Consider the following 57,671-nt stretch of genomic DNA (forward strand, 5'->3'; position numbering starts at 1 on the left):
GGCCAAACGTTTGGAAAAATTGATAGAAGATTTATTCGGGTTTACCAAGCTCAATTACGGAAAGATATCCATGAAGATATCAAAGGTGGATATCATCAAGCTGTTGAGCCAGCTTCTGGAGGAGTTCTATCCCAATTTTGAGGAGAAGAATCTGTCCTACGAGCTTCAGAGCAATGTGCCGGCCAAGGTGATCAGCGCCGACGGAAACCTTCTGGCCCGTCTGTTTGAAAATCTGGTGGGAAATGCCATCAAGTACGGGGCGGATGGGAAACGGATTCTGGTGAGAGTCCATGCCACGGAGCAGATTGTGACGGTGTCGGTGACCAACTACGGCTATGTGATTCCCAAGGATGAGCTGCCCATGATATTTGACAAATTTTACCGGGTGGAACAGTCCCGTTCTACCAACACCGGAGGCACCGGTCTGGGACTGGCTATCGCCAAGAATATCGTGGACATGCACGGCGGAACCATCGGCGTTACCAGCGATTTGAATGGTACGGTGTTCACGGTGCGGCTTCAGGTGAATTTTGACATTAACAAAGAGAACTTCGGAAAGCTGGGGTGATGAGACATGAAGAAAACGAAACGATGGGCGGCAGGCCTGATGCTTCTGGCACTGCTGGTATTTCATGTCTTCCCGGCCTGGGCGGTGGAGGAGAGTTCCACCCAGACGCCGTTAATCGAGAGCAAAATCACCATGGATGTCAACTACGGCTATGACAACACGGCCAAAGGCGGACGGTATATCCCGGTTGAGGTGGCGCTCCACAACACGGAGGAGGAAGCGTTTGACGGCCAGCTCCAGGTACTTACCATGGAGTCGGATTACAATATTTACCGGTATGATTACCCTGTCTACATAGAGGGCGGCGCGTCCGTGGATAAGATGATGGACATTCCGCTGGGTAACCGGATTGACCAGCTGTTTATCAATCTGGTGGATGGAGCGGGGAATCAGGTGATTCACAAACGGGTGAAGCTGAATGTGAGCTCGGAAGTGCCGGAGCTGTTCATCGGTATCCTCAGTGATACGCCGGAGAAACTTCAGTATATCAACGGGGTGGGCGTGGATTACAGTATGCTGCGCACCAGAACCTTTGTGATGGATGAGGAGAATTTTCCGGAGGACGAGATTGGGCTGAATCTGGTGGATGTGCTGTTAATCAGCAATTACAGAATCCGGGATTTGTCGGAGATGCAGAGCCAGGCCCTGGTGGAGTGGGTCCGCAGCGGCGGCATCATGATACTGGGAACCGGAGCCAGGGTGGATGACACGCTGGGACGGTTTGCACCGGAGCTTTTGGATGAGTCTTACGATGCGCCGGAGCTGGTGCAGGTGGACATGGCCCAGGATTTTGAGGCGGAAGGGCCTGGGAACGCCGTGCTTGAGATGGTGTGTGCCGACTTTTCCCTGAGCGGGGCCAATGTCATCTTTTCGGATGACCAGCTGGCGCTGCTTGCCACGGTGGCTTACGGCAAGGGAACTGTGGCCGTGGCGGCCTATGATTTTGTGGATATTGCGGAGTTCTGCCAGCGCAATCCCTCCTATATCGACGCGCTGTTTACCAACGTGCTGGGGGAGGACAAGATTAACCGCTTGGCGGAATCGGCGTACAGCGGCAATTCCAACCAGTACTGGTCCGCCAACAATATGATTAATACAGGTAATGTGGACAGACTGCCGGACATTCCACTGTATACTATGGAGATTATCATCTATATCTTCCTGGTGGGACCGGGGATTTATATTTTCCTGCGGCAGAGGGAGTTGAACCGGTATTACCGGAGCGCCATTGTGCTGTTGTCGCTGACATTTACGGCGATTATCTACCTGATGGGTTCCAGGACCAGATTCCAGGATACCTTTTATACCTATGCGAGATTTCTGGATACCTCGGAGGATACGGTGAATGAGACCACGTATCTGAATATCCAGACGCCCTACAACAATCCTTACACGATGAAGCTGGACCCCAGGTATTCCATCAAGCCGATTACCAGAAGCTATTATGACAATATGTCCTCCATACCCAAGTTCACGGGCAATGAGGACTACAAGGTAGCCATCCGGTATGAGGCGGATGCTACCACGGTGTCGGCCCAGAATGTGATTGCATTTGAGCCGAAGTATTTCCAGCTGGACAAGATGGAGGCCAATGTTAAGGGGATTGGGTTCACCGGAACGATTGTGATGTTTGAGGACGAGGTGACGGGAAGCGTGACCAACTCCTTTAAGGAGCCGGTGGAGGACGCGGCGCTTCTGTTCTATGACAAGATGATTCTGCTGGGAGATATGGAGCCGGGAGAGACGAAAAAGCTGGATGATTTGGAACTGTTACAGGTGCCGCTGGCGCATAACAACCAGATTGCGGAGAAGATTACGGGCAAGGACCAGTATGAGAAGCCGGATATCAACAGCAGGGATTACATGGATGCGCTGACCAGAACGAACCTGTTAATCTGTTATCTGGATAACTCGGTGACCTCCTATACCACCAACGCCAGAGTAGTCGGCATCATCAACCAGCCGGAGGACGACCCGCTGCATCTGGACACCTACGAGGTGGAGGGCATCACGGTGGTTTCCTCCTCGATTCCTGTTTATCAGGACGAGGACGGCGTGGTGTACCGCTCGGCATTGATGAGAAAGCCGACGGTTATCAGCGGAAGCTATTACAATATGAGCAATACTCTGTATGGCATTGACCCGCTGACCATAGAATATTCCCTGGGCAATGATATCGAGGTGGAGAAGCTGTATATCCGCTACGTTTCTGAGAGCTTTACGGAGACGGCCAGTGCGGGCAGTCTGACTCCATTTACGGGCAGTATTTATTTTTACAACCACAATACGGGAAACTATGACAAGATGAATGAGCGGCAGCTCATGTATACCAGGGAACAGCTGGATGATTATCTGTCGCCGGGCAATACCATTATGGTGAAATATCTTTATAGCAACGTGTCGGAGTACAGCTGGGATATCCTGCTTCCGATGCTTGATATCGTTGGAAGGGAATATTGATGTTAAAGATAGAGAATTTAAAAAAGACATATGGGAAGGTTTCGGCGCTGGATGGGCTCAACATGAATATCGGGGAGAGCTCTCTGTACGGATTTGTGGGGCCAAACGGCGCCGGGAAGACGACCACCATCAAGATTATCACGGGACTGCTGCTTCCCAGCAGCGGGACGGTGACGGTCAATGGGGTGGATGCTGTCAGGGAGCCGGAGAAACTGAAGGAATCCATCGGCTATGTGCCGGATTTCTTTGGGGTCTATGACAATCTGAAGGTGTCGGAGTATATGGAGTTTTTCGCCTCCTGCTATGGCCTGGACGGCCTGAAAGCCAGAAAACGGTATATGGAGCTGCTGGGGCAGGTGGGACTGGATGAGAAGGTGGATTTCTATGTGGACGGACTGTCCCGTGGGATGAAGCAGAAGCTGTGTCTGGCCCGGGCGCTTATACACAATCCGTCGCTGCTCATCATGGATGAGCCCACATCCGGCCTGGACCCCAGGACCCGGTATGAGTTCAAGGAGATTTTGAAGGAGCTTCGGGAGCAGGGGAAGACCGTGCTTATCAGCTCCCACATTCTCTCCGAACTTTCGGAAATCTGTACGGATATCGGGATTATTGAGCAGGGGAAAATCGTGCTGGAAGGCAACATGGAAGAGATACTGTCCAGGATTAATACCAGCAACCCGCTGATTATCTCGGTGTTTGGCGGCAGAGAGACGGCCATGACCATCTTAAAAAGCCACCCGCTGGTGGAGACGATCACCATCCGGGAGGAGGACATCGTGGTGGGCTTTACCGGAGACAAGCAGGACGAGGCCAATCTGCTGGCGCAGCTGGTGGACGCGGATGTGCTGGTCTATGGATTTGTGAGAGAGCGGGGCAACTTAGAATCTGTCTTTATGCAGATTACGGACCATGAGGAGGACGAGGTGGTGTTGATTCATGAAAATTAATCCGGTTTATAAGAGAGAGACAATGGTCAGCTCCAGAAGTTTCCGGATGTCCCTGATTGTGCTGGTATTCAACAGTGTGCTGGCGGTGGTGGCGCTGCTGAGCATGTACTCGGTGATTGCGCGGGTGAAGGTGACGGCGGAGATACGATACTCCAGTTTCCTGGAGCTGTATACATTTGTGGCGACAATGGAATTTATCATGCTGATGTTTATCATACCGGCGATTACGGCGGGCAGTATCAGCGGGGAGAGGGAGAGACAGACCCTGGAGCTGATGCTGACCACGAAGATGACACCGGCGGAGATTGTGCTTGGAAAGCTGTTTTCCAGTCTGTCCACCGTGGCGATGCTGATTATATCCAGCTTCCCGGTGCTGGCGCTGGTGTTCATCTATGGAGGTGTGCGGATTCCGGATGTGGGGATGCTGCTTCTGTGCTATGTGACGACGGCGTTTCTGGCCGGGTGCCTGGGCATCTGCTTTTCGTCCATATTTAAGCGTTCCACCCTTGCGACGGTGGTTTCCTACTGCGTGATTATTCTGCTTGTGGCGGGGACCTACGCGGCCAACCGGTTTGCACTGTCTCTGTCCCAGGCGACGGTGGATACCTACCTGGTAAATGTGGAAAGTATGGCGCAGCAGGCGAATTCCGGTGGATTGTTGTATCTGATGCTGCTAAACCCTGCGGTTACGTTTTACGTGACCATCAACGGGCAGGTGGGAAATGACCAGGTGGTGAACAACATTACCAGATGGTTTGGCGAGAGGCCGGCCAATGTGGTGACGGAAAATTGGAATCTGTTCAGTATCGGAGTTCAGCTGGCGCTGGCGGTGCTGTTTTTGTGGATAGCCATCCGCAAGGTGAATCCGAGAAAAAAGAAATAGAGAATGTTTGTAAGGTCAGGGTGCGGTATTCCGGTGTGCGGAAGCCGCACCTGATTGTGATATTTGTGGTATGACAGGAAATGGTCTGGGAATGATTCATAAAGCCGGGGTCATGAGAATATACAGGAAAGGAAGGATTAAAGTTATGTTAACTGTTGGATGCCATTTGTCATCTTCCAAGGGCTATCTGTCCATGGGGAAGGAGGCAGTGAAGATAGATGCCAATACGTTTCAGTTCTTCACCAGAAACCCGAGAGGCGGGAAGGCGAAGGATTTGGACGTGCAGGATGTGGAATCGTATCTGGAGTTTGCCAGAGAGCACGGGATTGAGCGGATACTGGCCCATGCGCCTTACACGCTGAATGCCTGCTCGGCGGATGAGGGACTGCGGGAGTTTGCGAGAAATACCATGGAGGACGATTTGCGCCGGCTGGAGTATACGCCGGGAAACTGCTACAATTTTCATCCGGGAAGCCATGTGAAGCAGGGCGTGGAGGTGGGAATCACCTATATTGCCCAGATGCTCAATGAGATTCTGAAACCGGAGCAGACCACGACGGTGCTGCTTGAGACCATGTCGGGGAAGGGCAGTGAGGTCGGAAGGAATTTTGAGGAGCTGCGGGAGATTCTCGACCGGGTGGAGTTGGACAGCCATATGGGTGTGTGTCTGGACACCTGCCATGTGTGGGATGGGGGCTATGATATCGTCAACCATCTGGATGAGGTCATCACGGAGTTTGACAGGATTATTGGGCTTGACAGGCTGAAAGCCATTCACCTCAATGACAGCATGAACCCGCTGGGAGCCCACAAGGACCGCCATGCGGTGATTGGCGGCGGACATATCGGGGAGGAGGCGCTGGTGCGGGTGATTAATCATCCGGCATTAAAGCATCTGCCGTTCTATCTGGAGACGCCTAATGATTTGGACGGATATGCAAGAGAAATTGCGCTTCTGCGAAAACTGTGGTACGATTAAAATAATGATGAGCCGGGGCAGTGGCCGGCGGATAGGAGATTGACATATGGGAATTATAAAAGCGGTTACAAGTGCAGTTGGCGGTTCTCTGGCAGACCAGTGGCTGGAAGTCATCGAGCCGGGAGATATGGGGGACCAGACGGTCTTTACCAGCGGCCGGAAGGTGCGCAGGGGACAGAATACCAAGGGGACGGAGAATACGGTTTCCAACGGCTCCGTGATCCATGTGTATCCGAACCAGTTTATGATGCTGGTGGATGGCGGCAAGGTCGTGGATTACACGGCGGTAGAGGGCTATTATACGGTGAAGGATTCGGCGCTGCCGTCCCTGTTTAACGGGGAATTCGGGGAGGCGCTGGGGGAAGCCTTTGACCGTGTGAGATTCGGCGGAGTGACGCCCACGTCCCAGAAGGTGTTTTATGTAAACTTGCAGGAGATTAAGGGAATTAAATTCGGAACCAGAAATCCGATCAACTATTTTGACCAGTTTTACAATGCGGAGCTGTTCCTGCGGGCTCATGGAACGTACTCGATTAAGGTGACCAACCCGCTTCTGTTCTATGCGGAGGTGATTCCGAAGAATGCGGCCAGAGTCCAGGTGGACGACATCAATGCCCAGTATCTGGATGAATTTTTAGAGGCGTTCCAGACTTCCATCAACCAGATGTCGGCGGACGGTATCCGTGTCTCCTTTGTGGCGTCCAAAGGGCGGGAACTTGGAAAATATATGGCGAATACCCTGGATGAGGACTGGAACCGGATGCGTGGAATCGAGGTTCAGTCGGTGGGAATCGCCAGCATTACCTATGATGAGGAATCCCAGAAGCTGATTAATATGAGAAACCAGGGCGCGATGTTAAGCGACCCGACCGTGCGGGAAGGCTACGTGCAGGGAGCGGCGGCCCGTGGAATCGAGGCGGCAGGCTCCAACGCCAATGGAGCCATGGCCGGATTTATGGGAATGGGTGTCGGCATGGGAGCGGCCGGAGGATTTCTTGGTAATGCTTCCGCGGCCAATTTGCAGCAGATGCAGATGAACCAGGCGGCCCAGGCCCAGCAGATGAACCAGGCGGCTCCGGCGGGGGCCGGTGGCGTGAATATGCAGCCGGGAGGACAGCCGGGCGGCATGCCAGCCGGTGCGGCGATGGGACAGCCAGGCGGCGTTGCGGCCGGAAGCTGGACCTGTCAGTGCGGAACGGTGAATGCGGGCAAGTTCTGCTCGGAGTGTGGCAGCCCCAAACCGGCGCCGGCTTCCTGGACCTGCCAGTGCGGAACGGTGAACACCGGCAAATTCTGCAGTGAGTGTGGGAAACCGAGGGCATAGGACGGATAGGAGACATCTATGGCAACAGTGAGTTATAAATGCCCCAACTGCGGCGGCGGGCTTGTCTATGAGCCGGAGTCGGGGCAGTATCAGTGTGAATACTGTCTGTCAGAATTTACCCAGCAGAAGCTGGAGGAGATGACGCCGCAGATGGATTCCTCCCAGTCAGGGGAGACAGCGGCGGCCATGCTGTACCACTGCCCCAGCTGTGGGGCGGAGATTGTGACGGACGAGACGACGGCGGCCACCTTCTGCTTCTACTGCCACAATCCGGTGGTGCTGTCAGGGCGGCTGGAAGGGCAGTACCATCCCGATTATGTGCTGCCGTTTGCGGTGGACCGGGAGAAGGCGGTGGAGATATTTACGGACTGGGTGCAGAAGAAGCGGTACGTGCCGAAATCATTTTTCTCCAAGGAACAGATTGAGAAGATGACGGGGGTGTACTTCCCTTACTGGCTGTACAGCTGCAAGGTGGACGGAACGATGGAGGCGGAAGGCGTAAAGCTGCGCACCTGGATAGCCGGTAACCTTCAGTACACGGAGACCCAGAAATATGAAATCAGGCGGGACGGACATATGAACATCAACCGGGTGCCGCGGAACGCGCTGAAAAAGGCGGACCGGCAGCTGGTGGAAGGGGTGCTTCCCTATGATATGAAGGAACTGCGCCCGTTTTCCATGGGCTATCTGTCCGGATTTATGGCGGAGAAGCGGGATATGGAGCGGGAGGCGTTTGTGTCGGAGCTGAGCCGGGAGGTGACAGATTTTGCGGTTACCGGGCTCCAGAACAGTGTGTCGGGTTATGAGAAGGTATCGGTGCGGAACCGGCAGGCGGACATCCGGGATGAGAAGTGGCAGTATGCGCTGATGCCGGTGTGGACGCTTACATACAGGGACAACAGCGGGAAAATCTGTTATTTTGCATGTAACGGACAGACGGGGAAAGTCTGCGGGCAGCTGCCGGTGGATATGGGGCGGTTGATGATTCTGTTTGCCGAGGTCTTTCTGCCGTTGCTGGCGGTTCTGCTGGTAGTGGGGTATCTGTTATGAGAGAGATGAGGAGAAATGTTTGGCTGAGTGGGAAGCTCCGCCGGATGGTGTCAGTCTTTGTGTGTATCGTGGCGGCGATGGCCTTTTGTCTGATGTGGAGCGGTGGCGCCTGGGCGGATACGACGGATGTAAGCGGCGCGGCTGGCAGAGTGGATGCCAGTGATGGGCGCAGGGTTTATGATATGGCCGGTCTTTTGACGGAGGATGAGATTGCCGGATTTGAACAGACCATCGGGGAATACCGGGACAGGATGAAGCTCGATATTGTGGTGGTGACGACGGAGGATTCGGAAGGGAAATCGGCTATGGAGTATGCCGATGACTTTTTCGATTATGGCGGTTTTGGATACGGAAGATTGAAGAATGGCGTGCTGTTTCTGATTGATATGGATAACCGGGAGTTGTATGTGTCCACGAGCGGAGATGTCATCCGGCTTTTGACGGACAGCCGGATTGAGTCCATTCTGGATGATGTGTATGTGGGAGCCGGCCGCTCGGATTTTGCGGATTCGGTGGATGCGTTTTTGAAGGATATGGACCAATATTACCGGATGGGGATTGAATCCGGCCAGTATAACTATGACACGGAGACCGGCAGAATCAGCATTCACAGGAGTATCCGGTGGTATGAGCTTTTGCTGGCCCTGGCTGTCTCCGGTTTTGTGGCGGGAAGCGTCTGTATGGGCGTGGTGAACCGGTACGGGATGAAGAAGGAGCGGCGGCAGGCGGCGAATTATCTGATGGCCTACCGGGCGGACTGCCGGTTTGAGTATCAGAACCAGACGGATAATCTGGTGAATAAGTTTGTGACGACGGCGATTATTCCGCGGCAGCAGAACCACTCAGGTGGAGGTTCTTCAGGCGGAAGCCATTCTGGCCGCAGTTCCACACACAGCTCCAGCAGCGGGCGGAGCCATGGGGGCGGCGGTAGAAAGTTTTGATTAAGAAAAAGGATATTCCCAAAGCCGGGGTATGTGGCTGGGAATATCCTTTTTGGTATCTAAAATAAATTCAGTATAGCTGTCACCGCAATACACAGCCCGATACCGAGAATGGTCGGCATCAGAAAGGCCACGGCGGTCCAGCGCCAGCTTCCGGTCTCCTTCCGGATAGTCAGGCAGGTGGTGGAGCAGGGCCAGTGGAAGAGGCAGAAGATGAGCATGGAGACCGCTGTCTTCCAGGTCCAGCCCTGGCTGACCAGAAGCTGGAGCAGGGCCGAGGAGTCATTCATTTCCACCAGATGTCCCGTCTGGAGATAGGCCATCAGGATGATGGGGATGACAATCTCGTTGGCGGGGAATCCCAGGATAAAGGCAACCAGGATGACGCCATCCAGCCCCATGAGCCGCCCGAAGGGGTCAAAGAAGCTGGTCAGATACAGAAGGATGCTCTGGCCTCCTACGTTGATGTTGGCCAGTATCCAGATAATCAGACCGGCCGGCGCCGCGATGGCGACGGCTCTGCCCAGCACAAACAGGGTTCTGTCAAAGATGGAGCGGACCACGACCTTGCCTATCTGGGGCCTCCGGTAAGGGGGAAGTTCCAGCGTGAAGGAGGATGGCACCCCCTTTAACAGGGTGTGGGACAGAAGCCAGGAGGCCCCCAGCGTGGCGGCTACGCCCAGCAGGATCACGCCGGTCAGGATTAACGCCGAGAGAATGGAGCCGGTGACGGAGCCATGAACCCCAGCCAGGAAAAACAGGGTAATCATGGTAAACAGGGTTGGAAATCTGCCGTTACAGGGGACCATAGCGTTGGTCAGGATGGCAATCATGCGCTCCCTGGGGGAGTCGATGATGCGGCATCCGATCACGCCGGCGGCATTGCAGCCGAAGCCCATAGCCATGGTGAGACACTGTTTGCCGCAGGCCTTGCATCGCTTGAAGGAGCGGTCCATATTGAAGGCCACACGGGGCAGATATCCCAGGTCCTCCAACAGGGTGAACAGGGGAAAGAAGATGGCCATAGGCGGCAGCATAACGGCCACAACCCACGCCAGCACCCGGTAAATGCCGTAGACCAGCACGTCAATCATCATTTGCGGCGCGCCGATATAGGCCAGGCCATTGGCGATGCGGCTCTCCAGCCAGAAGAGGCCATCCCACAGAAGGTCCGCCGGATAGTTGGCCCCGGCCATGGTGAGCCAGAATACGGCCAGCAGCATCAGTATCATCACAAGCCCGCCGGTGATGCGTCCGGTGACGATGCGGTCGATGGTGTCCTCCCGCTTCCGGTAGTTGACTTTGGTGTAGCGCACCACCTCCTCTGCCAGCCGCTTGGGCGAAAAATCCAGGCAGGAGTAGTTGAGCGCGTGGCCGTAGGTTTCGTGAATGGCGTCCTTCAGCACCGTGAGTTCCTTTGAGCAGCGGGCGCAGCAGGAGACCACGGGAAGCTGCAGCACATCCTGAAGAAGCTCAAAATCAATTTCTATCCCCTTCTTGCCGGCCTCATCGCAGAGATTGACACAGAGGATGACGGGGACACCGTTATCTTTGACGTATTCCAAAGCCAGAATCTGTTTCAGCAGATGTAATCCGCGTTCCAGACAGGTGGCGTCACATACCACAATGGTCAGCTGCGCCTCCCCGGAACAGATGAAATCTCTGGCAATCTCCTCCTCCTCGGAATGGGCCGCCAGTGAGTAAGTACCGGGTAAATCGACCAGTTCGTAGGTCTCCTCTCCCACCTGAAATTCCCCGCGGGCCGACGCCACGGTTTTTCCAGGCCAGTTTCCGGTATGCTGGTGCATGCCGGTTAATCCGTTAAATATTGTGCTTTTTCCCACATTGGGATTTCCTGCTAAGGCAATCACATGTTGATGTTCTTCCATTGAATCCCTCCATTATTCCATGCCCGGATGGCGGTGCAAGATATACAGCCTTATCCATTAGATATGCAGGGGACAACAGGCGGGTGAGTTGTCAGGGATGGACTTTATGAAGGGTGTGAGTGAGATGGGCAATAAAAAAACAGCTGCGATTTTTCGCAGCTGCTTTGTGGATGACCTCACCGGGAATCGAACCCGGGTTTCCGCCGTGAGAGGGCGGCGTCTTAACCGCTTGACCATGAGGCCACAAGTGAAGCTTGTATAGGATACCACTTTTCGGCAAAAAATGCAAGCGAATTTTGAAAAAAGTTTTGAAAAATATTTCAGAAAATTTTGGAAAAATAAAACAAGGTGACTTTTTCCGTGAGATAGTGTATGATGATAGAGGAAAAAATGAACCGGCATAGGTGGGATGAGATGAAACAATATTGGACCTGGAGAGGGAAATATATAGGGGTACGGCAGGGCGATTACCTGGTGACATATGGCGGGAATGTGCTTGGGAAATTTTATGGGCAGGAACTCTACAATCAGGAAGGCCATTATATCGGAGAGATTGGACGGAATGAGCGGATGTTTCGGGACGTGACGAAGAACGGGTTTCGAAGGCCCATCTTCAGCTATGGGGTGAAGGGAAGCATCAGCCCCTGTTACCGGGACTGTTCGGCATATCCGCTGCTGGCGGGGCAGGAAGATTTTGTTTTTACGGAAGATAAATAGGGCTGTTGACGGGAGAAGTCAGCGGCTCCTTTTGGTTAAACTGTGGATTTGTCCGCAGTAGACGGACAAACACGCCTGTACAAAAGGCACAAAAATTTGCCGCTTTAATTCGGAAAAGTGTGAATATTACACAATATAGCGGGTTGATATTTGCTATAAAGTATGATATTATAAAAAAAGAATTAATAAATTCTAAAAATTTCAAGAAAATCTAGGAAAGGAAAGGACGCATGGAGAAGACAAATGAACGGTATAATGCCTACATCCAGATATTGAAGGAAGAGTTAGTTCCTGCAATGGGATGTACGGAGCCGATTGCACTGGCATACGCGGCGGCAAAGGCGAGAGAAGTTCTCGGAGAGATGCCGGACCGTGTACTGGTGGAAGCCAGCGGAAGCATTATCAAGAATGTGAAATCGGTGATTGTACCAAACACCAATCATCTGAAGGGAATCCCGGCGGCGGCAACAGCAGGAATCATTGCCGGAAAAGCGGAACGGGAACTGGAGGTTATCGCTGAAGTTACACCGGAAGAAATCAATCAGATGAAAGAATTTCTTGAGACTGTCCCGATTGATGTGAAGCACATCGACCAGGGCATCACTTTTGATATCGTGGTTACCTTGTACAAAGGTGGCTCCTATGCAAAGGTGAGAATTGCAAACTATCATACCAACATTGTATTGGTAGAGAAAGACCACAGAATACTCAGCCAGAAGCCGGTTGAAGGAGAGAGTGAGGAGGGCCTGACTGACAGGTCTCTGCTGGATATGGAGCATATCTGGGACTTCATCAACACGGTGGACGTAGCGGATGTGAAGGAAGTGCTGGACCGTCAGATTGCGTACAACACGGCAATCTCGGAGGAGGGACTTCGCGGCAATTACGGCGCCAATATCGGCCAGGTGCTGCTTGACACCTACGGCGATGACATTCGCACCAGAGCAAAAGCCAAGGCGGCGGCTGGTTCAGATGCACGTATGAACGGGTGTGAGCTTCCGGTAGTGATTAACTCGGGAAGCGGCAACCAGGGAATCACCACATCGGTTCCGGTGATTGAGTATGCAAAAGAACTGAACGTTGGGGAGGAGAAGTTATACAGAGCGCTGGCTCTTTCCAACCTCACGACGATTCATCAGAAGACATTAATCGGAAGATTGTCAGCTTACTGCGGCGCAGTCAGCGCAGGAGCCGGTGCGGGAGCCGGAATTGCGTATCTGTGCGGTGGAGACTACAAGGACGTGGTACATACGGTAGTCAATGCGCTGGCGATTGTGTCCGGAATTGTGTGCGACGGAGCGAAAGCTTCCTGCGCGGCCAAGATTGCATCGGCAGTGGATGCCGGCATTTTGGGATATAACATGTACAAACGCGGTCAACAGTTCTACGGGGGGGATGGTATCGTCACCAAGGGCGTGGAAGCTACCATCAAGAACGTGGGCCGTTTAGGAAAAGAAGGTATGAAGGAAACAAACGAAGAAATCATTAAAATTATGATTGGAGAGTAGAATATGAAAAAGTTATCTCAGAGTTTGCCTTTCAGGTTAGTGCTGGGTGTGGTGATTGGTATTATTATAGGACAGATTGCCAATACACCGGTGATGAACGTAGTTGTAACCGTAAAATACATTTTGAATCAGATGATCGTATTCTGTGTGCCGTTGATTATCATTGGCTTTATCGCGCCGTCCATTACCAAATTGGGTAATAATGCATCCAAGATGCTGGGCGTGGCTGTGACCATTGCCTATGTTTCATCCCTGGGCGCGGCATTATTTTCCATGATAGCAGGCGTGATTCTGATTCCGCATCTGTCAATCGTGACTGAGGTTGAGGGTCTGAAAGATTTACCACCGATTGTATTCCAGCTGGATATTCCTCAGATTATGCCGGTTATGAGTGCGCTTGTATTTTCTCTGCTGCTGGGCCTTGCAGCTACCTGGACGAAGGCGAAAGTGATTACCACGGTATTAGATGAGTTCCAGAAGATTGTGCTGGATATCGTAACTAAGGTCGTAATTCCGATTCTGCCGATATTTATCGCGTTTACCTTCTGTGCACTTTCCTATGAGGGAACGATCACGAAGCAGCTTCCTGTATTTATTCAGGTTGTAATCATTGTTATGGTTGGACATTATATCTGGCTGGCGCTGTTATACTTTATCGGCGGCGCTTACTCAGGAAAGAATCCGATGAACGTTGTGAAGAATTATGGACCGGCTTATATCACGGCAGTAGGAACCATGTCTTCCGCGGCAACCCTGGCGGTGGCTCTTCGCTGCGCGAAGAAGTCGGAGCCGACGCTGAGAAGCGATATGGTGGACTTCGGTATTCCGCTGTTTGCCAACATCCATCTGTGCGGTTCCGTGTTGACAGAGGTATTCTTTGTTATGACCGTATCGAAGATTCTGTATGGCAGCGTTCCTTCCATTGGAACCATGGTTCTGTTCTGCGCACTGTTAGGCGTATTCGCCATCGGCGCTCCTGGTGTACCAGGCGGAACGGTTATGGCTTCCCTGGGACTGATTACCGGTATTCTTGGATTTGATGAGATGGGAACAGCCCTGATGCTGACCATCTTCGCCCTTCAGGACAGCTTCGGTACCGCATGTAACGTAACCGGCGACGGTGCGCTGACAATGATTCTTACTGGATTTGCTGAGAAGCATAACATTAAGAAGCAGGAGATTAAGATTGATTTATAAAGTGATGGGGATATCGTTTTCGTGATTCAGGATGTTCTATCACTGTTTCATGCAGAAACGGGGAGCCCCCGGACCAGTTCTTGGTCTGGGGACTCCCCGTATTTCTTTTGATTCAATTTCTTTTAAGTTCAATTTCTTTTAATTCATCTGCCATGCTCCTCAAGGAAATAGTTGAGAAGATTGTAGATGATAGCCTTCTCCCGGTCCGTATAACCTTCCAGATTGATGGTATCGGAATCTGTTGATATTCCTAAAATATAATCCGCACTGACATGAAAAATACCCGCCAGTTCTACTACTGTCTTGGTAGCAGGAACGGATATCCCAAGCTCCCAGGCGTTGACGCTGGAGCGTGTAATTCCCAATTTATTAGCCAAATCAGTCTGCGACCAGTTATTGCGTTGTCTTAAGATTCGGATTCTATCAGCAATCATGATAAATTCTCCTTTGGTATTTAGTATACTGGAAAGAAACGATATTTTAATTATCACTAAACGATAATATTAACTGACGGCAGGTATCTTATTTAGATTTCATAAATTTATTTTGACAGTCTGCCCAATATGACAATCTCTGTCACTAATAACCCTTATAATGGATAATATTGAAAGATTGGGAGGTGTAGGTTATGGATACAGATGTAAAAAACGGTTTGATACAACTGAAAGATAAACTGGAAAATGAAGCCGGCCAGGCCAATGAACTGTACCGCTGTCTGATATTGGCGGAATATGGGATTGAATATATGGACGGTGACAGCCGCGAAACGGAAGCCGCCGCACTGCAGGCATTTTCCAGATTGGCGGGGATACTGGCGGGACAGTTAAAGGAAAATGTAGAATTTGTGACGCTTTTAATCAAGCAGGTTGAGAAGACAGTATAGCTGAAAATGATGACATTTTAGGGGGTGACGTTAATGATAATCATTAAAAGATATTAATAATTGACAATAAAGGCTAGTGTGATAAAATATAGATATTATTTAAAATAATCAGAAAAAACAGAAAAGATTGTCGTAGAATGACAGAAAATGTCCATGACAAAAGGTATAATGGAACTATGTTTTGATTTTACAGGGGGAAGAGAGACAAAGATGCTAAAAGGAGCAAAATCAGATTTGAAATGCGACCGGATTTTGAGCATGTATACCAGGTTATTAAGGGGAGAAATCATTTATAAAAAAGAGCTGGCGGATGAGTTTCATGTCAATGCACGCTCTGTCCAGCGGGACCTTGATGAATTGCGCAACTTTTTTTCCGAGCAGCGGTTAAAAGATGGAAATGACCAGGACTTGATTTATGATCAGAAACATAAAGGCTACCGTTTGGTACAAGCGGGAGAGGAAACGTTAAATAACAGTGAGATATTTGCAATCTGCAAGATTTTGCTGGAGAGCCGTTCCCTGGTGAAGAAAGAGCTGTTTCCAATTATGGACAAGCTTCTCGCATTGTGTTCCACCGAAAAAGAACGAAAAAAGCTGTTTGATTTGGTGGCAAATGAGAAATGGCACTATATTGAACTTCAACACGGAAAAAAACTTTTAAAGAATATTTGGGAAATCAGCAATGCGATTTATGAAAAGTACTGTATGGAAATTAAATATAGGCGCCAGGGAGAGGCAGAGACGGTCCAGCGCACGGTTAAGCCGGTAGGAATCATGTTTTCCGAGTATTATTTTTACCTGACTGCATTTATCAAAGAGGAAAAACACGCGGAGGATGTGTACCCCACGATTTACCGTATTGACCGTATCGAGGAATTTAAGATATTAAGTGAACATTTCAACCTGCCCTATGCCAGCCGCTTCGAAGAAGGAGAGTTTAGAAAACGAATCCAGTTCATGTATGGAGGGAAACTACGAAAAGTAAAGTTCCGCTATAACGGCCCATCCATAGAAGCTGTCTTGGACCGGCTGCCTACGGCGCAGTATGTGGAGGAGGGAGGTGGAGAGTATACGGTCAGCGCGGAAGTGTATGGGGATGGGATTGAGATGTGGCTGCGGAGCCAGGGGACATTTATAACCTAGACAAAACCGGGGTTGAGGTATTCTCAGGGGGGATTCTAGTCAATGTTACAGTTGATCTAAGAAAAAATATGGGTCAAATTATAATCAGTTAAATTTATTTTCGACGTAGCCGTGACACCGATGGTGGTATCTATGCGGAAGCTCATAACCGAGGTACCATCATCATCGAGAAAAAGGAAATCTGGTGTAATAAGGCATTTCGAAATGGAAAGGTCGCAGAATTTTATTAAAAAAGAACCTGAACTATTGGCTAAAGATTCCGAGAGGTTATGTATAAAATAAGGAGGAAAATTTACATGAGTCAACATGATGAAAAAGTCAATTTATTAAAAAAATATTACACACAGATACAGACAAGTTATGGATTTAATATAGCAGGAGAAATTAAGATGGATGTCCTATGCAGATAGAAGTTCCGTCAGACAAATATGATGCTGCTGTAGAGGCAATGCAAGAAAAGATTAAGAATGGAAGTGTTCCTGGAATCAGCGACCCAGAAGAGGCAAAAAATATTGTGAGAAAAGGACACTTTACATATGAACAGGCAAAAAATATTGCTAAAGCTGGAACTGTAGAGTCGTTAACTTATGATGCGGTTAACGGTGTAATTATAGCAAGTACTGCATTTGGAGTAACAGCAGTTATTACATTAGCAACAAATCTTTGGAATGGAGAAGATTTTAATAAATCGCTAAAAATGGCTACATACTCCGGATTAAAAGTTGGAGGAGCAGCCTTTGTTACTACTATTGTTGCAAGTCAACTTTCAAAGGCAGGGCTTAATAGTGCACTTGTAGGAAGTTCTGAGGTTATAGTTAGATTTATGGGGCCTAAGGCGTCCGCTGTATTAATTAATGCATTTAGAAGTGGGGGGAGGAGTATTTATGGATCAGCAGCTATGAAAAGTGCTGCAAAATTATTGAGAGGTAATGCCATTACTGCTGGGGTAACAGTTATTGTATTATCTTCATTTGATGTTGCAAATATTTTCCGAGGAAGAATTTCTGGAAAGCAAATGTTTAAGAATCTGGTTAATACGGCAACAACAGTTGCTGGGGGTACAGGAGGCTGGTTAGGTGGAGCCGCAATTGGTTCTACAATTTTACCTGGAGTAGGTACGTTTGTTGGCGGTTTGATTGGAGCAGTAGCAGTAGGAGGAGTAGCAGGAAAAGCCACAGATGCAGTATTAGGAAATTTTATTGAAGAGGATGCTGAAGAGATGGTTAAAATTATTCAAGAAGAATTTGAAAAACTGGCAAATGAATACTTGCTGAATCAAAAAGAAGTAGAAAAGTCCGTGGATAAACTATCTGATATTTTGGATGGGATACTATTAAAAGATATGTTTGCGTCCAGTGATAGAAGAGTATATGCACGTGAAATGCTAATTCCTATTGTAGAAAGAGAAACTAAAAAACGTAAACATGTAATAGCGTTAACTGATGCTCAGATGATGATGGGACTAAGAGAGGTATTGGAAGAGATTTCTGATTTCAGTCAAAACCAAGAGAATATAGTGACGGTGTAAGAGAGTCAATATATTATCTATTAAGGAGAAAAGACAGATGAAAGAAGAACTTATAGCTTCACTAAAACAGCAAATTTTTTTTAAGGAGGAGGATTCTATTTACTTTGTATATGATATAAAAAATATGACATTTTTACAATTAAGAGATAGGCTGATGGGAAACGGTAAAATACTATCAGAAGATTTTGAGCATCATATATATATAGTGCAAGTAATGTCAGGAATGGCAAATATGAATCCAGCTTATTTGGCCATCAAGTTAGATGACAAAAAGGTATATTTTATTGGATATGCTAAGGAAGGTATAATCAAACAGCATATTGCACAGAAGGCAATAGATAAAATTTTATCATTATTGATAACCTCAGGAGATGATGTTTTTTGTATGTGAAGGTATTCACTTTAATAAGGATGATTTTTTTGAGTTTATTTTACCATTGCCCCAAGTTTTATTTGCTGTATTTTCAATATTCCGACTATTTTGGGGGATATCAAGCTTGTAGAAAAGTTTGAATACAATTGAGATATATGTTTTGATTGCATGAATTTCCACAAAACGATATAATAGACCTATTAATATCGGGCGGAGGTTTTTTATGTATCTGGATGAGGATGAGCGGGAAGAATATATTGAGAAGGTGAAGAAAACCAGTTATGCGGCCGGGAGGCGGGAAGGGGAAATGTTGAAGCTGATTTCCCAGATTCAGAAGAAGGTGAAGAAGGGCAAGTCGGTTGTGGAGATTGCGGAGGAGCTGGAGGAGGCCATTGATATGGTGGAGTTGATTTATGATATGGTGACAGCTTATCCGGAGGGGACGAAAGAGGCGGTTTATCAGCGGATGAATAATTAGGAAATGGATTTCATTTTCCAATTGTTTGTGATATAATATGGACATGCGTTTCAGAGCAGGAGGATTCTGATTATGAAAATGTGGAATAGATTACGAAAGATGATGATGGTTCTGGCTGTGATGTTCTGCCTTGGCGGAGCGGTGGCGCCGGCTATGACAGTATATGCGGATACGCCTGCCGTGCAGGAGACACAGGCGGTGCAGACGACCGGAGAGCAGGACGCGGAAGATGATGGTGCGGTTCTGATGATACTTGGCGGAGGACTTTTACTGATTATTCTGTTTGCTGTTATTGCGGCAGTGTCGACGGTGTCGGCGGCGGTAGCGGTTGCGGCGAATATGGATGTGGACGGCGATTAAAAAGTGGAGAGGAGCAATCCTCTCCATTTTTTGTATAACAGGAAAGTGCGTCCTGTTATACAAAAACCCTCCGGGGGATGCGCACTCCGCGCTAAGGTAGTATGGTTGCTGAAGCAACCGCGCTCCGGCGCGAGAGTCTGCCTCGGCAGACTCTTTATTTTTCTGCTCAGATAAGACCGTGAGATGCCAGCCCCTCCAGGATTTCCTCATCCCTCAAAGCTGCATGGTGGCCGCCAAGAGCAATCTGCGGTTTGGTCTTTCCGTGGAAATCGCTGCCGCAGGTGACCATCAGATGATTCTGCCGTGCGGCTTCCAGATAAAAGGCCGCTGTCTCGCTGTCATGGTAGGAGGAGAACGCCTCCAGGCCGTCGATTCCCTGGGAAATGATGTCCGGCAGCAGGTGGGTGTCATCACCTAGATTCTGTCCGGGATGTGCCAGAACTGCCAGGCCGCCAGTCTGGTGGATGAGCTTGACGGCGTCAGCCAGTTCCATATAGTGGATCGGCACATAGGCGGGTTTCCCCTTGGAGAAGAAATCCCAGTAGAAACGTACATAAGGCATATCACTTTTGGCTCCGCCCGGAAGATAGGGGCGGAGTATTTCATATTCGGACGCATACTCACTGGCCAGGAGAATCTCCGCAATCAGCTCGCCTGTCACGACGCCGTGCTCGGCGGCGGCCATGATGTCCGGGATGGAGATGGGGATGCCGGTGGCATTTCTGAAAAGTCTGATTTTTTCCTCCCCGGCCTGCTGTTCCTGGCGTAGCACATCCTGCTCAATCGAGTCGTATTCCGGATTTTTATAATCAAAACCATAACCAAGCAGATGAAAATTCCGCCCGCCGCAGGTGCAGTCCAGCTCGACGGCGGCCAGCAGCCGGATACCTTCTCTGGCGGCGGCGTCCATAGCTTCCGGAACCGCCCGGACGGAATTGTGGTCGGCAATGGCAGCCAGCGTGATTCCATGGGCCGCGCACCGGGCGACAATGTCCAGGGGAGTATACTCCCCGTCGCCGCTGTAACTGGAATGAATATGTAAATCAATGGTTGACATAAGTTGACTCCTTTCTGTTTCTCTGAGAGAAGAGATAAATGATTTGTAACAGCAGAATACCGACGGTCGAGATGGGATACAACAGCCGGATACCTGCAAAGCTGATGGCATTTGTGAGAAATGCACTTTCTTCCAGAAGGTGCTTGATGGCCCCGCCAATCATGGGGCCCAGGATAAAGCCCAGGCCGATGGCAGCCGTGTAAAAGTTATCATACACAATCCGGTTTTCCTCCGGCATCAGCTCATACCGCCGGTTGAATACGGCAATCACGAAACCGGCATTGGCCACGGAGGAGATGAGAAAGGCGATGGGAATAAACAAAAACCAGGTTTCAGGTGAAGCAAATGACATAAACAGCGTTTCTCCCGCAAAGAGCCAGATGGAGGAGGTCAGCACAAAATGGTGGCCTCTTCTGTCACTGATTTTTCCCCAGATGCCAAGCAGGATAATCTGTGGAAGAGAGATGATCATGTACAGAATATTCACGGTCTGGTAGGGCAGTGCCAGATATTTCATCAGATAGACCATGGTAAAGCTGTCGGAGATATAGAGCAGCAGGTAAAACAGCAGGATGTAGAGTACAAAACCAGCGAATTTCCGGTTTTTCAGTGGCAGTTTTGCGATATCTCCGAATTTACAGCTTTGTCCTGCAGTCTGCCCGGCGGCGCTGTCAGGTGTCCGCACCAGCAAAACCAGTTCGATGACACCCATCACGGCCGCAAATGCAAACAGAATCACGAAGCCGGTATATTCCCCGTTCATATAGTCCATGAAGCGTCCGGCAGTCAGAGACAGGACCACAGTCACAAACAGAGTCATGGTTTGCCGCAGGGAAATGTAACGGCCGCTTTTCTTCTCATCCATAAATCCAAGCATCCACTGGTTCAAGACAACGGTGGTTTGTGCCTGAAGCGTGAAGGCGGTGATGACAGCCGGGATAAAGATAACCAGTTGTAGCCGTTCCGGAAGGAGAGCTGGAATCATCACGATAAACAGGATGGCCAGTTTGGAGAGGGCCGTCAGGGCCAGAGTCAGACGCTTCCGGCTCTGAAACCGCTCCAGAAAGGCGGAGAAAAGGAGAATCAGCACTCCGCAAATGTTGACAATAACGCTCAAGTAGCTGACCAGAACATCCCCGGCGCCCATGAGGATGGCCAGGCCGCTCAGGAACACACCGCTGGTCAGATAGGTAAATGCGGTTCCGAAGGCCGCCTGGAAGAAAAAACAGGCAAGAGGCCCGGAATCAAACAGCTTGATTTTATGGCGTTCCGTTAACATGGCGGCTCCTTTATAAATTGAATGTCGTCAAACATTTTCCCCGCGGTTAAGTAGGCCATGCCGTCGTGGTAGTCGTTCCATACATCTGGGGAGTACAGGACGGTGGCAAACATATGCTTGGGCAGAATGGCCGTCAGGGTGTCGCTGATTGGACCGATGCAGTCCTTTCGCAGACTTGGGCCACCCAGAAGAACGTACTGTGGATTGAGAATCCCGCAAATCCAGGAGATAATCTGGACGGCGAAGCTGATATACTGCTTATCATCCATAGGCTCTGCCATACACTCAGCCAGGGTCCTGCCATCGGCGGTGGGAATCAGGCCAATCTCACCGGCAAAATTGCTGCACCCGCGGATAACCCTCCCTCCGGCGATAAACCCTGCGCTGATACAGCCCTCCTCGAAATGCAGGTAGGCCATGTTGCTGTCCTCCGGATTCTCACCGGGGAATTCTTTGGCGTAGCAGCGACAGAAGCCGATGGCTGTGGCATTTAAATCATTTTCCAGGATGACAGGAATATCGTATCGTCTGGCCAGACTGTCACCGAGGGGGATTTTAAATAGCTCATAGTTCTGTTTGTTCTGGCTCCAGAAGCTGCTGCCTTCCACGACACCGGGGACGCCGACGCCGATGGATTTTATCTCTTTGTGTTGTACCAGGTCATCCAAATAGGCAGTGATGGCCAGTTCATAGTTTCCGTCAGGAGCTTCCAGGCTGGAGACTTCCACAATCTCTCCGCAGACATTGACGAGAAGACTGTGTATCTGGCCGTTGGTGATGCAGAATGCGGCTCCGTAGTACCGGTCCGGATTGAAGCGGTAGCGCTCGGCTTTCCGGCCGCCACTGGAGGCGTCGTGGCCGATGCTCTCGATTTCCCCGTTCTCCATCATCTCAGCCAGAAGCGAGCGGATGGTGGTGACGCTGATTCCGGTCTCGCTGGCTATCTCCGCTCTGGTTGCGGTGCCCTGGGTTTTGATGACGCGGCGTATCAGTGAGAGATTTGCCTGTTTTAAGAGACGGGGACGGGCCGTTAAAGTGTCCATGTGGATACCTCCTTGCACTTTTGTTGAAAGCTTTTAAAAGATTCTAACATAAGTATAAAAGGTGGATATGAAAATGTCAATAGCTAAATTCCCGGCACCCATAAAATCGGGCGCCGGGAACTATCTATACAACTATGAAATTGTCAAGAATCCGTCGACTGGGTCTGCACAAAGATTTCACCGATATTGTTCTCACGCAGTCCGATTACCGCATTTCTCACCAGATAGGCACGCATGCCTCCGGGTTTGCCTTTTAAGATACAACAGATTTTTTCCTGGGGTGAGAAGCCTAAGTCCTGCAACCGGGTGGCCATGCTTTTCTCACTGCCAACCCAGACTACGGAGACCCATTCTCCCACATCTATTTGACTCAATGGTACGACCATAGGAATTCACTCGCAGATTAATTGTACTTATGATTAAGTTATGCAAAGAACTACGACATGGTGACAGGGGGAGCCGGACTATGGTATACTGTTCACTGTACACGCAGACATCAAGCGGATAATAATACCGTATCACAAAATAGAAGAGGAACTAGCATGAAATACGAACATATGATAGAGGGCAGATTTTTAAGCCGCCCCAACCGTTTTATCGCCCATGTGGAAGTTCAGGGGGAGCAGGTGACGGCTCATGTTAAGAACACTGGCCGCTGCCGGGAACTGCTGATTCCGGGAGTGACCGTGCTTCTCCAGCATCACCCTGGCGCGCTGGAAGCTGGCCGGAAAACCGAGTATTCTCTGATTGGGGTTTATAAGGGAGATATCCTGATCAATATGGATTCCCAGGCCCCCAATCAGGTGGCCGAAGAATGGCTGCGCACCGGCGGCTTCACCAGGGAGACTGGGATTGCCGTTTCGGACATTCACCGGGAGGTGACCTACGGGAATTCCCGGTTCGATCTTGCCTTTCTGGCCGACGGAGAGCAGGCTTATATGGAAGTAAAGGGGGTCACCCTGGAGGTGGACCACGTGGCAAAATTCCCCGATGCGCCCACGGAGCGCGGCATCAAACACGTAAAAGAACTGGCGCTGGCTTCCAAGCGTGGGCTTAGGGCTTATATCCTGTTTGTCATTCAAATGAAGGGAATCACGTCGTTTATGCCAAATATGGACACCCATCCCGCATTTGGAGAAGCCTTACAGGAGGCTTCGCAGGCCGGTGTCCATATCATGGCTTATGACTGTATCGTCACAAAAGAAGAATTGAGTATTGATCAATCAATAGAAGTGTTTATCCATAAAAACTGAGTCCATCAAACAAATTCCAGGATTCGTCCCGGCTTCCATCCGGCAGCGTGCAGAGATAGGGCGAATCCTCGTCCCCACATTTTAACCAGCCTCGTTCCCCCGTCTCTTCCTTCTGAATCAGAACCCATTCCCGATAATCGCTGCCCAGAATCACCACCTTATCTCCAGGGTTCAGCGTGACGCTGATATCCGGGATTCCTTTTTCCGCATAGAGCGGAATGACAGCCAGGGAAACGGCTTCTTTATTCTGCTCGTAGAAATCCTCCTGCACCATAGTGATGGCATCATTGGAAAATTGGTATTTCTGCATGCCCCGGTAAGTCTGGAAAAAGTCGTGCTGACTCCTGCTGGTAATAAAATCCTTGTATATCTGAATGCTGTCACCGGTAATACTGCCCGCCTTCTTCAGCGAACCGCCCCGGTATACATAGACATCCGCCATCGGATCGTCGCTGGGACCGTCCTGCTGGATGATTAGCTGCGTGGTGGCTCCGTCCAGACTGGCAATATAGGGATACTGGTGCAGTGATTCACCCGGCCCCTTCATCTGTGACTCCCCGACGCCCAGCTCATAAACCTCACTGGAATAAGGATTATTGGTTTCCACCTGGTAGGTAATCCGCTCCTTCTGCCCATCCAAATCCAAATCAATCCAGGAACCATTCACAATCGGAACCGGCTGCTCGTAGCCGCCCCCGTCTCTCTTTCGAAATTCCCGCTCCTCCTCCATCTGAATCAGCAACGCCAGATTTTTCTTCTCATTGCTGTTCAAAACGCTGTCCTGAACGGCATTGAATTCCTCCCCGCTGTAAGCAGGCTGATACCAGGACTTGCGGCTGAACACCGCATTTAAAAAGGGGTCCTCGTATTTGCGCCCATGACGGGCAAAGATTTCATTTCTCGCGATGGACAAATCCGTCTGGTTGTATCTCCACAGTTCTTCCTGACGCAGCAGCCTCGTGGCCGTCTCCGGATAATACTCCTCCGAATCATTCACATCATACTGATTCAGGTAATTCTCCTGAAATCCATTGTCATTAAACTGTTCATTTATCATCATGAGCTCGGCGCCCTTTGGATTGCCCGCATCATCGGTGGTATTTAAAAATATCAGCTTCGTCCCATCCTCCAAAAGAAGGTCAGCCCTCTCCAGGGAAATGCTCCAGGTTCCCATGTACTTCATCTGATTCTGGTCCAGAATCCCCAGAACTTCATCCAGATACCGGGCCTTCCGGCTCCAGTCCAGCTGGGTAGCCAGTCCTTCGCCCGTAACGGTTTCCGAGGAAGCATCCCCGCCGCCATGTTCAGAGGATGACGGGGAAATGCCGGTGGTACTCTGGTTTTCCGAGGTTGTGGTGGCAGAGAGTGGAGCGGTATCCTGCCCACGGCAGGCGGTTATCACAAGCGCCGCGGCGGCAGCGAGAATTAGTTGTTTTTTCATAATGGTCAGCTCCTTTCCCATGCATATTTGATACTTCTTATTCTATCAGAAAACGGAGAAAGCAACGTTTACAATTCCCTTAATATATATGAAAGGAATCCTTTATTGCCCATAACAGGCTTTTTAAGTTGCACCTGCTGGTAAAATGTGCTACAATTTTTTCACTATAAAAATTTGCAGATATCAAATAGAAAGGAACTCTTATCATGAATTTATCTTACCAAAGTACTCGTGGAGGGGAAGCGGGGGTTACGGCGTCCCAGGCGATTTTGAAGGGGCTGGCAGATGACAGCGGACTGTTTATGCCGACGGAGATTCCGAAACTTTCCTTATCCATGGAAGAAGTGTCAAAGATGAGTTACCAGGAGACGGCCTACGAGGTGATGAAGCTGTTTTTTACCGATTTCACCGAGGAAGAGCTGAAAAGCTGTATCGCCAGAGCGTATGATGAAAAGTTCGATACGGAAGTCATTGCGCCGCTTGTGAAGGCGGACGGGGCTTATTACCTGGAATTGTTCCATGGAAGTACGATTGCGTTTAAGGATATGGCGCTCTCCATTCTGCCACACCTGATGACGACTTCGGCTAAGAAAAATCATGTGGATAAAGAGATTGTGATACTGACGGCCACCTCCGGGGATACGGGGAAGGCGGCTATGGCCGGATTTGCAGACGTGGAGGGAACCCGCATTATCGTGTTCTATCCCAAGGACGGCGTCAGCCGGGTGCAGGAGCTCCAGATGGTGACCCAGAAGGGGGACAACACCAGCGTGGTGGCCATTCACGGCAACTTTGACGACGCCCAGACCGGCGTGAAGAAGATATTTGCAGACAGGGACTTTGGGGAAATGCTGGCCGGACAGGGATTCCAGTTATCCTCCGCCAACTCCATCAATATCGGACGTCTGGTGCCTCAGGTGGCTTACTATGTGTATGCCTACGGAAAACTGCTGGAGGGCGGCGAGATTGCGGACGGCGAGATGATCAACGTGGCGGTTCCCACGGGAAATTTCGGCAATATTCTGGCGGCTTATTTTGCAAAACAGATGGGTGTGCCTATCGGAAAACTGATTTGCGCCTCCAATGACAATAAAGTGCTTTATGATTTCTTCACCACCGGAACATACGACAGGAACCGGGATTTTATCCTGACCAATTCTCCGTCTATGGATATTCTGATTTCCAGCAACCTGGAGAGACTGATTTACTTGAGTACCGGCTGTGACGCGAAGAAGACGGCGGGGCTGATGGCGGATTTAGCGCAGAAGGGCAGCTATGAGGTGACGGCTGACATGAAAGAGCGGATGGCTGACTTCGTGGGCGGTTTCGCAACCCAGGAGGAGGATGCCGCGGCGATTCGGAATCTGTACGAGGAGACCGGATATGTGCTGGATACCCATACGGGTGTGGCCTGTGCCGTTTACAAATCATACCAGGCGGCCACCGGCGATAAGACCAAGACGGTTATCGCTTCCACCGCCAGTCCATACAAGTTCTCCAGAAGCGTTCTGGAGGCCATCACCGGACAGAAGGACAGCCGGGATGAATTCGAGGTGGTAGACGAGCTTTGCCGTGTCTCCGGCGTGGCGGTTCCGAAGGCTGTGGAGGAGATTCGCGGCGCCCAGGTGCGCCATAGCCTGGAGTGTGAGGTCGATGACATGAAGGACACCATCGGCCGGATTCTGGGTGTATAGCTGTGTTAAAAATGTCACAAAGTTGCTCTTTTCAAATATCTGAAAATAGTATATAATACTTAGAGGACATGAGTAAGAAGAACCTGATGAAAAATCATTTAAAGAAGATGGAGGTTTGTACAATGTTAGTTTCAGCAAAAGAAATGTTAGACAAAGCAAGAGATGGACATTACGCCGTTGGCCAGTTCAACATCAACAATCTGGAGTGGACCAAGGCCGTATTAACAACTGCTCAGGAGTTAAACTCCCCGGTTATCTTAGGTGTATCCGAGGGTGCAGGTAAATACATGACAGGTTACAAGACCGTAGTAGGCATGGTTAACGGAATGATGGAGGAATTAAACATCACGGTTCCGGTGGCTCTTCACTTAGACCACGGCAGCTACGACGGATGTATCAAATGTATCGAGGCTGGTTTCTCCTCCGTTATGTTTGACGGCTCCCATTACCCAATCGCGGAGAACATTGAGAAGACCACGGCTCTTGTAAAGATTTGCAAGGAGAAGGGACTTTCCATTGAGGCGGAGGTTGGTTCCATCGGCGGCGAGGAAGACGGCGTTGTAGGCGCTGGCGAGTGCGCGGACCCGGATGAGTGCAAGGCTATCGCTGATTTGGGAATTGATTTCCTGGCAGCAGGTATCGGCAACATTCACGGCAAATATCCGGCGAACTGGAAGGGCTTGAGTTTCGAGACCCTGGAAGCCGTAAAAGAGAAGGTTGGCGATATGCCACTGGTACTTCACGGCGGCACCGGCATCCCGGCAGATATGATTCAGAAAGCAATCAGCCTGGGCGTTGCCAAGATTAATGTAAACACCGAGTGTCAGTTATCTTTCGCAGATGCTACCCGCAAGTACATCGAGGCGGGCAAGGACTTGGAGGGCAAGGGATTTGACCCACGTAAGCTCCTCGCTCCTGGTACGGAAGCAATCAAAGCAACTGTAAAAGAGAAGATGGAATTATTCGGTTCCGTAGGTAAAGCGTAAGAAAAATCAGGATTCTGAAAAAAATGCTTGCATTTTCAGATAAAATGGTTTATTTTATTTAAAGAACGATGGCGTTCTCCTATAACCTGGAGGACGCCTTTTCTATTACGGAACGAAACTGTTCAGACAGGCCGCCCGGGCTGGTCGCGAAAATGTTAAGTGAGAGGATGAGGAGAAATTATGAGCGAAGTAGTCAATGTTGCTGAATTGTTTGGCAAAAACGTGTTCAATGAAACGGTCATGAAAGAACGGCTGCCAAAAAGCGTATTCAAGAAACTGAAAAAGACCATCGAAGATGGCGCGGAGCTTGACCCTTCAATCGCGGATGTTGTGGCGCATGCCATGAAGGACTGGGCGATTGAGAGAGGCGCAACACATTACACACACTGGTTTCAGCCGTTGACAGGCGTGACCGCGGAAAAGCATGATTCCTTCATCTCCGCACCGGATGCTGAAGGCAAGATTATCATGGAATTCTCCGGCAAAGAGCTGATTAAGGGCGAACCGGATGCCTCCTCGTTCCCGTCAGGCGGACTGAGGGCTACCTTTGAGGCGAGAGGATATACCGCATGGGACTGTACGTCACCGGCATTTTTGAGGGAGGACGCCATCGGCGTGACACTTTGCATTCCGACCGCATTCTGCTCCTACAAAGGGGAGGCCCTGGATCAGAAGACACCGCTTCTGCGCTCCATGCAGGCCATTGATAAAGAGGCGTTGAGAATTTTGCGGTTATTTGGAAATACCAGGGCGAAACGGGTGGTTCCGTCCGTAGGTCCGGAGCAGGAGTATTTCCTGGTGGACCGTGCCAAATATTTACAGAGAAAAGATTTAATCTATGCGGGAAGAACCCTGTTTGGGGCAATGCCGCCTAAGGGGCAGGAACTGGAGGACCACTACTTCGGCGCCATCCGCGAGAGAATCGGTTCTTACATGAATGAGATTAACCAGGAGCTGTGGAAGCTGGGCGTGAGCGCCAAGACACAGCACAATGAGGTGGCTCCGGCCCAGCATGAGCTGGCGCCGATTTATGACCAGGCCAACCTGGCGGTGGACCACAACCAGATGGTGATGGAGACCATGAAGAAGGTGGCGGGGCGCCACGGACTGACCTGTCTGCTCCATGAGAAACCATTTGCCGGGGTAAATGGCTCCGGTAAGCATAACAACTGGTCCATCGTGTCGGACGACGGCATTAACATGCTGAATCCTGGGGATACGCCTCATGAGAATATCCAGTTTCTGCTGGTGCTTGGCTGTATTCTGAAGGCCGTGGACATTCATGCGGATTTGCTCCGCGAGTCCGCTGCCGATGTGGGAAATGACCACCGGCTGGGTGCAAACGAGGCTCCGCCGGCCATTATCTCCATCTTTGTGGGCGAGCAGCTGGAGGATGTGATTGACCAGCTGTGCAGTACCGGCGAGGCGACTCATTCCAAGAAGGGCGGCAAGCTGATGACCGGTGTTGCCACACTTCCGGATTTAGATAAGGATGCGACGGATAGAAACAGAACCTCACCGTTTGCATTTACCGGCAATAAATTTGAGTTCCGTATGGTTGGTTCCTCCGATTCCGTGGCGGCTCCCAACGTGGTGCTGAACACCATCGTGGCCGAGGCGTTTAAGGAGGCGGCGGATGAGCTGGAGAAAGCGGCAGATTTCGACACGGCTGTCCATGACATGATTAAGAAGCTGCTGGCGGACCACAGACGGATTATCTTCAACGGCAATGGCTATTCCGACGCGTGGGTGGAGGAAGCCGAGAAGAGAGGACTGCCCAATATCAAGTCCATGGTGGATGCCATTCCGGCGTTGAAGACGGAGAAGGCCGTGAAGCTGTTTGAGACCTTCCACGTGTTCACCAGAGCGGAACTGGAATCCAGAGCGGAGATTGAGTTTGAGGCATACTCCAAGGCCATCAACATCGAGGCGAGAACTATGATTGATATGGCCAGCAAACAGATTATCCCGGCGGTTATCAAGTATACCACCGAGCTGGCGAAGTCCATCAATGCGGTCGCGTCCGCCTGTCCGGATGCGGACACCAGCGTACAGGCAGAGCTGCTGGTTGAAACCTCGGCGTTGCTCTCCGATATGAAGGTGGCTCTGGCGGCCCTTACCGACCTGACTGAGAAGTGCGGTGCGATAGAGGGCGCGGAAGAGCAGGCCCGCGCATACCGCGACGAGATTGTCCCAGCCATGACGGCTCTCCGGGAGCCGGCGGATAAGCTGGAGATGATAGTGGATAAGGAACTGTGGCCGATGCCTTCTTATGGGGATTTGATTTTTGAGGTATAAGATAGAAATGATATAAATGAGAGAACCTTCTTCGAGGGGTGGCGGATGCTGCGCTTGGGGGGAGGTTCTTTTTATTCCTGTTTTTATTGGTTACCGGTTGTGATATAATAGGATTAGTATTGATAACCGTGAACCATAAAGAAGGAGAAGACAATATGGGAAAGTTCAGATGTAGTGTGTGCGGGTTTATCTATGATGAGGAGAAGGAGGGGAAACCTTTTGCCGAGCTGGATGTCTGCCCGGTGTGCCGGCAGCCGGCGACGGCATTTGAGGCTTTGGAGGAAGAGGTGTCCGCCCAGGTGCTTCCGGCGGCGGAGCATGGGAATTCCCTGGAGTACGAGGCGGCTTACGCGAGAGTGGATGACAGCTGCCGCTATATGAAGGAGATTCATGAGATGGCGGTGTCCGGCAGGACGATTATCGAGGCCATGGGAACCCGGATGCCAATGCCGAACTGGGATGACATCCTGATTCTGGGGGCGCAGCTGAACCCGCCGCCACTGATGGAGCATGACGAGGTGGACACGACCACAATCATCGGAACACATGCGAAGAAGCCTATGGTACTGAAGAATCCGGTCTATGTGTCCCATATGTCCTTCGGAGCGCTGTCACGGGAAACGAAGATTGCACTGGCAAAAGGCAGCGCCATGGCGGGCTCGGCTATGTGCAGTGGGGAAGGCGGGATTCTGCCGGAGGAGATGGCTGCGGCGGACAAATACATATTTGAGTATGTGCCAAACAAATACAGCGTGACGCCGGAGAATCTGCAAAATGCGGACGCCATAGAGATCAAGATTGGTCAGGGGACGAAGCCCGGCATGGGCGGTCATCTACCCGCGGGAAAGGTGACGCCGGAAATCAGCCAAATACGAAACAAACCCATGGGACATGACATTATCAGCCCATCTAAATTCGAGGATATCAGGACGAAGGATGATTTGAAGGATTTGGTATCCCAGCTGCGTCTGGCGTCGGACGGTCGTCCTATCGGGATCAAGATTGCGGCCGGAAGGATTGAGAAGGATTTGGAGTTCTGCGTCTATGCGGAGCCGGACTTCATCACCATTGACGGCCGTGGCGGCGCCACCGGGGCGAGTCCGAGGCTGGTCCGGGATGCCACAAGCGTGCCGACAGTCTATGCCCTGCACCGTGCCAGGAAATATCTGGATGAGGTGGGAGCGGATATCCAGCTGGTCATCACCGGCGGACTCCGGGTTTCCTCTGATTTTGCCAAGGCGATTGCCATGGGAGCGGACGCGGTGGCGATTGCTTCCGCGGCATTGATGGCGGCGGCCTGCCAGCAGTACCGTATCTGCGGCACCGGCATGTGCCCGGTCGGTGTAGCGACCCAGGATCCGGAACTGCGCAGACGTCTGAACGGGGACGCGGCCGCTATGAGAGTGGCGAATTTCCTCAGCTGCTCTCTAGAGGAGTTGAAAACATTTGCAAGGATTACGGGACATGAGAGACTGCATGACATGAATGTGGATGATTTGTGTACGATTAACCGGGAGATATCGGAGTATACCAGCATCCGTCATGCGTAATGGGGAAGGTTTTTATAAAATGATGATAGAAAAGGAGGGTGTTACAGATGGGAGAAATGATTTCGTCATTCGACAACACGCAGTTGTACCTGAACAGAGAGGTGGAGAAGGGATGCAGGGCCGTGGCCGTGATTGTGCATGGGCTTTGCGAGCACCAGGGGCGGTATGATTATTTTGCGGAGTTGTTCCACAAGGCGGGGATTGGGACTTACCGCTTTGACCACCGGGGACATGGGCGCTCGGAGGGAGAGCGGACGTACTACGGGGATTTTAACGAGCTGCTGGATGACACCAACGTTGTGGTGGATATGGCGATTGCTGAGAACCCGGATGTGCCGGTATTTCTGATTGGACACAGCATGGGCGGTTTTACGGTGGCATTGTATGGAGCAAAATACTCGGATAAGAAGCTGCGGGGAATCATTACCAGCGGGGCCCTGACCGTGGATAACGGAAAGTTAATCACCAGTGTTCCCAAGAATCTGGATGTCCATACCCAGCTGCCAAACGAGCTGGGAGCCGGTGTCTGCTCCGTGACGGAAGTAGTGGACTGGTATGGCAGGGACCCGTACAATACCAAGACATTTACTACCGGTTTGTGCTACGCGCTGTGCGATGGTATCGACTGGTTTGCGGAGAAGAGAAAAGAGTTCCGGTATCCGGTGCTGATGCTGCACGGAGAGAAGGACGGTCTGGTCAATGTGCAGGATACTTATGATTTCTTCAAGGCCGCGGCTTCCACCGATAAGCAGATGAAGATTTATGGCGGTTTGTTCCATGAGATTTTCAATGAGTATTGTAAGGATGAGGTGATTGGGGACGCGATTCGATGGGTGGAGAATCGTATCGGATAATATAAGAATAGGTATGAATGGGAAGAGAACTTCTATTATGTGGTATGTAATAGAAGTTCTCTTTTTTTGTGTAAATGACGGTGGCGGAGGTTGGGTGTTAATTAGGTGTAACGGGGTGTTGATTAGGTGCAGGCTCATTTTTTGCGTTGTAATTATGGTATTATCTGATTAGAAATGGATGATAAATCTACTTTTATGACGAATGAGAGGAGTGGAGTAAGGATGATTGAATGGGTGGTTGAAAAAGCAGTTGGAGTGGGGAAGTTGTGCCGAAGAATTTTTGGAACCCGGTGTAGGAGGCTGGCGGCAGGGGGATTGACTGTCTGTATGATGGTGAGTCTGCTGCCGGCATCTGGCCTGGCGGCTGTGATGCCAGATATACAGGGGGGGGGTATTAATGGGAATGACATGAGAGGGGCCGGTGGTGTCATCAATTTAGATACACTGGAGATGACGGACGACATCGTTATGGTGGCGGATGGACAGTATACGGTCGCAACGGCTAAAGGGCTGGAAAATCTGGCGGAGCTTGTGAATAGAGACGGTAGCGGCGATGCGGAGAATTATACAGTTGAAATGCTTGGCAGTATTGACCTGCAAAATAAGGAATGGACGCCAATTGGAAATTCTAACAGACACTTGTTTCAGGGGACCTTTGACGGACAGGGGCATACAGTAAAGAATCTCAAAATTACTAACGGGAGCCAATACATAGGCTTGTTTGGAAATGTGAAGGGAGGCATCATCCAAAACCTGAAGGTAGAGGGAGAGGTTACTGGCAGGATTTGGGCAGGTGGCATTGCAGGACAAATAACATCAGGGACAGTGGAGAACTGCGTTAGTGAGGTTGTTGTACAGATAACTGAAAAAAGGGCCGGTGGAATTGTAGGCGAGGCTTCTGCTGCTGATGGTCCGATGGTTATCAGGAACTGTTATAGCACCGGTGATGTTTCATCCAGCAACTCTATTTCGGCCTATGACAGTATAGGCGGAATTGTAGGCACGGGTAGTAACGTGTCAATTGAGTATTGTTACAGTATAGGTGAAATAAGCGGTCCCAGCTTGGTTGGCGGTATCGGTGGAAGTGGCAGTAGTGCCATATCCCATTGCGTGGCGCTGGGGTTGAGCGTAAGTGTTTTCGCTAATGATTTTGGAATCGGTGGGCAGATTGGACGTGTAGGCGGAAGCACGCGTACTACCTATGCGGGAAATTTCGGCAGGGATGATATGAAAATGATTTCAACAGCAGAATGGCCCATCGATTCAGCCATTGGCAGTGACAAAAAGGATGGTGCGGATGCCGTAATAGGCACGGATGACTTCGGAACGGTATTCGCAGGATGGAACCATGATATTTGGGACTTTCGTGACGATACAAAATTGGAAATTGGCTGTGTGCTGCCAAAATTGAAAAGTATTCCATCAAACGCCCAGAACCCCATACTTCCAGGTGAGATTCAGCCGGTGATTACCACAGTCAGTCTTCCGTCCGGGGTTGTAGGGACGCCTTATAACGGGGCGCTGACGGTTGCCAACAGTCTACCGGTTACCTGGAGTGTGGAGAGCGGCAGTCTCCCGGAGGGGTTGACACTTGGCAGTGACGGATCCATCACGGGTACTCCGTCGGCAGCAGGAGTTTCGACATTTACGGCAAAGGCTGCTGGGCCTGTGAAGGAAGCCAGCCGGCAGTTTTCTATCACAATTAATGAAGAAGGGGCCGATGACGCGGAGCGCATTGCAAAGGCAAAAGTGGCGGCTGACCGCGCGGTGAAGGGGACTAAATATGTCTGTGATGCAGATGAAGATACCATATTGGCTGTGGCCCAGGCGGCAATAGAGGACGAAGATATCACGGTGGAGTGGGATGGAAGTCCGAATTATTCGGCGCCTGATGTTGGAGAAAAAGGGGCTGTAAGCGGAACAATCAAGCTGACATTGAACAGCACAACCGATACGTTCGCAGTTTCCATAGAACTTCCGGAGCTTTTGTCCGGGCGGCATATCGGATTGTCCGATACCATACTGATTTTGAAACCGGGAGAAACCGCACAACTGGAGGCGGAGATTGAGGAGGATACCTCCACTTCCGCTACGCTGGAGCTTCCGCCTGCCAATGATGGATTGGTACCACCTGAAGCTGACAGCTTGGAAGGGAAAGAAAATGATGGACTGGATAAGGGCCAGCAGAATGCAGAAGGCATCCAGCCGAATGATAGCCAGCAGAATGTAGAAGACGTCCAGCCGGATGATACCCAGCAGAATCCAGGGGAAGTCCAGCTGGGGGATACCCAGCAGAATCCAGGGGATATCCAGCCAGATGATAGTCAGCAGAACACAGGAAATATCCAACCAGATGATACCCAACAGAACGCAGGAGGCACCCAGCCTGATATTCCGATTGCCAGCCCTGCTGAGGCATCATTGAGTAGCTTTTCTATCGGAGACATTGCTTTCATGAATTTACCGGAAATACCGGAAATCTCCTTCACCTGGTCCAGTGATGACCACAGTGTGGCAACAGTATCGAAGGAAGGACTGGTGAAAGCAGCTGGCCCCGGTACATGTATCATTACGGCCCGTGGAGATGGCTTGAGTGCAGAATGTATGGTGATAGTGAGTCAGCCGGAACGCTATTCTGTAACAGTTGAAAATGGCACAGGCGGCGGACGTTTTGCAGCGGGGGCCACAGTCCACATTACAGCCAGCCCAGCGCCAGCTGGCCAGAAATTCAACCGATGGAGCAGCGATGACAATGAGGTAGTATTTGCCGATGCAGCCTCCGCCGAAACCAGCTTCCAGATGCCGGGCCATACGGTTACCGTGACTGCTTCCTACCAGAATATCTCCAATGAGAACCAGTCAGGCAGCAACTCGGATAATGACTCCAACGACAGTTCCACGGCGCAAACGCCAACGACAGAGCAGAAATCCCCGCCTGTCACAGCGGAAGCCACTGTGCAGGGAACCGTTGACAATTCAGGCAATGTTTCCGTTATCCTGCCACTGGATGTGCTGGACGCAGCCATACAAACAGCCCGGGATACCGCAAGGAAAAATGGCACGGCAGGAAACGGAATTGCAGTGAATATCCATATAACTTCCGGTGGTGAAAATGTCAGCGGTATCACGGTAAATCTTCCCATAACATTACAGGAAAAGGTCATCAACGAAAATGTCCAGAACCTGACGCTTGTGGTGGACCGGCCGGATATCTCCATCGGCATGGACCTGGCGTGTGTGACGGAAATCAACCGTCAGGCCAAGGCGGACGTTCAGATATCCGCCAGACGCATTACCGATATGACAAAGCTGACGGCAGAGACAAGGAAGGCCGTCGGAGACAGACCAGTATTTGATTTCAACATAGAAGGCGGCGTCCGGACTATCACCAGCTTCGGTACCGGCCGGGTGACAGTAAAACTGCCATATCAATTGAAAGCAGGAGAGCGTGCAGGAAATGTACAGACGGCCTATATCGATGAGCAGGGCCATGGGCATATTCTGGCGGCTTCTGATTATGAAGAAGAGACCGGCATGGTACTCTTTCAGCCGCCCCATTTTTCACTCTATGCAGTGACGTATCAGCCAGCTCCCGCATTTACCGATACGGTAAATGACTGGGCAGCGGATGATATTGATTTTGCAGTCAGCCGTGGACTGCTGGAAGGCACCAGTGGTACATCCTTCAGCCCGGATGTGATTCTCACCCGTGGAATGTTTGTCACAGCCCTGGGACGCCTGGCCGGAGTCGATACCACGGCGTACCAAAGCAGCTCCTTCACGGATGTGAAAGCGGATGATGTCTGTGCTCCATATAGTAACTGGGCGGCAGACAAGAATATTTTAAACGGTATCACCGCCACGACCTTTGCCTCGGAGCAGGCCATCAGCCGGGAGCACATGGCCACCGCACTTTCGGCATATGGGAAAGCGGTTGGCAGCCATTACTTCAACATTTATAAGGAACATACATTCACAGACAGCGCAAATATCAGTGCCTGGGCATCACCGGCTGTAAAACAGATGCAGATGGCAGGCATCATGATGGCAAAGAACGAAAACCGTTTCGAGCCACAGCAGACCGTAAGCCGCAGGGAAGCGGCCGTAATTCTTCACCGGCTGGTAACCCGGACAATGGATGTTACGACAGCGGATGGCTGGACGCAGAACGACAGCGGCCAGTGGATGTATTATGTAAACGGTAGCCCGGTGAAGAGCCAGACGAAGGAGATTGATGGCACGCCATACGCATTCGACCATTACGGCGTGGCACCGGATTATTTAAAGAAAAAAAGCCGCTAAAACTAAAAGTGAACAATATGTTTAATACATTACGGCGGATAAAAAGAGAGGAATGAAGAAATATGATTGATAAGTTGGTTGAAAAAGCAGTTAGGATGGGGAAGCAGTATCGATTGCTGCTTCCAGCGGCATTGTTAGCCGTATGCGTTCTATTCGGAGCGGATTATATGATGGAACAATGTCGAAAAATGTTTGGATTTCCATGCAGAAAGCTGGTGGCAGGAATACTGACTGCCTGCATGATGGTGACGATGCTGCCTATATCTTCCCTGGCGGCAACAACATCTAATATACAGGGGGGGGGGTATATATGGAGATAATCTAAAAAAGGACAATCGTATATGCGGACACGTTCATGACGAGGACTGCGGCTATGTAGAAGCCATAGAGGGCGCTCCCTGTTCTCATGAAAATGACGACGGCACCTACACCTGCGCTCCTGGTGCAGACAGTGGCGATGTGGGTATCAACAAGGCAACTCCCCACGATGCAGATTATGTATGTGACCACAGCGATGACTGCGGCTATACAGAGGCGGTGGAGGGCGTTCCCTGCACCCATTCCTGTGAGCTGTGCGAAAATACGCCTTTGGAAACTCCATCAGTGGAAAAGCCATCAGTAGGAAATCCACCCATAAAAAATGAAATAGTCAAAGATACCTGTATCTGTGATATCAAATGCACTCCTGCCGACAGCAAAACGGACACAGCGGCCGTCATAAATCCCGACTGCCCCGTTTGCTCGGCTGAGCATGCGGATTTGAGTCTCTGCGTTGGTGTTGAGGAAGAAAAAGATACCGCCTATGATAGAGTTGTGGCGCTGTTTAAAGCGCTGCCCACAGCAGGCAGTATCACAGAAAAAACTACGGAAGAGCGGAAGGATAAGCTGACAGCGCAGATAACTGCCGCTATGGGCGCCCTTGAGGCCTTAAGTGACGATGATTATGCGAGATTCACCAGAGAACATGACGATTTGTTAATAGCGGCAGCAGCGCTTCAAGCGGCGATTGCCGGCACGGTTCCCAGGACACTAGCGGAGGGGCCTATGCCAACAGCGGAAATAATCGGTTCTTACTACTATGTTTTTGCCAACGGTGCATCCCTGATTTTAGCGGCCGGCTCCACGGATACCAGCAAAACTGTTATTTACATAGACCAGAATGGCGACGGTGAGATTGACAGTGGTGATACCATTTTTAACCCCAATATGGGTGATGCCACAGATGGTACTGTGGCAGGCAACAATCTCAAAAGCTGGTATATCTTTGGAGGCTGTCGGGACGACAACGTAGACGGAAACATACAGCTTACCATGCTGGGGGGTGAGGTGAAATACCTTTACGGCGGAGGCTATGTCAGTGGGGCCGATGCTGTTGTTAATGGCAGTACTTCCGTCAATGTTTTGGGCGGTAAATTGTTTGGAGCGTATGGTGGCGGCATGGGCAACAGTGACCGCATCAGTTCTACTGGTTCCACCGACGTATACATTGGGGCCGATACCATGGTAAATATGGTCTATGGTGGCGGCAATAACGCCGTGGTCAAAGGAAATGTCACTGCTACCGTAGAAGGCACCGTTATCAACGAGGTCGCCGGTGGCGATGGAAATGGTGGCACTGTGGAGGGTGATGTTAAAGTCACGCTGAAACGCGGGTCAAGTGCGGGCAACGTCTACGGTGGAGGCTCTATGTCGAAAGGCACCGTGGAGGGCAGTACTTTCGTTACCATTGAGTCTGGCGCTATGGTAGAAAACACCAACGGAGGATATGCCACTGTTAATGGTAGCGGTTCCAACACCATAGATGGAAGCACCACAGTGACTATTGCAGGCACCGTGATTGGGAACGTTTATGGCGGAGGAAGCAGACCAGTGGCCCAGGGAACCAGCGTTATTCTTCAGCGTGGTGCAAAGGTAAGCGGCAGAAACGTCAGCGTGTATGGAGGGGGATCCGGTAGTAAAGGCGTTGTTACTGGCGGCACCTCTGTTATCATCAAGACTGGCGCTATGGTGGATATTGAGTACACTGGCTTGTATAATGGCGTATTCGGCGGCGGCCAGGGGGCCGTGGAGGATGGCACCTCCGTTATCGTTGAGCAAGGTGCTGCGGTGTATTCTGAACTTGGCGGCGTATACGGAGGTGGCAGCTACGCTACTGTCACCGGCGGAACTTTTGTTACCATCGACGGCGAGGTTACCGGCAGTGTGTATGGCGGCGGCAATGGAAGTGGCAGTACCGTTACCGGCGATATTTCCGTCACCATCGGTGGCGGAGCTAAGATTGGGGATAATACTACCAGCAATGGGGTTATCATCAACGGCAGCTCAGGAAACCCGTCTAATGGTGTAGGCAGCTTCTCTATCGCCCAAGATAACCATCTGTCCGATGATGCAGAAGTGTACGTTGTCCTGCCTGCTGGTTATGCCGCTGGAGGTACCATCGCTACCGGGGCCGTACGGGAGGACGCTGGCAGGATTAAGCTCACCGGCGACGGTGCGGCGGACAAGGTGGCATACTTTGAAAATGGCGAGATTAAGGCGGGGACACCGCCGGCTTCTCTCCCTCCCGTGGTGGATGAAAAAAATATTTTCGCTAACGGATGTGAACTCAAATTGGAGGAGGGCACCGGAGGAGTCGGAACAGTCTATACCGTTGTGAAGTACCGCCCGATGGGGTCGGAAAATGAAAACGACTATCAGATTTTGGCCGTTGACGGCGCCACCGGCAGCAATAATGCCACCGGCTACGACCTCACCGCTTACACCATTTACGGTGGAAAAAACAGCAAAAATTTGATAGACAGCACCAGTATTATCATGACCGGCGGCCAGGTAGATACCATCTACGGCGGCAGTCATTCTGGCAATGTGAATTTGACCGGCAACACAAAAGTCACCATGACTGGCGGACAGGTAAACTATATTTACGGCGGCGGGAACAATGCCAAGGTCACCGGCAACGCCAAAATCTCTGTTATGGAATCGGCCAAGGTAGCAGGCAGTATCTACGGATGCGGCAGTGATGGCGGAATCGTCAGCGGCAATGTTGTCATTACCGTAGGCGGTGCCGTTGAGATTGGCGGTGCGGGCATGGGTGTGGTCATAAACGGTGGCGCGGAAACACCAGTCACCAACGGTGTGGACAGCTTCATGATTAGTGGCGGCCTTACCGGCGCAGATGGCAGTGTGTGTGTAATCTTGCCCGAAGGCATTGAAGACGGTAAAGTAATTGCCACGAAGGCGGCAGCGGGCGACACCAGCAAAATCAAACTGGACGGCCCCGGCGCTGTTGGTAATACAGCGGAATTTAACAGTTCTGACAACACTATCATCGTAAAATCGTCCACCACGCTCACTGATGCGCAAAAGATAGCTTTGGCGAAATGCTCCATTAAAACAGCGCTTAATAACCTGACTGTCACAAATGCCACTACCGCGCAGGATATTCTCAATGCGGCCAAAGCGGCGACACTGCATGGCGTAGCTGTGGCCTGGGACAGCACAAACGGTTTTGGCAAGACGGAGGCGACCAAAGCAGCTGTTGGAGTAATCACAGGCACGCTGAAGCTGTCACTTAACAGCGAGAGCGGCACCATTGCAATAAACAAATCCATTGCAAAATTACCTGGTGATGATTCATCGGACAGCGGTTCATCAAATGGAGGCTCGTCAGGCGGCGGCTCATCCAGTGGCAACTCATCAAGCAGCAGTTCATCCGCTGAAACCAGGCCGGGTGTCTCCATTGAGAGCGAAATCAAGATAAACGGTACTGTGGATGGAGCTGGCAGCTTCCATGCGGAACTTTCACAGAAAGCCGTGGAGGATGCCATTAAAAAGGCAGAGGAAGAGACTCGGAAAAAGGGCAGTTTGAATAACGGAATCACCCTTGTGCTGAATATCAACACAGGTGGTGGGAGCGCAGGCAGTGTAAGCGTTAACCTGCCAAAGGTGACGCAGGAAACTATCATCAGTAATAAGGTTGTAAACACCGTGCTTGTGGTGGACAATCCCAGTATCAGAATAGACATAAATCTGGCGGCTGTCACCGAAATACACAGACAGGCACAGGCCGATGTGAATATTACAGCCACACGGCAGGACAACAGCAGGCTGGCCGGAGCGGCGAAACCAGCAATCGGAAACCGCCCTGTCTTTGACCTGAAGGCAAACTACGGCAGTGGAAAGCAGGTGACAGAGTTCGGAACAGGCAGCGTGAGCGTGGCTATTCCGTACACTTTGCAATCTGGCGAGACGTCAGGCGGCGTCTGTGCGGTTTATGTGGATAGTAATGGGAATGTGAATTATCTCACAAACTCCGCTTATGACAGCACCAACAAGACATTGCGATTCACCACTTCTCATTTTTCGACTTATGGCATCGGATACAAGGCTCTGTCAGATTTTAGTGACACGGCCAGCCACTGGGCAGAGGAAGATATACAGTTTGTGGTAAATCGTGGCCTGCTAGATGGCACAAGCCGCACCACTTTCAGTCCCGACGCAGCCATAACGAGAGGAATGATTGTGACAGCCCTCGGCAGACTGGCGGGAGTAGACGTAAGTGGATACAAGGCAAGCAGCTTTACCGATGTAAAAGCAGACGCTTACTACATGGGCTATGTGGGATGGGCCAGCCAAAGCGGAATATTAAGCGGCACAGGCGCCACTACCTATGCCCCCGAAGACGCCATCTCCCGTGAGCAAATGGCCGTGACACTGGCTAACTATGCGCGAACCATCGGCTATTCGCTGCCCAGTGTTCACACGGAAATCACCTTTGCCGATACCACAAATATCTCATCCTGGGCAAAGGATTCCGTAAAGACCATGCAGATGGCAGGCATAATAGCCAGCAAGGACGCCAACAAGTTTGACCCACAGAGCGCCGCCACCAGAGCCGAGGTATCTGCAACGCTCCGCCGCTTCATAGAGCGGATGATGGATACTTCCACCGCACAAGGCTGGATGCAGAATGACAGCGGCCAGTGGATGTACTATATAAACGGCAGCCCCATAAAGGGCCAGACAAGAGAAATAGATGGCGTCCCATATGCATTTGACAATCACGGCATAACGCTGGACTATTCAAAGAAAAAAAGCCGCCTTACCCATACGGTAAAAACGGGTGACAACTTATGGAAGATAGCACGGGAATACAACGTTGATATGCAAATACTGGCATTAATCAACGGCAAGAGTGTATCTTCCACGATTCATCCCGGGGAGGTGTTGAAAATACCTCAATAACCGTGGACAAATGATATGTTTAAGAGGTTTATGTTGGAAAAAAGAAAGGGATAAAGAAAAATGTTTAGATTCCGATACAAAAGGCAGATAGCAGGAATACTGACTGCCTGTATGATGGTGACGATGATGCCTGTATCTTCCCTGGCGGCAACAACACCTAAAATACAGGGGGGGGGGTATATATAGAGATAATCTAAAAAAGGACAACCGTGTATGCGGCCATGTTCATGATGAGGGCTGCGGCTATATAGAAGCCGTGGAGGGTACTCCTTGTTCTCATGAAAATGAGGACGGTACCTACACCTGCACTCTTGGTGCAGACAGCGATGGTATGGGAGTCAACAAGGCAACTCCCAACGATGCGGCCTATGTATGTGACCACAGCGATGGCTGCGGTTATATGGAGGAGGTGAAGGAAGTTCCCTGCACTCATTCCTGCGAGCTGTGCGAAAGTACGCCTTTGGAAACGCCACCTGCGGAAAAGCCGTCGGCAGGAAATCCACCCCAAAAAAATGAGATGGCTAAAGATACCGCCTATGATAGAGTTGTAGCGCTGTTTAAAGCGCTGCCTTCAGCGGACAGTATCACAGAAAAAACTACGGAAGAGCGGAAGGATAAGCTGACAGCACAGATAACCGCCGCTATGGACGCTCTTGAGGACTTAAGTGACGATGATTATGCGAGATTTACCGGAGAACATGACGATTTATTAATAGCGGCAGCTGCGCTTCAAGCGGTGATTGCCGGAACGGTTGCAAGGACGCTGGCGGAGGGGCCTATGCCAACAGCGGAAAAAATTGGTATGGTCAACTACGTTTTTGCCAACGGTTCACCCTTGATTTTAGCGGCCGGCTCCACGGATACCAGTAAAACTGTTATTTACATAGACCAGAATGGCAACGGGGAGATTGACAGTGGTGATATCATCTTTAACCCCAATATGGGTGATGCCACAGATGGTACCGTGGCAGGCAACAATCTTAAAAGCTGGTACATCTTTGGAGGCTGCCGGGATGACAATGTAGACGGAGACATACAGCTTACCATGCTGGGTGGAGAAGTGAGCTACCTTTTCGGTGGCGGCTATGCCATGGGGGCCGATGCTGCTGTCAGCGGCAGCACATCCGTCAATGTTCTGGGAGGCAAAGTGTTGTACTTGTACGGTGGCGGCAAGGGCAGAAGCGGCCACATCAGTTCTACTGGTTCCACCGACGTATACATAGGGTCTGACGCCACGGTGAGGAATGGCTACGGCGGTGGTGAGAATACTGTGCTCAAAGGAGACACTATTGTCACCGTGGAAGGTACTGTTATCGGTGTAGTTTGCGGCGGCGATAGCGGTGATGGTACTGTGGAGGGGGATACCCAAGTCACGCTTAAACACGGGGCAAGGGTGGGCAGCGTCTGCGGTGGTGGCAGCTTAAATATCGGTACCGTGGAGGGCAGTACTTTTGTTACCATTGAATCTGGAGCCATTGTAGATAGCACAGGCGGAGATGGAATTGGTGTCATAGGCGGCGGCTTCAACACTGTAAGCGGCAGGACCAACGTGACCATTGCAGGTACCGTGGTTGGAGAAGTTTATGGTGGCGGAAGCGGACCAGTGGCTCAGGGAACCAGCGTTATTCTCCAGAGTGGTGCAAGAGTGAGCGGCAAAGGAGCCGGTGTATATGGAGGGGGTCTTGAAGGTACTGTTACTGGTGGTACTTCCGTTATCATCAAGGCTGGCGCTATGGTGGATATTACGTACAGCGGCATGTATGGTGGCGTCTTCGGCGGCGGCTGGACGGCGGTGGATGGCGGTACTTCCGTCACCATCGATGGAGAGGTTACTGGCAGCGTGTATGGTGGTGGCTATCTCGGTACTGTTACCGGCGACATTTCCGTCACCATTGGCAGCGGGGCTAAGATTGGGAATAGTGCTGATGGCAATGGAGTTATCATCAACGGCAGCTCAGGGAATCCGGCTAACGGCGTGAGCAGTATCTCTATTGCCAAAGATAACCATCTGTCTGATGATGCAGAAGTGTACGTTGTCCTGCCTGCTGGTTATGCCGCTGGAGGTACCATCGCTACTGGGGCCGTGCGGGAGGACACTGGCAGGATTAAGCTCACCGGCGACGGTGCGGCGGACAAGGTGGCATACTTTGAAAATGGCGAGATTAAGGCGGGGACACCCCCTGTTGCTATTCCCCTTGTAGTGGATGAAAAAAACATCTGTGCTAACGGATGTGAACTTAAATTGGAGGAAGGCACCGGAGGAGTCGGAACAGTCTATACCGTTGTGAAGTACCGCCCGATGGGGTCAGAAGATGAAAACGACTATCAGATACTGAACATCAACGGTGCCATCGGCAGCAATGACGCCACTGGCTATGACCTCACCGCTTATACTCTTTACGGTGGAAAAAACAGCCAAAATTTGATAGACAATACCAGTGTCATCATGACCGGCGGCCAGGTAGATACCATCTACGGCGGCAGTCATTCTGGCAATGTGAATTTGACCGGCAACACAAAAGTCACCATGACTGGCGGACAGGTAAACTATATTTACGGCGGCGGGAACAATGCCAAGGTCACCGGCAACGCCAAAATCTCTGTTATGGAATCGGCCAAGGTAGCAGGCAGTATCTACGGAGGCGGCAGTGATGGCGGAACCGTCAGCGGCAATGCTGTCATTACCGTAGGCGGTGCCGTTGAGATTGGCGGTGCGGGTATGGGTGTGGTCATAAACGGTGGCGCGGAAACACTAGTCACCAACGGTGTGGACAGCTTCGTGATTAGTGGCGGCCTTACTGGAGCAGATGGCAGTGTGTGTGTAATCTTGCCCGAAGGCATTGAAGACGGTAAAGTAATTGCCACGAAGGCGGCAGCGGACGACACCAGCAAAATCAAATTGGACGGCCCCGGCGCTGTTGGTAATACAGCGGAATTTAACAGTTCTGACAACACTATCATCGTAAAATCGTCCACCACGCTCACTGATGCGCAAAAGATAGCTTTGGTGAAAAGCTCCATTGAAACAGCACTTAAGAACCTGGCAGTCACAAACGCCACTACCGCCCAGAATATTCTCGATGCGGCTAAAGCGGCGACACTGCACGGCGTAGCTGTGGCCTGGGACAGCACAAACAGTTTTGGCAAGACGGAGGCGACCAAAGCAGCTGTTGGAGTAATCACAGGCACGCTGAAGCTGACACTTAACAGCGAGAGCGGTACCATTGCAATAAACAAATCCATTGCAAAACTGCCAGGTGGCGATTCATCGGACAGCGGTTCATCAAATGGAGGCTCGTCAGGCGGCGGCTCATCAAGCAGTGGTTCATCCGCTGAAACCAGGCCGGGTGATCCTATTGAGAGCGAAATTAAGATAAACGGTACAGTGGACGGGGCTGGCAGTTTCAAGGCAGAACTTTCACAGAAAGCCGTAGAGGATGCCATTAAAAAGGCGGAGGAAGAGATTCGGAAAAAAGGCAGCTTGAATAACGGAATCACCCTTGTGCTGAATATCAACACAGGTGGTGGAAGCGCAGGCAGTGTAAGCGTTAACCTGCCAAAGGTGACGCAGGAAACCATCATCAGTAATAAGGTTGTAAACACCGTGCTTGTGGTGGATAATCCCAGTATCAGAATAGACATGAATCTGGCGGCTGTCACCGAAATACACAGACAGGCACAGGCCGATGTGAACATCACAGCCACACGGCAGGACAACAGCAGGCTGGCCGGAGCGACGAAAACAGCAATCGGAAACCGCCCTGTCTTTGACCTGAAGGCAGACTACGGCAGTGGTAAGCAGGTGACAGAGTTCGGAACAGGCAGTGTAAACGTGGCTATTCCTTACACCTTGCAATCCGGTGAGACGTCAGGCGGCGTCTGTGCAGTTTATGTGGACAGTAATGGGAATGTGAATTATCTCACAAACTCCGCTTATGACAGTGCCAATAAGACATTGCGCTTCACTACTTCTCATTTTTCGACTTATGGCATCGGATACAAGGCCTTGTCAGGTTTTAGTGACACGGCCAGCCACTGGGCAGAAGAGAATATTCAGTTTGTGGTAAATCGTGGCCTGCTAGATGGCACGGGCCGTACCACCTTCAGTCCTGACACCGCCATAACGAGAGGAATGATTGTGACAGCCCTCGGCAGACTGGCGGGAGTAGATGTAAGCGGATACAAGACAAGCAGCTTTACCGATGTAAAAGCAGATGCTTACTACATGGGCTATGTGGAATGGGCCAGCCAAAGCGGAATATTAAGCGGTACAGGCGCTGCTACCTATGCTCCCGACTCGGCCATCTCCCGTGAGCAGATGGCTGTGGTACTGGCTAACTATGCGCGAACCATCGGCTATTCTCTACCCAGGGTCCACACGGAAATCACCTTTGCCGATACCACGAATATCTCATCTTGGGCAAAGGATTCCGTAAAAACTATGCAGATGGCAGGCATTATAGCCAGCAAGGACGCCAACAAGTTTGAGCCACAGAGTGCCGCCACCAGAGCTGAAGCATCCGCAACGCTCCGCCGCTTCATAGAGCGGATGATGGGTACCTCCACCACCCAAGGCTGGATGCAGAATGACAGCGGCCAGTGGATGTACTATATAAACGGCAGCCCCATAAAGGGCCAGACAAGAGAGATAGATGGCGTCCCATATACATTTGACAATCACGGCATAACGCCGGACTATTCAAAGAAAAAAATGCGCCTTACCCATACGGTAAAAACGGGTGACAACTTATGGAAGATTGCACGGGAATACAACGTTGATATACAAATGCTGGCACAAATCAACGGCAAGAGTGTAACCTCCACGATTCATCCCGGCGAGGTATTGAAGATACCGCAGTAACCCTAAAACAGACCGCCTCGGAACTTATACACAAGTTCCGAGGCGGTCTGTTTTGTCTTCCGTAATCATGAGTACCTGCACGGTAAACCAGTGTGGATTGTCAGTGCCTTCTTCCGTGTGAAACCATAAATCTCCGCTGTATTTTTCAACAACAGAGCGGACGGAGGAGAGACCGATTCCGTGGGGAACTGTATCTTTGTCCATATCCTTGCTGGAGTGAAATGTCTCACCGTTGGGAACTCGTTTTCCAGTATAGGTATTTTTGATTTCAATTGCGATACTGCCGTCGGTGGATGCCATGGATACGGATATCCTGCGGTCGGGAGCGGGGACGGGGATGGTGGCTTCCAATGCATTTTCTAAAAGATTCCCCAGGATGACACATAAATCCTCCTCCGGGATTCCCGGCTGTTCGGGGAGGGAGGCGTGGATGGTCATGGGGATTTGCTGCTCCTCCGCTTTGGAATAGTAGTAGCGTAGCAAAACATCCACGTGGTAGGCGCTGCAAAAGGTAAGGGGCGAGGCGGTCAGGGCGCTGCCGGTGAGCTTGTCCAGATACTGGGCGGCCGATTCCGCATTTCCATCTTTTAAAAGAGCAGATAGCTGGGTGAGATGATGACGGATATCGTGGCGCATGACGCGGATGGTTTCAATCTGCGATGCCAGTTCCGTGTAGTGCTTTTTCTGCATGGCAATCTGCTCCTCCATATGGCGTTTCTGCTGAGTGAGGATGAGTTGTTTCTGGTAAAGTCTTGCGGAGTCGCGAAGCAGCAGGAAACTCAGTATCAATACAAACAGAAAACCGGCAATCTCCGAAAACCAGCCCAGCCGGCTGGGCTCAAAACCGGGGTACAGTCTGTCGGCGGCCAGGGAGGAGGCGAAAATGGTGACGGCGATCAAGAGAATATCGCTGTCGGACTCGGATTCCCGATCCCCACTTTCACTGTGATACTTCGCCCAGAACGCCATACCAAGAAGATATAGGGCGCAGACTGCCTTATAAATCCCGGCAATCCGGGAAAACAGCGCCATGTCCCGGTAGGAGAGAGACGGGGCCGCGAGAGATACCGCCAGGGCCGCAAACGGAAACAGAGCAGCCAGACAGGAAGCCGCCGTGATATAACGGCTCTTTCTGCCACATAAATCAGGAACCAGAAGGAGGGGCAGTCCGTATACGGCATACCGGCAAAAGATTTCCAGGTTGTAAAATGGCACAATAGCGGTAGTCGTCAGCCGGTGAAGCGCGGGAGAACACACGGAGCCGGCGAAGGCCAGACAAATCAGCCCCGACAGCAACGAGTGGCGGTTCCTGAGCGTTATGGCAAGTGCCAGCTGAAAGATGCCAAGGAGCAGAGCCAGCGCTGTCGCCGACAGGCTGATAGCAAATCTCTGGTCCAGCAGGGAAGTAACCGCGGACGGAGTGCCGAAAGCCGGCGGGTAGACCAGCCCGCCGTACAGATGGGACCAGTCTGAGACGGCCAGCAAAAGCTCCATATCTCCACTGCCCTCAAAGGTGAGTGAGCCGGCGCGTAGGGCAGGCCGGTACTGGTCTCTGTCAGGATTTCCCTGGGAAGCCATCAACCGGCCGTCGATGTACAGACGGTAGGACGAGTAGATTTCCGGGAGCTCCAGTGTATAGGAGGCAGGTGTGTCCGGCAGGGACAGAAGAAGGCGGTAGGTGGCACTCCCATGAGGGGAGGCGTTCGCATCGCCGGCTTCCATCCCGCCGTACTGCCCGATGAAAATATAGTCATCCGGAAGCGGTGCATCCTCCTGAAAATCCTCCGGAGTGAGAAGCTTCTGACGATAATATTCCCACCCGTTAATCAGATAGACAACGGGGAACTGCTCCGGCTCATAGAACAGAATGCCATTGATTGGCTGTGGTGTCTGGAGCCGGTACTTGTTGTCCAGCCGGTAAACCAGGGTAAAAAGTCCCATGGAACATAAAAAGGAGAGAACGAGGATAAAAAGGCGGGTAAACAGCTGTTTCGTTGTCGGTTTCACTATCTATCTCCTCCTCTTTTTCATCCGGCCACGCAGTACGAAAATGCCGGCGGCAGGGACACATATGCCTGGGAGACAAAGCACCAGGATGGTTCTGAGTCTGGCGGCTTGGCCGGTTGCTGACGCGGATACAGAACCATTGGTAGGCTCCGGCGCTGCTGCCATTGGAAGCTCGACGACAGAGTCGCCAGCAAAGGCACGCTCAGCGATGGTAAAGGTTCCGGTCTCCTCCAGAGTAAAGACAAGAGAAGAGTCCTGATACACTGCTGTTGTCAGCACCTCTCCGTCCTGATTTCTGATTTCCAGAACAGCATTTTCGCTGTCCGCTTTCCAGGGCACGGTGATGGTCAATGGGGGCAGTTCCGAAAGAGCCAGTCCATTCATGGTAAATGCCACAAATATCTTGTCATCATCCAAAGGCTGAAGTTCTGCCTTAAAGTAATTATCTTCCGTGATATCGGAGAAAAATCCAGTGTTTGTCGGTATCTCCAGCCGCATCCTGTGTTTGGTGAAAAGAAGTGGCTGGTCTGGGTTTCGCTCCATCTGCTTTAAGATACGCCGCCCGGATAAAATAGTATAATCAGCGGTATCCGATTCCTGAAAAGAGGAAGGAGTATCTGAGGTGGAAATGTCTCTGCCTGTATTAGCCGCATCAAATGGAGATGCCTGTAAGGGAGCCTTTTCCCCCATTTTCATCTCCATATCTATATCCGTGTTCGTTTCGGTACCTGTCTCCATCTCCGGCTGCTCAGATAACAGTTCCGAAATTGCCATAACAGCCGGGTATCCAGGTCCATAGCCGAATTCGCCGGAAGTTTGAGTATCACCGGAACTACCGGAAGCACCGGCATTTCCCGATGGCCCGGAATGCCCTCCCGATGGTCGGTTCTGGCCGGAACTTACATTGCCAGGTGATGTCTCCGGAGGCAATGTCTCTTCCGGCAACGGCGTCCCAGGCAATGTTTCCTCCGGCAACGGGGAAACGTCAGGTGGCGCAGTAATCACCGGTGGCAGTACCACGCTTGGCGGCGTCTGTTCCTCCCTGTCTCCGCCGTCCCTATCGCCCTCAAAAAGGTCATAGGACAACTGGTCTTCTGTCAGGTAAATTTTTAAAGTGTTGGACATTTCCCCATCATATTCAAGACGGAAGTAGTAAGGTGTTTCAAAAAAAACATTTTCATAATAAAAAATCGTAAAACGCTGGTAAGAATCGGGGTCTATCTGTATAAAATTCTTATTGGTATCCTCCTGCCATTCCCCATCCTCCCCAATCGCATAATATGCCCGCAGCAGTTCCGGCTGCGGCGTCGGTTTCATCCAATACGAGAAAAAATAAAGCCCATGAAATACCGGTGGAGAGAGGGTCAAAGTCTCCGTATCCTGAATAATGACGTTGTATGTAAATGGTGGAAATTCATCGGACAGCAGCAGGCCTTTTGGAAGGTCATTGGTGGCAGTAATCTGGTAGGTACCGGGAGTATCAAAATCAATCGCATGAAAATCCCAGATTAAATCCGTTTCCAGCCAGATATCATGTTCCAGATACAGGTAGGAAACCTGCACGTCATACATGTTATGTTCTAAATCCTCAAGGGAAGCGTGCTGTGGCAGCGTAGCCTGGCCGGTGCGCAGCGCATCCCGGGAAACAACCGGTAGTTCACAGGGAGCATCCTGGGAGTAAAGAAAGACAGGAAGAGCGGTATTCTTCCATTCCGGTTGACAGATAACAGAGCCATCGTCCGGAATCTCCACGATACCCTGAAGATAGGTAAAACCGGTCTGAGAAGTATCCAGAGAATCCAAATCATAACGAATCGGGTAGAACTGGGAGCCGCCGTCACGAAAGCGCGCAAGTGCCCTGGTATAGTCGCTTCTTTCTACTGTATGACGAAGGGTTTCCCGTGCGTTCTGTGTCTCCGCTAGCAGCAGGCTATCCGTATAGGGAAGAATGATTCGCGTTATTTCCCGCTCCATATCTGCTTCCGGCGGACTCGCTGTCATAGCCTCTGCCTGCCCCATGGAGGTCATTTTCGGAAACGGCAGAAAAAGAACCAGGGAAAATAAAATGAAACATAATAGATATTTCAAATAATGTCGTTTCGCATGCATGATTTTTATCCCTCCAAATTGGAATAGGGTGACTGAAAAATCAGTTGATATGTTGATTAAGTGTAACTTTGTGTCGATTAAGTGTAATGCTTCTGACAACAGCAAAAATAAAGGGAAAAAGATTAAGAATATTCTATCTTAACGGTATGGAAATGTCAAAACGATTTTAGATGGTAAATTATGGGAGTCCTGATTGGGCATTAGAAGGGGCTGCCGGACGACAGCCCCTGTTATGTGTGTCATCTAAATTTATATAGGCAGTGTAATCACAAACCTGCTTCCGCCTCCAGGGTTATCCTCCACCCGGATGGTTCCTCCGTGGAGAGACACCAGCTCTCTGGCGATACTTAATCCCAGGCCAAAATGCTCTTTCTTGCTGCGTGAGGAATCCACCCGGTAAAAGCGTTCGAAGATATGGGCCTTGACGTCGTCGGGGATGCCGGGGCCCTGGTCGGTTACCTGGATGTGGATTTGGCGGGGGTGGTGTCTGGTGGGTTTTCCTTGGGAGGAAACTTCTGCTTTCAGGGCGATGGAACGCTCTGACGGGGTGTAGGACAGAGCATTGTCCAGCAGGATGAAAAGCACTTGCTTCAGCCGCTCCTTATCAGCTCTGATGGCCGGCAGGGTTTCATCCGGGAGCTGTAACTGTAGCTTCATATTCTTCTCACGGCAGGTCGGGAGAAATGCCTCATAAGTATCAATCAGCAGCGTGTCCAAATCCGTTTCTTCCATATGAATACTCCAGGTCTGGGCGTCGGTGGACGCCAGGAGCAGCATATCGCTTATGAGCCGTGACATCCGGGCGCACTCGGCGTCCATGGTTCGGAGCAGGGCCTCGCTCTCCTCCGGTTTTGCCTTGATGGCGGCTATGCCGGAGCGGAGAACCGCCAGCGGCGAGCGCAGCTCATGGGAGGCGGAGGCGATGAATTCCGCCTGCTTCTGCCTGCTTTCCTCCACCGGGCGCAGGGACCATCCCACAAATTTCCAACTGATAAGAAAGAGACCGGCGATGCCAAATACATACATGAGACCCAGGTACAGAATCGTTTCCCTCAACATCTGTATGACCGGGGGGATGTAGGAGATAAGACACAGACTCTTCACCCCGTTACCGGTGGAGATGGCCAGCACCATGGCGTAGTACTCCTCCCCTTCATCTCCAGTCAGCGTGATGAGTGAGGTGACATTCATGGAGGAGGAGACTGGCGCGACGGCAGTGTACACGCCCTGCTCCGCCGCCATTTGTTTGACTCTGTCAATCAGAATCTGCCGTTCCGTTCTTGGCGTCCAGGAGCCGGTATATAGGAAAGGAATCCCATTTTCCTCAATATGCAGGATGAGATGTCCGGCGGCTTCCGTCTGGGCCAGCCAGCTGTGGGAGATGGTGGTTCCAAACTGCATCCGGGAGCTGACGTTATTCCAGGTATTCTGAAACTGCTCCAGCTGTCCCCGCTTGGTCTCCTCCATGCGAAACAGCAGAAATCCGGCGACAACCAGGGTCAGGATGCATCCGGTTGTGATGGTGTAGAGCCAGGTCAGGCGTTTTCTCAAAGAATTAAACATGTGCTTCCTCCAGCCGGTATCCGACGCCGTGAACGGTGGTCAGCTTGACCGGCGCGCCGAGAGCTTTCAGCCGGCGGCGCAGAAAATAAATATAATTGTCAAGATTTCCTTCCTCCACCTCGGTATCGGCTCCCCAGATATAGGAGAGAATCAGCAGGCGGGGAAGGGTCTGGTTGGCGTTGCGCATAAAGTATTCAAACAGTGCGGCTTCTTTTTTGGAGAGTGTCACGCTGGTGTCCTGATAGCTGGCCAGGTGCTGCTCCGGATGGAAGGTGATGCCGGCAAAGGTTAAGTCCGGGGAGATTTTCAGCACGCCCGGCCGCCTTGTGACAGCGCGGATGCGGGCCATCAGCTCCTCCACATCAAAGGGTTTCACAATATAGTCGTCCGCCCCGGCATCCAGGCCGTCGATGCGGTCGTGAAGCCCGTCCAGGGCCGTAGCCAGAATCACCGGGGTGAAGATTCCCTTCCGGCGGAGGGCGGACAGCAGGGACATGCCATCCATTTCCGGCAGCATCCGGTCTAAGATTATCACATCGTAAATCTGATTGGACGCGTAGTAAAGTCCTTCGCTTCCCGTATAACACTGGTCTGTCTGATAACCTGCCTGGTTTAAGGTCAGGCAGATATTGTTTGATAAATCGGAATCATCTTCCACTAATAAGATACGCATGTCAGGCAGCTCCTTTTTCGGATTTTCTTCATACTAACAGTTCTTTCCAATAGCATATCATAGAATTCTCTAAATAATCTAAAAAAAATAATTTCAATTTTCCAGTTTTTTTAGAGACCGGTTTGCTATGATGATAGAAAGAAATGGAAACAGAATTGATGGAGGAGACAAGGATGATAAAGTTGAGAAGAATCATGTCAGTGATGCTTGCGGTTGTTCTTGCAGCAGGGGCAATTGCCGGCTGTGGGACGAAAGGCGGAAGCGGGCAGACAGGAGAGACGCCTGTGAAGGAGTCGACTTCCGGGGAAACCCCTAGTGGAGAGACGGCGGCCATGGGGCGTTATAAAGAGGAGGCAGTCAGCCTGCCGGATGAGATGAAAGACGAGTTGTACTATACTGCCTTCCAGGGAAAAGATAACAAGATGGAACTGTATACCGGTAAAAGAAACGAGAATTCGGAAATCGTGGAAATTTGCCGCTATGTTTACGACAATAACTCCTGGGTAAAGGATGAATCTTGGTGGGGAACATCTCTGATGGAGGAAGCCCAGGTGTCGTTTAACAATGTATATTTTGGCCTCGACGGAAATTATTATATGTCAGGCATGGATGGAGATTACAATTTCCATCTGTATCGTGTTGCGGAAGATGGAACTGGGAAAGAGCTGCTGGAGGATGTATTTAAACCGAAGGAGGGAGAGCGCTTTGGTATGATTCCGCGGACCGTTGCCGTGACGGCTGATGGAAATATCCTGTTATACAACTATGACAACTCGCTTCTGTACACCCCGGATGGCAGAAAACTGTTCACCATGATGCAGGATTTCTGGGGAAGTACGGATTTCAAAAATATGTTTGTGGATGGCAATGATTTTGTGACGATTCTGGACGGGGCCGTGGTTCGATACAATCTTCTGGACGGCCAGGTGACGGAGACCATTCCTTACGACGGGCTTCAGGGAAGCGAGAACAGTGGAAGCGCAGTGCTGTTCTCAGATGGGAACGAAGGCATCTATGTGGCAAATGAGATTGGACTGGCCCATGTCAACAAGGGAGGAACCGTCTGGGAGACTCTGATTGACGGCAGCTTAAATTCTATGGGAATGAGAAGCCTGCTTATCAAAACATTTCTGGCAGGCGGCAGTGATGATTATTATGGCTTCTATACGGACCAGCATGGGTTGAATATCATGATGTGCCACTATACCTATGACAAGAACATGGCTTCCGTGCCGCCAGTCACATTGAATGTGTATTCCCTGTATGACAATTCCACGGTGCGCCAGGCGGCGGCTCTGCTTCAGAAAGATAACCCGGATGTACGGGTGGAATTTCGGGCAGCGATTCAGGATGACAGCGGCGCTATGACGGAGGAGGTCATCCGAAGTCTGAATACGGAGCTGCTAAACGGCAAGGGGGCGGATGTGCTGATTCTGGACGGTCTGCCAGTGGACTCCTACATAGAAAAGGGAGTATTGATGGATATGAGGGAGCTATTTGCCCAGATTCAGTTTGAAACGCCATTGTGTACCAATATTCTGGATGGATTTACAGGGGAAGACGGCTCTGTCTATGAAATGCCCGCGCGGGTCGCCATGCCGGCTGCCATGGGCGGGGAGAAGGCGATAGCTGCATTTTCTTCCATGGAGGCCATGGCGTCTTACCAGGGAGAGCATCCGCTGTTGAGTGCGGAGACCTATGAGAATCTGCTCCGGCTGGTCGCCAATATCCAGTATCAGGAACTGTTTGGAAATGGAATAGAGGGACTGAGTGAGGAGCTGCTTCAAAAATACCTTGAGGCGGTAAAAGCCATCGGAGAGAGCAATGGTTCCAGAGTGGAGTTCACGGAGGATGAGATGAATGTGGCTATGGCCAACAACAATGTGGTGCCAAAGGGAATCCGTGGATATGCCATGAGCTATGACAGGGAGATGTCCGATGGAGGACTGGAATATCTGGATTCCATCTTCAGCACGGCCCTGCTCTGGGTGGTTATGGATAAACATCCGGAAGCGAGTTTAGAACCGGTCAACGGCGTTTACTTCCCGTCCAGCATCGTGGGAATTAACCAGGCGACAAAGGTGAAAGAGGCGGCAGAGGAGTTTGTGAGATATCTGTTTAGCACACCGGTACAGAAGGAAAATTTCTATGACGGTTTTCCAGTACAGATGGAGGCACTGGAGTTTTTAAGCACGGATGACAGCAATGCGAATGTGTATTATTCCATCGGTTCCAGTTTTGGGGATTACGAATTGACCGGAGGCTGGCCGTCCAAGGAGAAGTGTGATTATGTGCTGAAAATGATTCCCCAGCTGACCGTGCCGGTGGATGTGGATGAAAATGTGATGGGGATGATTGTCAGTGAATCGAAGGAGTATTTTGAAGGAAAGGAAACGTCTGCCCAGGCTGCGTCGAAAATCAGCCAGAAAATCAGGCTCTACCTTGCAGAGTAGAGGAAGCCGCTATGCCTGGCTGTTCCTCCTGCCAAGTCTTGCCGGGGTCACGGTGTTTGTAGGGCTGCCGTTTCTGGATATTGTGAGGCGTTCCTTCTATGACGCCATGGGGAAACGCTTTGCGGGAATGAAAAATTATAGTACGGTATGGAGCAACCAGGCGTTTCGCCTGGCTGTTTCCAATACCCTGCGGTTTCTGGCCGTGTGTCTCCCTTTGCTGCTGCTGGCCTCGTTTGTGCTGGCGCTGTTCGTGTACCGGGGAGATACGAAGCATGGCGTGTTCAAGACCAGTCTTGTGCTTCCCATGGCTATCCCGGTGGCCAGCATGGTGCTGGTGTGGAAGATGATCTTCTGCCCGGACGGGGTGCTGAACCAGTTCCTGTCGGGGATAAGCGGCCAGGTGTGGGAGCTGGACTGGGTGAGAGGCGAGACGTCCTTTGGCGTGCTGGCCGTCACCTATCTGTGGAAAAATGCCGGATATGACATGCTGCTGTGGCTGGCCGGAATGAGCGCCATCCCGGAGAGTCTCTATGAGGCGGCCCGGGTGGACGGGGCGGGAGGTTTTGACAATCTGCGCTATATCACCATCCCTATGCTGAGAGGAACCTTTGGGCTGGTGCTGATCCTGTCCGTGGTCAATTCCTTCCGGGTCTACCGGGAAGCCTATCTGCTCGCGGGCTCCTATCCCTCCGACACGATTTATCTGATTCCCCATCTGTTCAGCAACTGGTTTCTGAAACTGGATGTGCAGAAAATGAGTACGGCGGCGGTGATGATGACGGCGGTGTCCGTGATTCTGGCGCTGGCGGTTAACTGGGGGAGGAATAGAGTGGGAAAAGGAATAGGGAGAAGGAGAAGGAGAAGAGTAGGAAGGAGAGCAGGATGAGAAAATGGCGGTGGTTTAAAACAGGCATCCTGGTCAGCCTCTGTCTGCTGGTGTGGCTGCCGGTTCTGATGCTGGCCGCCGCCTCCCTGATGCCGGAGGATGAGCTTTTGTGGCGCTATCTGTCGCCTCTCGGCGTGGGGCGTGACCGGGTGAGAGCGGCGCTGCTGCCGTCTTACCCGTCGTTTCAGGCGTTTGCGGAGCTGTTGTTCAAGTCGCCGGGATTTTTTGTCATGTTCTGGAATTCCTGCATCCAGGTGTTTCCGATGCTGATGGGTCAGCTGCTTGTGGGAGCGCCGGCGGCGTGGGCATTTTCCAGATATACGTTTAAGGGGAAAAAGGGGTTATTTTTCCTGTATGTGCTGTTGATGATTCTGCCGTTTCAGGTGACCCAGGTGTCCAATTATCTGGTGTTGGACCGGCTGGGAATTTTAAATACCCATCTGGCGCTGATTTTGCCGGGAATCTGGTCTACCATGCCTGTTTTTATCATGACGAAATCCTTTGAGACCATTCCCCAGGCGCTGGTGGAGGCGGCTTATCTGGACGGAGCAGGGGAAATTCAGGCGTTTTGGCATATCGGGATTCCGGCCGGATATCCGGGAATCGTGACAGCCCTGCTGCTCAGTTTTCTGGATGGCTGGAATTCCCTGGAGCAGCCGATAGCCTACTTAAAAGATATGTCGCTGTGGCCGCTGTCCCTCTATCTGCCCAATATCACGGTGGATAAGGCGGCGGTGGCGTTTGCGGCCGGGATGATTATGCTGCTGCCGTCGGTGCTTTTGTATTTAAACGGACAGACGTACCTGGAACAGGGGCTTGCGGCTTCCGGGATGAAGGAATAAAAACAGAGGAGTGGTCAGGATGGAACAGGACAGGAAAGGGAAGAT

At 51.1% G+C, this 57,671-nt stretch carries 42 protein-coding genes and 1 tRNA gene (1 of these 43 cut by a window edge); 31 read left to right on the forward strand and 12 right to left on the reverse strand.

Annotation, left to right across the window (positions count from 1 at the left end; translation table 11 throughout):
- The 8 genes from HMPREF9473_RS02350 to HMPREF9473_RS02385 form a co-directional block, all read left to right on the forward strand.
- Positions 1 to 568 (forward strand): sensor histidine kinase (locus HMPREF9473_RS02350; RefSeq protein ID WP_006778447.1); only part of this gene is annotated, 568 nt, incomplete at its 5' end.
- Between the two features lie 6 nt (positions 569 to 574).
- A complete protein-coding gene (locus HMPREF9473_RS02355) occupies positions 575 to 3,028 on the forward strand; it encodes a hypothetical protein (RefSeq protein ID WP_034857837.1) in 2,454 nt (817 codons plus the stop codon).
- A complete protein-coding gene (locus HMPREF9473_RS02360; RefSeq protein WP_006778449.1) occupies positions 3,028 to 3,978 on the forward strand; it encodes an ABC transporter ATP-binding protein in 951 nt (316 codons plus the stop codon). The genes HMPREF9473_RS02355 and HMPREF9473_RS02360 overlap by 1 nt, the downstream gene beginning before the upstream one ends.
- Positions 3,968 to 4,861, forward strand: coding sequence for an ABC transporter permease (locus HMPREF9473_RS02365; protein WP_006778450.1), 894 nt, complete (start codon positions 3,968 to 3,970; stop codon positions 4,859 to 4,861). The genes HMPREF9473_RS02360 and HMPREF9473_RS02365 overlap by 11 nt, the downstream gene beginning before the upstream one ends.
- A gap of 145 nt (positions 4,862 to 5,006) precedes the next feature.
- Positions 5,007 to 5,840, forward strand: a complete 834-nt coding sequence (locus HMPREF9473_RS02370; protein WP_006778451.1) for a deoxyribonuclease IV — start codon at positions 5,007 to 5,009, stop codon at positions 5,838 to 5,840.
- A gap of 46 nt (positions 5,841 to 5,886) precedes the next feature.
- Positions 5,887 to 7,164: an SPFH domain-containing protein gene (locus HMPREF9473_RS02375; protein WP_006778452.1), complete on the forward strand. Its 1,278-nt coding sequence runs from the start codon at positions 5,887 to 5,889 to the stop codon at positions 7,162 to 7,164.
- Between the two features lie 18 nt (positions 7,165 to 7,182).
- Complete coding sequence (locus HMPREF9473_RS02380; protein WP_006778453.1) at positions 7,183 to 8,214, forward strand: hypothetical protein; 1,032 nt, start codon at positions 7,183 to 7,185, stop codon at positions 8,212 to 8,214.
- Positions 8,211 to 9,155 carry a TPM domain-containing protein gene (locus HMPREF9473_RS02385; RefSeq protein WP_006778454.1) on the forward strand — a complete coding sequence of 315 codons (945 nt, stop codon included), beginning with the start codon at positions 8,211 to 8,213 and terminating at the stop codon, positions 9,153 to 9,155. The genes HMPREF9473_RS02380 and HMPREF9473_RS02385 overlap by 4 nt, the downstream gene beginning before the upstream one ends.
- Before the next feature lie 59 nt (positions 9,156 to 9,214).
- Here the strand turns inward: HMPREF9473_RS02385 and feoB are convergent, their stop codons facing one another.
- Complete coding sequence (gene feoB / locus HMPREF9473_RS02390) at positions 9,215 to 11,044, reverse strand: ferrous iron transporter B (protein WP_006778455.1); 1,830 nt, start codon at positions 11,042 to 11,044, stop codon at positions 9,215 to 9,217.
- 171 nt (positions 11,045 to 11,215) lie between these two features.
- Positions 11,216 to 11,287: transfer RNA gene (locus HMPREF9473_RS02395), tRNA-Glu, on the reverse strand.
- A 171-nt stretch (positions 11,288 to 11,458) separates the two neighbouring features.
- On the opposite strand from HMPREF9473_RS02395, the gene HMPREF9473_RS02400 reads away from it, so the two are divergent.
- The 3 genes from HMPREF9473_RS02400 to HMPREF9473_RS02410 all read left to right on the forward strand — a co-directional run bounded on the left by HMPREF9473_RS02400 (position 11,459) and on the right by HMPREF9473_RS02410 (position 14,466).
- Positions 11,459 to 11,761: a hypothetical protein gene (locus HMPREF9473_RS02400; protein ID WP_006778456.1), complete on the forward strand. Its 303-nt coding sequence runs from the start codon at positions 11,459 to 11,461 to the stop codon at positions 11,759 to 11,761.
- Positions 11,762 to 11,991: 230 nt separating this feature from the next.
- The gene (locus HMPREF9473_RS02405; RefSeq protein ID WP_006778457.1) at positions 11,992 to 13,269 is read left to right on the forward strand and encodes a serine dehydratase subunit alpha family protein; all 1,278 of its coding nucleotides are present in this window, start codon (positions 11,992 to 11,994) and stop codon (positions 13,267 to 13,269) included.
- A gap of 3 nt (positions 13,270 to 13,272) precedes the next feature.
- Positions 13,273 to 14,466 carry a dicarboxylate/amino acid:cation symporter gene (locus HMPREF9473_RS02410; RefSeq protein ID WP_006778458.1) on the forward strand — a complete coding sequence of 398 codons (1,194 nt, stop codon included), beginning with the start codon at positions 13,273 to 13,275 and terminating at the stop codon, positions 14,464 to 14,466.
- Positions 14,467 to 14,609: 143 nt separating this feature from the next.
- Here HMPREF9473_RS02410 and HMPREF9473_RS02415 read toward each other — a convergent pair whose 3' ends face one another.
- Positions 14,610 to 14,900 carry a helix-turn-helix domain-containing protein gene (locus tag HMPREF9473_RS02415; RefSeq protein WP_006778459.1) on the reverse strand — a complete coding sequence of 97 codons (291 nt, stop codon included), beginning with the start codon at positions 14,898 to 14,900 and terminating at the stop codon, positions 14,610 to 14,612.
- Positions 14,901 to 15,094: 194 nt separating this feature from the next.
- Between HMPREF9473_RS02415 and HMPREF9473_RS02420 the strand changes: the two genes are divergently transcribed.
- From HMPREF9473_RS02420 to HMPREF9473_RS02445, 6 genes are all read left to right on the forward strand, one after another.
- Positions 15,095 to 15,349 (forward strand): hypothetical protein, encoded by a 255-nt coding sequence (locus tag HMPREF9473_RS02420; protein WP_006778460.1) that lies wholly within the window; start codon positions 15,095 to 15,097, stop codon positions 15,347 to 15,349.
- A 153-nt stretch (positions 15,350 to 15,502) separates the two neighbouring features.
- A complete protein-coding gene (locus tag HMPREF9473_RS02425; RefSeq protein ID WP_242830764.1) occupies positions 15,503 to 16,492 on the forward strand; it encodes a helix-turn-helix transcriptional regulator in 990 nt (329 codons plus the stop codon).
- 400 nt (positions 16,493 to 16,892) lie between these two features.
- Positions 16,893 to 18,020, forward strand: coding sequence for a hypothetical protein (locus tag HMPREF9473_RS02430; RefSeq protein ID WP_006778463.1), 1,128 nt, complete (start codon positions 16,893 to 16,895; stop codon positions 18,018 to 18,020).
- Between the two features lie 37 nt (positions 18,021 to 18,057).
- A complete protein-coding gene (locus HMPREF9473_RS02435) occupies positions 18,058 to 18,411 on the forward strand; it encodes a hypothetical protein (protein ID WP_006778464.1) in 354 nt (117 codons plus the stop codon).
- A 205-nt stretch (positions 18,412 to 18,616) separates the two neighbouring features.
- On the forward strand, positions 18,617 to 18,871 hold the full coding sequence (locus tag HMPREF9473_RS02440; protein WP_006778465.1) for a hypothetical protein: 255 nt from the start codon (positions 18,617 to 18,619) through the stop codon (positions 18,869 to 18,871).
- A gap of 72 nt (positions 18,872 to 18,943) precedes the next feature.
- Positions 18,944 to 19,231: a hypothetical protein gene (locus HMPREF9473_RS02445; RefSeq protein WP_006778466.1), complete on the forward strand. Its 288-nt coding sequence runs from the start codon at positions 18,944 to 18,946 to the stop codon at positions 19,229 to 19,231.
- A 166-nt stretch (positions 19,232 to 19,397) separates the two neighbouring features.
- Here HMPREF9473_RS02445 and HMPREF9473_RS02450 read toward each other — a convergent pair whose 3' ends face one another.
- From HMPREF9473_RS02450 to HMPREF9473_RS02465, 4 genes are all read right to left on the reverse strand, one after another.
- The gene (locus tag HMPREF9473_RS02450; RefSeq protein ID WP_006778467.1) at positions 19,398 to 20,288 is read right to left on the reverse strand and encodes a PHP domain-containing protein; all 891 of its coding nucleotides are present in this window, start codon (positions 20,286 to 20,288) and stop codon (positions 19,398 to 19,400) included.
- The gene (locus tag HMPREF9473_RS02455; RefSeq protein WP_006778468.1) at positions 20,275 to 21,567 is read right to left on the reverse strand and encodes an MFS transporter; all 1,293 of its coding nucleotides are present in this window, start codon (positions 21,565 to 21,567) and stop codon (positions 20,275 to 20,277) included. Before HMPREF9473_RS02455 ends, HMPREF9473_RS02450 begins: the two co-directional genes overlap by 14 nt.
- The gene (locus HMPREF9473_RS02460) at positions 21,561 to 22,610 is read right to left on the reverse strand and encodes an ROK family transcriptional regulator (RefSeq protein WP_006778469.1); all 1,050 of its coding nucleotides are present in this window, start codon (positions 22,608 to 22,610) and stop codon (positions 21,561 to 21,563) included. The genes HMPREF9473_RS02455 and HMPREF9473_RS02460 overlap by 7 nt, the downstream gene beginning before the upstream one ends.
- A gap of 143 nt (positions 22,611 to 22,753) precedes the next feature.
- Entirely contained in the window at positions 22,754 to 22,996 is a 243-nt protein-coding gene (locus HMPREF9473_RS02465; protein WP_006778470.1) for a FeoA family protein, read from the reverse strand.
- Between the two features lie 156 nt (positions 22,997 to 23,152).
- On the opposite strand from HMPREF9473_RS02465, the gene sfsA reads away from it, so the two are divergent.
- On the forward strand, positions 23,153 to 23,863 hold the full coding sequence (sfsA, locus tag HMPREF9473_RS02470) for a DNA/RNA nuclease SfsA (protein ID WP_006778471.1): 711 nt from the start codon (positions 23,153 to 23,155) through the stop codon (positions 23,861 to 23,863).
- On the opposite strand, the gene HMPREF9473_RS02475 is transcribed toward sfsA, so the two are convergent.
- On the reverse strand, positions 23,847 to 25,304 hold the full coding sequence (locus HMPREF9473_RS02475) for a YARHG domain-containing protein (RefSeq protein WP_006778473.1): 1,458 nt from the start codon (positions 25,302 to 25,304) through the stop codon (positions 23,847 to 23,849). The genes sfsA and HMPREF9473_RS02475 overlap by 17 nt on opposite strands.
- A 206-nt stretch (positions 25,305 to 25,510) precedes the next feature.
- Here HMPREF9473_RS02475 and thrC point away from each other — a divergent pair, with 206 nt between their 5' ends.
- The 9 genes from thrC (at position 25,511) to HMPREF9473_RS02520 (ending at position 47,093) form a co-directional block, all read left to right on the forward strand.
- Positions 25,511 to 26,998 (forward strand): threonine synthase, encoded by a 1,488-nt coding sequence (gene thrC, locus HMPREF9473_RS02480; RefSeq protein ID WP_006778474.1) that lies wholly within the window; start codon positions 25,511 to 25,513, stop codon positions 26,996 to 26,998.
- Positions 26,999 to 27,120: 122 nt separating this feature from the next.
- The gene (gene fba, locus HMPREF9473_RS02485; protein ID WP_006778475.1) at positions 27,121 to 27,984 is read left to right on the forward strand and encodes a class II fructose-1,6-bisphosphate aldolase; all 864 of its coding nucleotides are present in this window, start codon (positions 27,121 to 27,123) and stop codon (positions 27,982 to 27,984) included.
- Positions 27,985 to 28,164: 180 nt separating this feature from the next.
- Positions 28,165 to 30,282 carry a glutamine synthetase III gene (locus HMPREF9473_RS02490; RefSeq protein WP_006778476.1) on the forward strand — a complete coding sequence of 706 codons (2,118 nt, stop codon included), beginning with the start codon at positions 28,165 to 28,167 and terminating at the stop codon, positions 30,280 to 30,282.
- A gap of 155 nt (positions 30,283 to 30,437) precedes the next feature.
- On the forward strand, positions 30,438 to 31,832 hold the full coding sequence (locus tag HMPREF9473_RS02495; protein ID WP_006778477.1) for a glutamate synthase-related protein: 1,395 nt from the start codon (positions 30,438 to 30,440) through the stop codon (positions 31,830 to 31,832).
- 47 nt (positions 31,833 to 31,879) lie between these two features.
- Positions 31,880 to 32,686, forward strand: a complete 807-nt coding sequence (locus HMPREF9473_RS02500; protein ID WP_006778478.1) for an alpha/beta hydrolase — start codon at positions 31,880 to 31,882, stop codon at positions 32,684 to 32,686.
- A gap of 222 nt (positions 32,687 to 32,908) precedes the next feature.
- A complete protein-coding gene (locus HMPREF9473_RS02505; protein ID WP_006778479.1) occupies positions 32,909 to 36,988 on the forward strand; it encodes an S-layer homology domain-containing protein in 4,080 nt (1,359 codons plus the stop codon).
- 62 nt (positions 36,989 to 37,050) lie between these two features.
- On the forward strand, positions 37,051 to 37,308 hold the full coding sequence (locus HMPREF9473_RS02510; protein WP_006778480.1) for a hypothetical protein: 258 nt from the start codon (positions 37,051 to 37,053) through the stop codon (positions 37,306 to 37,308).
- A gap of 139 nt (positions 37,309 to 37,447) precedes the next feature.
- Positions 37,448 to 42,232: an S-layer homology domain-containing protein gene (locus HMPREF9473_RS02515; RefSeq protein ID WP_006778481.1), complete on the forward strand. Its 4,785-nt coding sequence runs from the start codon at positions 37,448 to 37,450 to the stop codon at positions 42,230 to 42,232.
- 256 nt (positions 42,233 to 42,488) lie between these two features.
- A complete protein-coding gene (locus HMPREF9473_RS02520) occupies positions 42,489 to 47,093 on the forward strand; it encodes an S-layer homology domain-containing protein (protein WP_242830765.1) in 4,605 nt (1,534 codons plus the stop codon).
- Positions 47,094 to 47,117: 24 nt separating this feature from the next.
- On the opposite strand, the gene HMPREF9473_RS02525 is transcribed toward HMPREF9473_RS02520, so the two are convergent.
- The 4 genes from HMPREF9473_RS02525 to HMPREF9473_RS02540 all read right to left on the reverse strand — a co-directional run bounded on the left by HMPREF9473_RS02525 (position 47,118) and on the right by HMPREF9473_RS02540 (position 53,445).
- Positions 47,118 to 49,100: a sensor histidine kinase gene (locus HMPREF9473_RS02525; RefSeq protein ID WP_006778483.1), complete on the reverse strand. Its 1,983-nt coding sequence runs from the start codon at positions 49,098 to 49,100 to the stop codon at positions 47,118 to 47,120.
- Positions 49,101 to 49,103: 3 nt separating this feature from the next.
- Positions 49,104 to 51,101, reverse strand: coding sequence for a hypothetical protein (locus tag HMPREF9473_RS02530; RefSeq protein ID WP_138669844.1), 1,998 nt, complete (start codon positions 51,099 to 51,101; stop codon positions 49,104 to 49,106).
- A gap of 357 nt (positions 51,102 to 51,458) precedes the next feature.
- Positions 51,459 to 52,772 (reverse strand): sensor histidine kinase, encoded by a 1,314-nt coding sequence (locus HMPREF9473_RS02535; RefSeq protein ID WP_006778485.1) that lies wholly within the window; start codon positions 52,770 to 52,772, stop codon positions 51,459 to 51,461.
- On the reverse strand, positions 52,765 to 53,445 hold the full coding sequence (locus HMPREF9473_RS02540) for a response regulator transcription factor (RefSeq protein ID WP_006778486.1): 681 nt from the start codon (positions 53,443 to 53,445) through the stop codon (positions 52,765 to 52,767). The genes HMPREF9473_RS02535 and HMPREF9473_RS02540 overlap by 8 nt, the downstream gene beginning before the upstream one ends.
- Positions 53,446 to 53,618: 173 nt before the next feature.
- Between HMPREF9473_RS02540 and HMPREF9473_RS02545 the strand changes: the two genes are divergently transcribed.
- The 4 genes in view from HMPREF9473_RS02545 to HMPREF9473_RS02560 are tightly spaced (at most 19 nt apart) and all read left to right on the forward strand, a layout consistent with a single transcriptional unit that may run on beyond the window.
- Positions 53,619 to 55,898, forward strand: a complete 2,280-nt coding sequence (locus tag HMPREF9473_RS02545) for a hypothetical protein (protein WP_006778487.1) — start codon at positions 53,619 to 53,621, stop codon at positions 55,896 to 55,898.
- Positions 55,888 to 56,784 (forward strand): carbohydrate ABC transporter permease, encoded by an 897-nt coding sequence (locus HMPREF9473_RS02550; protein ID WP_006778488.1) that lies wholly within the window; start codon positions 55,888 to 55,890, stop codon positions 56,782 to 56,784. Before HMPREF9473_RS02545 ends, HMPREF9473_RS02550 begins: the two co-directional genes overlap by 11 nt.
- Positions 56,781 to 57,626 (forward strand): carbohydrate ABC transporter permease, encoded by an 846-nt coding sequence (locus HMPREF9473_RS02555; protein ID WP_006778489.1) that lies wholly within the window; start codon positions 56,781 to 56,783, stop codon positions 57,624 to 57,626. The genes HMPREF9473_RS02550 and HMPREF9473_RS02555 overlap by 4 nt, the downstream gene beginning before the upstream one ends.
- 19 nt (positions 57,627 to 57,645) lie before the next feature.
- Positions 57,646 to 57,671, forward strand: the 5' end (the start) of a protein-coding gene (locus HMPREF9473_RS02560) for a hypothetical protein (protein ID WP_006778490.1). The gene runs 1,669 nt beyond the window's last position; 26 of the gene's 1,695 nt are visible here — the first part of the coding sequence; it begins with the start codon at positions 57,646 to 57,648; its stop codon lies off the right edge, out of view.

It is taken from the genome of Hungatella hathewayi WAL-18680 (assembly GCF_000235505.1).
Lineage (GTDB): Bacteria > Bacillota > Clostridia > Lachnospirales > Lachnospiraceae > Hungatella_A > Hungatella_A hathewayi_A.

What these genes read in the sequence shown, in the direction of transcription:
- HMPREF9473_RS02355 (WP_034857837.1), top strand. Translation starts at nt 575, where the DNA reads ATGAAGAAAACGAAACGATGGGCGGCAGGCCTGATGCTTCTGGCACTG.
- HMPREF9473_RS02360 (WP_006778449.1), top strand. Translation starts at nt 3,028, where the DNA reads ATGTTAAAGATAGAGAATTTAAAAAAGACATATGGGAAGGTTTCGGCG.
- HMPREF9473_RS02365 (WP_006778450.1), top strand. Translation starts at nt 3,968, where the DNA reads ATGAAAATTAATCCGGTTTATAAGAGAGAGACAATGGTCAGCTCCAGA.
- HMPREF9473_RS02370 (WP_006778451.1), top strand. Translation starts at nt 5,007, where the DNA reads ATGTTAACTGTTGGATGCCATTTGTCATCTTCCAAGGGCTATCTGTCC.
- HMPREF9473_RS02375 (WP_006778452.1), top strand. Translation starts at nt 5,887, where the DNA reads ATGGGAATTATAAAAGCGGTTACAAGTGCAGTTGGCGGTTCTCTGGCA.
- HMPREF9473_RS02380 (WP_006778453.1), top strand. Translation starts at nt 7,183, where the DNA reads ATGGCAACAGTGAGTTATAAATGCCCCAACTGCGGCGGCGGGCTTGTC.
- HMPREF9473_RS02385 (WP_006778454.1), top strand. Translation starts at nt 8,211, where the DNA reads ATGAGAGAGATGAGGAGAAATGTTTGGCTGAGTGGGAAGCTCCGCCGG.
- feoB (WP_006778455.1), bottom strand. Translation starts at nt 11,044, where the DNA reads ATGGAAGAACATCAACATGTGATTGCCTTAGCAGGAAATCCCAATGTG.
- HMPREF9473_RS02400 (WP_006778456.1), top strand. Translation starts at nt 11,459, where the DNA reads ATGAAACAATATTGGACCTGGAGAGGGAAATATATAGGGGTACGGCAG.
- HMPREF9473_RS02405 (WP_006778457.1), top strand. Translation starts at nt 11,992, where the DNA reads ATGGAGAAGACAAATGAACGGTATAATGCCTACATCCAGATATTGAAG.
- HMPREF9473_RS02410 (WP_006778458.1), top strand. Translation starts at nt 13,273, where the DNA reads ATGAAAAAGTTATCTCAGAGTTTGCCTTTCAGGTTAGTGCTGGGTGTG.
- HMPREF9473_RS02415 (WP_006778459.1), bottom strand. Translation starts at nt 14,900, where the DNA reads ATGATTGCTGATAGAATCCGAATCTTAAGACAACGCAATAACTGGTCG.
- HMPREF9473_RS02420 (WP_006778460.1), top strand. Translation starts at nt 15,095, where the DNA reads ATGGATACAGATGTAAAAAACGGTTTGATACAACTGAAAGATAAACTG.
- HMPREF9473_RS02425 (WP_242830764.1), top strand. Translation starts at nt 15,503, where the DNA reads ATGACAAAAGGTATAATGGAACTATGTTTTGATTTTACAGGGGGAAGA.
- HMPREF9473_RS02430 (WP_006778463.1), top strand. Translation starts at nt 16,893, where the DNA reads ATGCAGATAGAAGTTCCGTCAGACAAATATGATGCTGCTGTAGAGGCA.
- HMPREF9473_RS02435 (WP_006778464.1), top strand. Translation starts at nt 18,058, where the DNA reads ATGAAAGAAGAACTTATAGCTTCACTAAAACAGCAAATTTTTTTTAAG.
- HMPREF9473_RS02440 (WP_006778465.1), top strand. Translation starts at nt 18,617, where the DNA reads ATGTATCTGGATGAGGATGAGCGGGAAGAATATATTGAGAAGGTGAAG.
- HMPREF9473_RS02445 (WP_006778466.1), top strand. Translation starts at nt 18,944, where the DNA reads ATGAAAATGTGGAATAGATTACGAAAGATGATGATGGTTCTGGCTGTG.
- HMPREF9473_RS02450 (WP_006778467.1), bottom strand. Translation starts at nt 20,288, where the DNA reads ATGTCAACCATTGATTTACATATTCATTCCAGTTACAGCGGCGACGGG.
- HMPREF9473_RS02455 (WP_006778468.1), bottom strand. Translation starts at nt 21,567, where the DNA reads ATGTTAACGGAACGCCATAAAATCAAGCTGTTTGATTCCGGGCCTCTT.
- HMPREF9473_RS02460 (WP_006778469.1), bottom strand. Translation starts at nt 22,610, where the DNA reads ATGGACACTTTAACGGCCCGTCCCCGTCTCTTAAAACAGGCAAATCTC.
- HMPREF9473_RS02465 (WP_006778470.1), bottom strand. Translation starts at nt 22,996, where the DNA reads ATGGTCGTACCATTGAGTCAAATAGATGTGGGAGAATGGGTCTCCGTA.
- sfsA (WP_006778471.1), top strand. Translation starts at nt 23,153, where the DNA reads ATGAAATACGAACATATGATAGAGGGCAGATTTTTAAGCCGCCCCAAC.
- HMPREF9473_RS02475 (WP_006778473.1), bottom strand. Translation starts at nt 25,304, where the DNA reads ATGAAAAAACAACTAATTCTCGCTGCCGCCGCGGCGCTTGTGATAACC.
- thrC (WP_006778474.1), top strand. Translation starts at nt 25,511, where the DNA reads ATGAATTTATCTTACCAAAGTACTCGTGGAGGGGAAGCGGGGGTTACG.
- fba (WP_006778475.1), top strand. Translation starts at nt 27,121, where the DNA reads ATGTTAGTTTCAGCAAAAGAAATGTTAGACAAAGCAAGAGATGGACAT.
- HMPREF9473_RS02490 (WP_006778476.1), top strand. Translation starts at nt 28,165, where the DNA reads ATGAGCGAAGTAGTCAATGTTGCTGAATTGTTTGGCAAAAACGTGTTC.
- HMPREF9473_RS02495 (WP_006778477.1), top strand. Translation starts at nt 30,438, where the DNA reads ATGGGAAAGTTCAGATGTAGTGTGTGCGGGTTTATCTATGATGAGGAG.
- HMPREF9473_RS02500 (WP_006778478.1), top strand. Translation starts at nt 31,880, where the DNA reads ATGGGAGAAATGATTTCGTCATTCGACAACACGCAGTTGTACCTGAAC.
- HMPREF9473_RS02505 (WP_006778479.1), top strand. Translation starts at nt 32,909, where the DNA reads ATGATTGAATGGGTGGTTGAAAAAGCAGTTGGAGTGGGGAAGTTGTGC.
- HMPREF9473_RS02510 (WP_006778480.1), top strand. Translation starts at nt 37,051, where the DNA reads ATGATTGATAAGTTGGTTGAAAAAGCAGTTAGGATGGGGAAGCAGTAT.
- HMPREF9473_RS02530 (WP_138669844.1), bottom strand. Translation starts at nt 51,101, where the DNA reads ATGACAGCGAGTCCGCCGGAAGCAGATATGGAGCGGGAAATAACGCGA.
- HMPREF9473_RS02535 (WP_006778485.1), bottom strand. Translation starts at nt 52,772, where the DNA reads ATGTTTAATTCTTTGAGAAAACGCCTGACCTGGCTCTACACCATCACA.
- HMPREF9473_RS02540 (WP_006778486.1), bottom strand. Translation starts at nt 53,445, where the DNA reads ATGCGTATCTTATTAGTGGAAGATGATTCCGATTTATCAAACAATATC.
- HMPREF9473_RS02545 (WP_006778487.1), top strand. Translation starts at nt 53,619, where the DNA reads ATGATAAAGTTGAGAAGAATCATGTCAGTGATGCTTGCGGTTGTTCTT.
- HMPREF9473_RS02555 (WP_006778489.1), top strand. Translation starts at nt 56,781, where the DNA reads ATGAGAAAATGGCGGTGGTTTAAAACAGGCATCCTGGTCAGCCTCTGT.